Genomic DNA, 55,072 nt, shown 5'->3' with positions numbered 1-55,072 from the left:
TAGACCAGGATGTTGGTCCAGCCCTTGAAGGCCTTCGGGCCGTGCGGGAGCGCGGGCAGGCTGGCCTGCATGGCGATCACCAGTCGCCAGAAATCGTCCAGGGGCGCATCGCCCATGGCGTGGAAGCGCTTGTCGTGCAGGAAGATCGCCGCCAGCTGGCGCAGGTAATGCGCGCGCGGAGCATCGAGGGCGTTCGCGAGCGGCACGCGCTGGATGGCCTGCCGCCATGCCGCGTCGTCGATCGGTGGGACGGGCGCGCGGAAACGCGCGATCAACGACTGGAAGAAGCCCAAGGTGATCGGCCGGAACGAATCAGAACATCGACCCGGGGAGCAGCGACTGCCAGCTCGGCGAGGAAGAGCGCATGGGCAGGCCATCGTCGTGCACGCCGTCGCCGGCGTCGACCGGAGGGGGCATCGGCGTCGGGTTGGCGCTGCGCCGTGGCGCGGTCACCGGACGCGACGAATCGATATCGCCACCACCGCCATCGCGGCCGCCACCCTGCGGCGATCGCGCGCTGCCTTCGAACGACGACGAGGAGGTGCTGCCCATGGAAAGCAGACCACTGGTCGGGTCGATGTCGGAAGCGGCGGCGGTGCCGGCGGCACCGACGAGGCACAGACATCCGAAGATGTACGGTCTGGCGTTCATCGGTAAACCCTGAGGCCCCTCGGGACGAAAAGGGGGACAACCGATCCTCGCAGAAAATTCACGAGGGTGCCAGTGCTGGAGGTCGCCGGGTGCCGCTCCCGGTCCCGGGCGGGCGAAAAGGGCGCCACTGCCCTAGAATCGTCCGATGTCCCGGCTTTCCCCACCCTCGACAGCGGCCTCCTGACGGCCCGACGGCAACCATGCTCGCACGCGATCTCCTCGAGGCCCTTGCCGGCGGCGACGCCGTGTCCGGCGCCGTCCTGGCCAAGAAGGCCGGGGTGACGCGTGCCGCCGTCTGGAAACAGATCGAGGCCTTGCGCCTCAAGGGCGTGCCCGTGGAGGCCAAGGTCGGCGGTGGTTACCGGCTGCCATGGCCGACCGAACTGCTGGACGGCCAACGTATCCGGGCGGCGTTGCCGCCCGCGATCTCGGCGGGGGTCGGCATGCTCGAGGTGCACTGGGAGATCGATTCCACATCCAGCGAGTTGGCCCGGCGCGTTCCCGTGCTCGACGACCTGGCCTTCGTGATATCCGAGAGTCAGTCGGCGGGGCGCGGCCGCCGCGGGCGGCCCTGGCTGTCGCCGCCGGGCATGAACCTGTACCTGTCGGTGCTCAAGCGGTTCGACGCCGGCTTCGCCTCGTTGTCGGGTTTGTCGCTCGCCGTCGGCGTGATGCTGATCCGTGCACTGGGCGAGGTCGGCATCCGTACACCCGGGCTGAAATGGCCCAACGACGTGCTCGCGGGCAATGCCAAGCTGGCGGGCATCCTCGTGGAACTGTCCGGCGAATACTCCGGTCCGTGCGCGGCGGTGATCGGCGTGGGCGTCAACATCCGTTTGCCGGACGACCTGCACGAACGCGCCGGCCAGCCGATTACCGATCTCGCCTCGGTGACAGGCGGCGATCCGCCCGGCCGCAACCGCTTCGCGAGCGCGGTCGTGGCGGAACTCACCGAGGGACTGCGTACGTTCGAGCGCCACGGCTTCGCGGCATTTGCCGACGAGTACGCGGCGAACGACCTCTTGCGTGGGGAATCCTTGCGCATCATCGATCCGCGCGGCGAATACGTCGCCGTAGGCGAGGGCGTCGACGAACGCGGTGCCTTGCGCGTACGCCGCCCCGATGAGGAGCTCGTCACCGTGGATAGTGCCGAAGTCTCGGTGCGCCGGAGCGCCACATGATCCTGCTGCTGGATCTGGGCAATACCCGCCTGAAGTTCGCCTTGCTGGACGGCGGCGAATTCACGCACCGGGGTGCGTTTGGCTGGGACGCCGATATCGCGCATGAACTGGCCACGCTCTGGGCGTCATGGCCTATGCCCGAACGCATCGTCGGCGCATCCGTGGTCGATTCCGCGCGCGAGACGGCGGTGGCCGTGGCGGCCGACAAGGCCTTCGGTGGCACGCCCGTGTGGGTGCGTACGCCCGCCGAGGCTTGCGGTGTCACGAACGCCTACGCCGAACCGCATCGGCTCGGTGTCGACCGCTTCCTGGCGATGGTGGACGCCCTCGCGGCAGGCCGTGCGCCTTGCGTGCTGGCCAGCGTCGGCACCGCGCTCACGCTGGATGCGCTGGACGGGGAAGGGCGGCACCTGGGCGGATGGATCGCGCCGGGTCCGCTGTTGATGCAGCAGTCGGTGCTCGGTGCCACGGTCCAGGTGCGGCCGGGCCATGCCGGTGCCGTGCGCGACCTCGCCGACAACACCGCCGATGGCCTCGCTTCCGGTTGCTGGCAGGCGTGCGCGGCGCTCGTCGACCGCTTCGTCGATCGATCGGCGCAGCGTCTTGGTGGAAACCCGACGGTGACGCTGGGCGGCGGCGATGCCGATGTACTGGCGCCCTTGCTGGAACACGAGGTCGTCCTGGTACCGGATGCGGTGCTGCGCGGACTCGCCGTGTGGGCGAAGACGCATGCCCGCGCGGACAATATCGCCTAGAATCCCGACGCCGCCGGTTCTTACAGGGGAACGCGCGCAGGCCCCCACTGGAAGCCCAAGGCCACCATGCTGCTGCGTTTGCTGTTCGTCTTGCTGATCGCTCTCAACATCGCGGTGGCCGCGTGGCTGCTGCTGGGCGATTCGGCGACGCACGCGGTCGATCCGACGGATGGCGGCGTGCCGAAGCTGAAGCTCCTCGCCGAATTGCCGGCTCCGCCGGGGAGCGCGACGCCGCCGGTGACATCCGCATCCGTGGCGGCGCCCGCATCCGTCGCCGCCTTGCCGAAAACGGCATCCACCACGGCTCCGGCCGCACCGCTTGCGAAACCCGCAACGAAGACGGTGGCAGGGGAAACGCTTCTCGCACCCGCCGAGACCGCGCCGACCAGCCCCCGCCGCAGCTACCGTTGCCTGGCCCTGGGGCCATTCGCCAACCAGGTCGACCTGCGCGCGGCACGCACCGCCATCGCCCCACGCACCGTGCGTAGCCGCCAGCGCCAGGAGCAGACCAGCGAGTCGCACGGCTGGCGGGTCTTCCTGCCCGCCTTGGCCACGCGCGAGCAGGCGCTCGCCCAGGCCCGCCGCCTGGATGCGAAGGGCATCAAGGATTATTTCGTGGTCACCGCCCAGGGCGACCTGCAGAACTCGGTCGCGCTCGGCCTGTTCCACGACCCCGCCAACGCTCGCAAGCGCCGCGACGAGGTCATCGCCGCCGGCTTTCCGGCGCGCATGAGCGAGCGCACCGAGGTCACGCCCGTCTGGTGGCTCGACGTGGTCGTCCCCGACGAGGCCGGTACCGACATCCGCCGGAGCATCCGCACCCCCGGCATCACGGCTAGAACCACCGGGTGCTTCTGATAAACTCTGCGACTTCGCCGGCATAGCTCAGTTGGTAGAGCAACCGCCTTGTAAGCGGTAGGTCCCCAGTTCGAATCCGGGTGTCGGCACCAGGAATTCAGCCAAACCTAGCCCATGGACGGCTTGATGGCTTCGAAGTAATTGTTTTCGCCCTCATCGAGGCGACAGCCGAGCAGGCGCAATCCGGATGCTTCCAGATGCCGTTCGTACGCTTGCTGGCCAAGCGAGCGCGACGGCCTGCCCGTCTGCCTATCCCGCCATTCGCAGGCTTCGCGAGGCGCGCTGAAAAGAAACCTTCCGCCCGGTGCCAGCGCGTTCGCGACCCCGCGAAGAACCTTCTGTTGGTCGTCCGCGGAGAGAAGAAACAACAGGCCGATGGAAACAGCCCCGGAAAAGGTCCGGTGGAAGAATGCGCTGTCCTGCGCGGCTTCGCACGCGGTTTGCCCTTCGGGAACGAGGCGCCTGAACGCGGCGATCAATATCGGCGAGGCGTCGATCCCGAAGACGGTGAAACCATCCTCGATGAGAGCTTGCGCGACCGGTACTCCCGAGCCGCAACCGACATCGACGATCGAACTCGACGGCGGCAGACGATCTCGTGCCCAGGATCGCACCAGCGCCGCGCCTATGTCGGAGCGGGTGGCCATGAACTGCTCGGCGATGGCGTCCCAGCCTTCGGAACGGTCGATGTTCATGCGGTGGATCTCCAGGGCTGGGGGCCTACCTTAGCCAACTCGACGAAATGCCGCGCCGCACTATCGGGAGTAGTTGCATGGGTGACTATTCCCCCTCAAAGTCCGTCCCGGGGACGCTCGACCGAGCCAGTCATACCGGGGGAACAGGACATGAAGAGCCTTGCACATACAGACCTCACCACCTTCTATGGCTCTGCGAGCGAGATCTACGATCACTTGAGAAGGGAGCAGGAAAGAGATGTCTTCCTGCACCAGGTGGCATATACGGCCTTCGTCGGCATGACGATCATCGCGGCGATCGCTTTCTCGACGGGCTGGGCGATCGCGCCGTGGCTGACCGTCGTGGCGGTGTTCTGCTTCGAACGGACGTTGTGGTGGGGCCGCGAGGTCAGTTGCAGGAACCAGACCATGCACATCCTGACCTTCAGGCGCCTGCCAGTCGAGGACATGTCCCCGGTGAACGTGGCCGCGCGGCATTCCGCTTGAGCGAGCGCGTGCGGTCGTAGGGACCCCGGCACCGAAAGCGCAAGATCGGGAACGCGTTGCCGCGGCACGCTACGTACGATGGCTCCACGATACCCATGGGAGCTTTTCATGACTGACCTGGCGCAAGAACGTTGGTTCGAGAGAATGGCTGCCGCGGCGGCGCTGTTGACCGGGAGGCTGGATATGCCTCCTTCGCTGGAGGAACTGGCCGCCGCCGCCCATGTATCGCCGTTCCATTTCCATCGCATCTGGCGTGGACTGACGGGCGAGGCCGTCGGAGCGACCATTGCGAGGCTTCGCATAGAGGCCTCGCAACAGAAGCTTCGCGCCGCTGGAGGATCGGTGACCAGCGTTGCGATGGAAACAGGTTTCGCGACACCGCAGGCGTTCGCACGGGCGTTCCGTCGGTTGACGGGAACAACGCCTTCGAACTTCGCACGCGGCGAGTCGGTCAGTGCTCGCTCGCTGCCCGATTCGGACGTCCGGATCGTCTTGCGTGAACCCGTTGAAATCGTCGTCCTGCGGCGGGTCGGCGCCGACTATGTCGCCATGAACGAAGCATACGGACAGCTGTGGGCGTGGGCGGAGGGCGAGGGCCTGCTGGAAAACCTGCAAGGCATCTATGGCGTAGCAGTCGACGATGCCGCCAGCGTCACCGAAGGCGAAGCGCGCTACGACGCCTGCCTCGCGCTGCACGCGGATGCCCCGCAACCCTTCTTGAATTCGACGCTCCGAGGCGGGAGGTACGCTAGCCTGACTCACCAAGGCTCCTACGATGGATTGCCGGCTGCCGAAGCCTGGCTGATGGGGCACTGGTTGACCGGTTCGAGTTACGAGCCCGCGGACGCGCCACTCGTTCATCATTTCCTCAACGATCCGGATGCGACGCCCGAAGCAGAGTGGCTTACCGAGGTACTGCTTCCTTTGCGGGACGAGACGCATTGACGGGGATCAGGCACCGCCCTCGCGCTCGCGCGGAAACTGCCGGTCGAGCACGACCGACAGCGCGCGGTGGTCGATCGGGCCATGTGCGATGCGTTGTTCGAGCAGGGCGGCAGCCAGTTCGCGTTCTTCTTCCGTGCAGGCGTAACCGTTGGCCCGAAGGTAGAACACGACGAACATCTGCACCCGCCAGGGCAGGCGGGTGAAGGGGTGGATCCCTTGTCTGAGGTCCGAGGGAGCGATCACGCGGCAGGTCCTTGCGATGCGTGGAGGACAGCAATGGGTGTGCCAAGGCCCGAAGGCGCCGCGTGGTGGCGGCTGGCCGCTTCGCGTTGTCTCTTCGGAGCGTCCGCGGACACGAGAACGCGGACAATGCGGACATCGCTGAGGCAACATCTGCCGTTTGCGCCGGGCTAAACCTTCCCATCCTCGTGGGCATCTACCCAGTTCGCAGGCTCCGCATGTCGAAGGGGAAGGAAACGTGGGATTTGCATCGACCAGGCTCAGGGCGACGGCAGGCGTCGCGCTGCTTGGTACGCTCATCGGTTGCGCGACGCCCGGCGCGCGTGACGACTCCCGCCGGCAGGCCGTGGAGCATGGCCTCCGGCCCCGCGTGGAAGTGGCCGGCGAGCCGGCCATGCAGTGGAACGTCTACGAACGGATGCGGCGCTATCGCGTCCCGACCATGGCGGTCGCTGTCATCGAAGGTGGGCGCGTTGTCTGGTCCGCCACCTATGGGGTCGATGGGAGCGTTCGCCTTCCGGCGACGAACGAGCTCTTCCAGGCGGCCTCGCTGAGCAAAGGCGTGACCGGGAGTCTCGCCGCCATCCTGGCCGCGCGCGGAACGATCGACCTGGACGCCCCTGTGGACGCCTGCCTGGCTCCGCTGGCCCTGCCACCCGGCAAGCAGGACACAGAGCATCCCGTGACGCTGCGCAACCTTCTTCACCACACGTCGGGTGCGACGGTGAACGGTTTCGACGGTTATGCGCCCGGCGAGCCGGTGCCGACGCCGGAGCAGGTCGTACGTGGCGAAACACCGGCGAATTCGCCTGCCGTCGTGATCGACACGACGCCCGGGAGCGCGTATGCCTATTCGGGCGGCGGATACACGGTGGCCCAGATTGCCATGAGCCATTGCGCGGGCGCTTCGTTCGCCGACCTGATGCAACGTGATGTGCTCAAGCCGGCCGGCATGCGCGACAGCACCTTCGCTCAACCGTTGCCGGCATCGATACCTCATGCCTCAGGTCATGCCGCGGACGGCAAGCGGGTTCCCGGCGGTGCGAATACCTACCCCGAACTCGCCGCCGCGGGGCTATGGACCACGCCAGACGATCTCGCGCGCTGGTTGATCGGGGTACGCGATGCCGAGGAGGGGCGGCGTTCCTTCATGCCCAGCGACGCGGCCAGAACCATGCTCGCGCCGGGCATGAACAAGTACGGGCTGGGAGTATTCATCAGCGGAGACGGCGAACACCGCCGCTTCATGCACTCCGGGGGCAATCTCGGCTTCAAGAGCAGCTACGTCATGTTCCTGGCGAGTGGAAACGGCGTGGTCGTCTTGACCGATGGCGATAACGGGTCCTACCTGGGCGGTGAGGTCATCAAGGCCGTCGCTGCCGCCTATGGCTGGCCCGACTTCGCACCTCGGGTCGCGACACGGGTCACGCTCGATGAAAAGGCGATGGCCCGGTACATCGGGCACTACCGGTTCGAGGATGCCGACTCGCGGGGACATCTCGACCTGTCGCTGATTCGCGAGGGTACACGGTGGTTCCTGGATCTGCCGGATATCGGACGGGCCGACCTGGTGCCGACCTCCGCCTCGGCATTCGTCGCACCCGAGACGGGCTATGCCGTGACGGTCGACGGCGATGGGAGCTTGCACGTGGGATCACGCGTGGCGCGTAAGGTCCAGGACTAGCCGAGCAACTCGCCCAGCCGCACACGCAGGAAGTCCCTGAGCCGCTGCACGGCCGGCGTGAGCTGCGAGCGATGCGCACTGACCAGGTTCAGCGGCGCACGTTCACCGATACCCGGCATCAGGTCGACGAGCCGTCCTGCGGCGAGATCGGCGACGACATCGATGTGCGATTTGTAGACGATGCCATGACCGGCCAGGCCCCATCGGCGGGTGACCTCCGCATCGTCGCTGATGCGGTTTCCGGCGACCTTTACCGCGTGCGGCCCGCGCGGCAGGTCGAAGATCCAGCGGTCGTGTACCTGTTCCCCCCAGACGAAGCAGAGGCAGTTGTGCTCGCGCAGGTCGTCGGGCTGCCTGGGTGCCCCGTGGCGCGCGATGTAATCCGGCGAGGCGCACAGGACGCGGCGGTTGTCGGGCGCCAACGACTGCGCGACCAGTCCGGAATCGTCGAGCGTGCCATAGCGAATGGCCGCGTCGATGGGATGGCGGTGCAGGTCGGCGGCGCGGTCGCTGATCCGCAGTTGCAGTGAAACACCGGGATGATTGGCCTGAAAGGCGTCGAGCCACGGCAACAACACGTTGCGGCCCAGGTCGGACGGCACGGAGAGGCGAAGCGGCCCCGCGATTTCACCGCGGGCCTCGGCCAGCGCCTGGGTGCCACCGGCAAGGGACTGGAGCATCGCCCTGGCGTGGGGCAGGTAGCGCTCGCCGTCGTCCGAGAGTCGCATGCTGCGCGTCGAGCGCACGAACAATCGCGTGCCGAGCTCCCGCTCCAGTCGCTGGACGGCGTTGCTGGCCATGGCCGGCGTGCTGTCGAGCAGGCGGGCGGCTGCCGAAAAGCTGCCGGCATCGGCGGTATGCACGAAGATCTGCACATCGTCCAGTCGAATCATCGCGGCGCTTCGCTAGAGGTGTGCGCCTATGGTGCCTTTTTTTTCATCCTGACGCGCTGCAACGTGGCTGTTGCAAGGTCCGGTGTAAACTTCCGGGATGACCAGCTTCCGCGCGTCGTTGCTTGCCGTTTTCCTGCTTCCCGCCGCTGCCTGGGCGCAAGACCTGTCCCGGGATGCGCTCGCCACACGGATGGCGGCGCACGAGACACCGCTGCTTCTCGATGTGCGCACGCCCGCGCTGGGATACACCCACGTGCGACTGCTCGAAGGCAGTGCCGATGCCTGGCGTGCCGAAGGGCGGCCGCTCGTCCAAGAACATCCCTCACCCTGAGTCCCTCGTCATGAGTCCAACCACCCGTTCGGTCGCCTTGATCGGCGTCCCCACCGACATCGGTGCCGGTCACCGTGGCAGTTCCATGGGGCCGGAAGCCCTGCGTGTCGCCCGCCTGGGCGAGCGGCTCGCGAAGCGCGGCATGCACGTCGTGGATCGCGGCAATCTTTCCGGGCCGCTCAACCCCTGGCTACCGCCCACCGACGGCTATCGCCACCTCGAGGCGGTCGTCGCCTGGAACACGGCGGTGCACGAGGCCATCTACACCGAATTGAACGCCGGCCACCTGCCGGTGATGCTCGGCGGCGACCACTGCCTTGCGATCGGCTCGATCTCCGCCGTGTCGCGGCATTGCCGTGAGAACGGCAAGAAGCTCCGGGTGTTGTGGCTCGATGCTCATGCCGATTTCAACACCAGCCAGATCACGCCATCCGGAAACATCCACGGCATGCCGGTGGCGTGCCTGTGCGGTTACGGCCCCGATGCACTCACGCATATCGGCGGCACGGTGCCGGCGACCACGCCCGGCGTGTTCCGCCAGATCGGCATCCGCTCCGTGGACGAGGGTGAGAAGCGCTTTGTCCACGAGGTCGGGATCGACATCTACGACATGCGCTACATCGACGAGATCGGCATCAAGGCGGCCATGGAGGAGGCCCTGGCGGGAGTGGACGAGGACACGCACCTGCACATCAGCTTCGACGTGGACTTCCTGGACCCGTCGATCGCGCCGGGTGTGGGCACGACGGTGCGCGGCGGACCGAACTATCGCGAGGCCCAGCTGTGCATGGAGATGATCGCGGACACCGGCCGGGTCGGGTCGCTGGATATCGTGGAGTTGAACCCGGCGTTCGACAAGCGCAACCAGACGGCGAAGCTGGCGGTGGACCTGGTGGAGTCGTTGTTCGGGAAGTCGACGTTGATGCGGTGAGGGGCCAGGACTGGTGGATCGAGGGGCTTGGTGGCCTGAGGCGGCTCGTATCGCCGACAAGGTCGGCTCCCACCAGGCTTGGCCAGCCCTCCGGGCTTGGCCAGCCTCCAGGCAGGGCGGGACTGGTGGGAGCCGACCCTGTCGGCGATCCGCGCGTAGCGCGGCAACCTGCCGCACAGCCGGGTCGCCCCGGAACCGTCACGCGGGCTACACTCGAACGGTTACCGTCCGCCCAGGCTCCCAGGTCCCCCCATGCATACCCGCGTCCTCACCGGCATCACCACCACCGGCACGCCGCATCTCGGCAACTACGTCGGCGCCATCCGGCCGGCCGTCCTGGCCAGTCGCGATCCCGAGGTCGACGCGTTCTACTTCATGGCCGACTACCATGCCCTGATCAAGAGCGACGACCCGGATCGCGTCGAGGCCTCGCGGCTGAAGATCACCGCGACCTTCCTGGCCGCCGGCCTGGACCCGAACGTCGCCACGTTCTACCGGCAGTCGGACATCCCCGAAGTGCCCGAACTCATGTGGCTGCTCACCTGCGTGACATCCAAGGGCCTGCTCAATCGCGCGCATGCCTACAAGGCGGCCGTGGATCGCAACATCGAAGCGCAGGAAGACGCGGATGCCGGCGTCACCGCGGGCCTCTACATGTACCCGGTGCTGATGGCCGCCGACATCCTCGCCTTCAACGCGAACAAGGTGCCGGTGGGCCGCGACCAGATCCAGCATATCGAGATGGCCCGCGACATCGCCCAGCGTTTCAACCATACCTACGGACGCGAGTTCTTCGTGATGCCCGAGGCCTTGATCGAGGAACAGGTGGCGACGCTGCCCGGACTCGACGGCCGCAAGATGTCCAAGAGCTACGACAACACGATTCCATTGTTCGAAGGCGGCCCCAAGGGCCTGCGCGAGGCGATCATGAAGATCGTCACCGATTCGCGCGCGCCGGGCGAACCCAAGGACACCGACGACTCCGCCCTTTTCACCATCTTCCAGGCTTTCGCGTCGCCCGCGGAAACCACGGCGTTCGCCGATGCGCTGCACAACGGCATCGGTTGGGGGGAGGCGAAGCAGGTGCTGTTCGAGCGGATCGAGGCCGAGGTGGCACCGATGCGTGAGCGCTACGACGCGCTGATGGCTCGCCCGGACGATATGGAAGACATCCTCCTTGCCGGCGCGGCGAAGGCGCGTGCGATCGCCGCACCGCTGCTGGAGACCCTGCGCGATGCGGTGGGCCTGCGCAGCGCGCGGCACAAGCTGAAGTCCCCCGAGGAACCGGCGAACATGCCGGTCGAACAGAAAGCGAAACCGCCTCGTTTCGCCAGTTTCCGCGATACCGATGGCAGCTTCCGCTTCCGTCTGTTCGCCGCGGACGGTGAAGAACTGCTGCTGTCGGCACCGTTCTCCGATCCGAAGGCGGCGGGAATGCTGCGCCAGGCTCTTTCCACGATGGGTGGCGCCCACGCCATCATCGAGTCGCAGGGCGATCACGTTGCCTTGCTGGTGGACGGCAAGGTCGTGGCCAATGGTGCGTCTTACCCCGACGAAGTGGCACGCGCCGCGGGCGTGCTGCGTTTACGCACGGCATTGGACGCGTTGGCCGCCGCGACCGCCGAAGAGGCGGCAGCCAAGGCGAACGCCGCCCGGCAGGGCACCTGACCGCATGCGCTACCTCGCGATCATGCTTCTCGCGCCGTGGCTGGTCGTGCTGGGCTGGGCGTACTGGGCCTATCCGAAGTCGCTGCTGACGAACATGACGCGGCGCGGTTTCGACGTGCTGGCGCTGCTGGCCGCGACCGTCGCGGCGATCCAGGCCGCCGTGTCGGCTTTCGACGCCGTCGAGTTGCCCGCGGCAGATCAGTTCGGGCCCAAGAGCGGGGCGATCTGGCAGCAGGTGGTGCCGGCGCTGTATGGGTATGGCGCGTTCGTGGCCGTGTTGGTGGTCGCGCTGGTTATTCGCCAGGTGGTCTGGAAGAGGCGCGCTTCGTAGGGATCGCCGACAGGGTCGGCTCCCACCCACCGCCGGGGGCATCGGGCCGGTGGGTCAGTCCCATTTGTTCAGGTGCGTGCCGAACTCGTCGCCTTGTCTTGAGACGATGCAGAAGCGGTGTCCTGTCGGGGCTTCCATCACCCACCAGCGCTTCACGAAGCCGATACGTTTCGCGCCGAGGGCTTCCAGCCGCCGGGCTTCGGCTTCGAGGTCGTCCGTTTCGATATCCAGGTGCACGTGGCTGTGATGGTCCACGCGTTGCAACAGGATGCGCAGTTCGTCCTTTTCCGTCTTGAGCGCGGCGTATTTGCCGTCGCCGTCTTCGTCGGTGGTCTCGATCGGCTTGCCGAGGGCGCGGCTCCAGAACTCGGAGGCGGCGGCAAGGTCGCCGTCCTGGCAGTCGAGGACCAGGGTGCAAAGCCTGCTGTGATGCATGGTCGTGCCTCCGCGGGATGGGAGCCAGACGCTATCACGCGGGCACGGACATGGCGTGAGCCCGATGTCGAGGCGATGCTTACGGACCGCGCAGGCGCGCCGTCAGGCCTTTGAGGAAGTTACGCAGGAACTGGTCGCCGCAAAGGCGGAAGTTCGCATGTTTCGGCTGGCGGAAGAGGGCGTTGATCTCGCCCCGCGATACGCGGAATCCGGCATCGGTCATGGTGGCCAGGATGTCGTCTTCCTTGAGTTCGAAGGCGACGCGCAGCTTCTTCAGCACCACGTTGTTGTTGACGCGGGTTTCGACCGGTCGCGGCGGCTGGCTTTCGTCACGACCGCGGCGATGGATGATGAGGCCGTCGAGGAAGTGCGCCAGCGCGGCGTCAGGCATTTCCGCAAAGCCGGGCTCGTCTTCCTTGCGCAGCCAGGGTTCGACTTGCTCGCGGGTGGCGGGGAAGCCGCTGAGCTTCATGATCTCGACGACGTGGACGTCGCCGAGGTCGAGCATGTAGCGGATGCTACGGAGGGTGTCGTTGTTGAGCATGGTGCCAAGGGTACCATCGCGGTAGCGGCCATCGCCGCTGAAGCGGCTCCCACAGAAGGCATGAAGTGGGGAGCGCCTACTGGAAGCGGAACTGGTGGGAGCGGACCCTGTCCGCGATTCCTGCGGAGCGGTACCCCCGAATCGCGGACAGGGTCCGCTCCCACCAAGCTATTCCCACCGAAACGAACCAGGTTAGTTGGGCAACCCCAGGTCGTCGATCATGGCTTTCAGGAAGCGTGCGGCTTCCCCGCCCGTGGCGGCGCGGTGATCGAAGGTGAGCGACAGCGGCATGCGGCGATGTACCTCGATGCCGCCCATCACGGCGACCACGTCATGGCTGAGCTTGCCCGCACCGACGATCGCCACCGTCGGCGGCACGACCACCGGGGTGGCGTAGCGGCCGGCGAACATGCCGAAGTTCGACAGGCTGATCGTATAGCCGGAAAGCTCCGAGGCCGGGATGCTGCGGTCTTCCACCGAGCTGCGCAGGCGCTTGATCGCGGCACGGATGCCGGCCCCGTCGAGCACGTCGGCGTTGCGCAGCGCGGGCACGAACAGGCCGTCCTCGGTGTCCACGGCGATGCCGATGTCCACGTGCGGATGCAGGGTGCGGCTGAGGTTCTTGCCGTCGAACCAGGCATTGAGCGCGGGCACGGTCTTGCACGCCACCACGATGGCGCGGATGAGGCGCGCCGTGATGTCCTGCTTGCCGATCCAGGCGTGGAGGTCGGCATCGTCGACGATGGTGGTCGGGACGACGTTGGCGTGTGCCTCGGCCATCACGCGCGCCATGTTGCGGCGGACGCCCTTCAGCTGCTCCGGCTGGCCGATCGCTTCCTTGCCGGGGGGCGCGGTGCGGACGGCCTTGCCGGCGAGCGACACGGCGGTGCGCTGCTGCGGTGCCGGACCCGGCTCGGGCAGGGAGGGTGCGAGGTGCTGGGCCGCGGCCGGGCGGGCCGGGGCGGCACCCAGGGCGGCGCTGCCATTGGCGGCGGCGTTCTTCACGTCGCCCATGGTGATCACGCCGCCGGCGCCCGTGGGCTGCACGCGGGTGAGGTCGACCTTCAGCTTCTTCGCGGCGGCGCGCACGGCCGGCACCGCCTTCACGCCACCGGCGCTGCTCACCTGTTCGGTGTGCACGGCGTTGCCGCTGACCATGGCGCCGACGACGGTGCCTTCGTCCTCGCGATCGCCGCCGTTGCCGGAATCGATCTCGCCGCCGTCATCGGAAGCGACCACCTTGGAGGCATCGTCCGGGGCGGGGCTGCCCACGCCCTTCTTGGGGCCGTGATGATGGCCGGTGGATTCGGCCTCGGCACGCTGGCGCGCGTTCGGATCGATCTCGAAGTCGGCCAGCGAGGCACCCGTCTCGATGATGTCGCCCGGTGCGCCGTGCAGCTTCTTGACGGTGCCCGAGTACGGCGAAGGCACGTCGACGACGGCCTTGGCGGTTTCCATCGACACCAGCGGGGCGTCGAGCTTGATCGTGTCGCCTTCCTTGACGTGCCATTCCACGACGGTCGCGTCGGGAAGGCCTTCGCCGAGGTCCGGCAGGAAAAAGGTCTTGATATCGGCCATTTCTATCGGTTCCTCAGGAGGCGGCCAGCGTGCGCTGGGCGGCTTCGACGATGCGTTCCACGCTGGGCAGGTACTTCATTTCCAGGCGGAACAGCGGGATGTGGGTATCGAAACCGGTGACGCGTTCCACCGGTGCGAGCAGGCTGTAGAGGCATTCCTCGGCGAGACGGGCGGCGATCTCCGCGCCGAAGCCGGCGGTCTTCGGGGCTTCGTGCACGATCACGCAGCGACCGGTCTTGGTCACCGATTCGGCGATGGTGTCGAAGTCGAGCGGCGTGAGCGTGGCGACGTCGATCACCTCGGCGCTGATGCCCTTCTGGGCCAGTTCGTCGGCGGCTTCGAGGCATTCCTTCACCTGTGCGCCCCAGGTCACCAGGGTCACGTCGGTACCGTCACGCAGCACGAAGCAGACATCGAGCGGCAGCGCTTCGCCGTCGTCGGGCACTTCTTCCTTGTACTGGCGATAGATGCGCTTGGGCTCGAAGAAGATCACCGGGTCCGGATCGCGGATGGCGGCGAGCAGCAGGCCGTAGGCACGGGCCGGCGACGACGGCATCACCACCCGCAGGCCCGGGATGTTCGTGAACAGGTGCTCGTTCGCTTCCGAATGATGTTCCGGCGCGCGGATGCCGCCGCCCCAGGGGGCGCGCCACACCGCCGGAACGGTCATGCGGCCGCGGGTGCGGTTGCGCATGCGCGCGGCGTGGCAGGCGATGTGTTCCATCATCGGATAGATGAAGCCTTCGAACTGGGCTTCGGCCACCGGCTTCATGCCCTGCGCGGCCAGGCCGACGGTGAGGCCGGCGATGGTGCCTTCGTCCAGCGGCGTGTCGATGACGCGCATCTCGCCGAATTGTTCCTGCAGGCCCTGCGTGGCGCGGAACACGCCACCGTTGACGCCGACGTCCTCGCCGAGCACCACGATGCTGTCGTCGTTGCGCATCTCATAGGCGAGCGCCTGGGTCACCGCTTCGATAAGAGTGATTTGTGCCATGGGACGGAATTCCTTACGACTTGCGATCGAGGGAAGCGACGAGCTCGCGCTGTGCTTCGAGGTCGGCCGGGAGCTCGGCGTACAGGTAGTCGAACATCGCCGTCGCCGGCTGGTTCTTCGTTTCCAGGTACGCGTTCACTTCGTTGTCCATCCAGTCGTCGCACTCGGCCTTCCAGGCCTCTTCCTTCGCGTCGTCCCACTTGCCCTTGCCTTCGAGCCACTTGCGCAGGCGCGGCACCGGGTCGCGTGCCCAGGCGTCCTTCACTTCCTGCTCGCCGCGATAGCGGCGGGCGTCGTCGGCCGTGGTGTGGTCGCCAAGACGGTAGGTGACCGCTTCGATCACCGAGGCGCCCTGGCCGGAGCGGGCGCGCTCCAGCGCGATCTCCATGGCGGCGCGCACGGCGATGATGTCGTTGCCGTCCACCTGGATGCACGGCAGGCCGGCGGCGATGCCCTTCTGCGCGAGCGTGCCGGCACCGGTCTGGATGCGACGGGGCACCGAGATCGCCCACTGGTTGTTCACGATCACGGCCACCAGCGGCAGCTGCTGCGCGCCGGCGACATTGATGGCGCCGTAGAAGTCGCCCTTGGACGAGCCGCCGTCGCCGATCGTGCAGACGGCGACCCGCGGTTCCTTGCGAATCTTGAAGGCGAGCGCCGAACCGGCGGCATGCAGGCACTGCGTACCGATGGGAACGCACCAGGCGAAGTCGTGGGCGGGGGCATCGGCGTAGTCGTTGCCGCGCTCGTCGCCGCCCCAGTAGGTGTAGACCTCGCGCGGCTTCACGCCGCGGTACAACTGGGCGCCGTACTCGCGATAGGACACCGCCAGGGAGTCTTCGCGGCGCATCGCGCTGCCGATGCCGACATGCGCGGCCTCGTGGCCCAGGCACGAGGCATAGGTGCCGAGCTTGCCGGTACGCTGCAACGCGATCGACTTGGCGTCGAACACGCGGGTGGAAACCATGAGCTTGTAGAGCTCGACCATGTGGTCGAGATCCTTGGTGAATGCGGGGAGTTCCTTACCGGTTTCCTTGCCGTCCTGGTCAAGGTATTGCAGGTATTCGATTTCGAACTTGGCGGCGATGGACACGACTCGCTCCCAGGGGAAGGTTAGAAACGACACGCACGAGTGGGGAAGCGGCCAGGCCCATCCAGCGGGGCGCGACACGGCTTTTGGGTTCTTGCGAGCCGGACTAGATATCAGGGGTATTATGGCGCGGCAAGGCACGGCGCAGCATGGATTTCCCCGCCTGAGGCCACGAATGGCGTCATGGCGCGGGTTTGGCGGCTGTCAACCCCTCATTGTGAATTCGTCCCCATGGCCAATCCCAGGCGCGACCTCGAACCCGGAATCCGCACCGACCTCGACGGAAGCCTCACCTATTCGGAATACCTGAAGCTCGACCAGGTGCTCTCCGCCCAGCATCCGCGCAGCCAGCCGGCGCATCACGACGAGATGCTGTTCATCGTGCAGCACCAGACCTCGGAGTTGTGGCTGAAGCTGATGATCCACGAGCTGGACGCCGCGCTCGAACGCCTGCGCGCCGACGACGTGGACGGCACGCTGAAGATCCTTGCGCGGGTCAAGCAGATTCAACGCCAGCTCTACGAACAGTGGGGGGTGCTGGAAACACTGACACCGGCGGAGTACCTGCAGTTCCGCGATGTGCTCGGGCCCTCGTCGGGTTTCCAGTCGCTGCAATACCGCATGGTGGAGTTCCTGCTCGGAAACAAGCACGCCGACATGCTGCGCGTGTTCGAACACGACCCGGTGGCACACGAACGCCTGCGCGCGGTATTCGAGGCGCCCGGGCTCTACGACGAATTCCTGCGTTACCTCGCGCGCCGCGGCCATCCGGTGCCCGTGGAACTGCTGCAGCGCGACCTGACCCAGCCCTGGCGGAGCCAGCCCGCGCTGCTGCCCGTGTTCAAGCGGATCTACGAAGACACCGCCAACCACTGGCCTGAGTACCATCTCAGCGAGGAACTGGTGGATATCGAGGAATCCTTCCAGCTCTGGCGGTTCCGCCACATGAAGACCGTGGAGCGCATCATCGGCTTCCGGCCCGGTACCGGCGGTTCCTCCGGCGTGGCCTTCCTGCGCAAGGCGCTGGAGCAGAGTTTCTTCCCGGAATTGATCGAAGTGCGCACGATCCTGGGGACCTGAAAACCCGGCGGATTTGACGCATGGGGCCGAGCCAGCTAAACACCCTGCACGAATCTTCCACAGGGAAAGCCATGACACCGACCGCCCCAGCCGCCGCCCGGCCCGTGCCCGACTACCCGCAGACCCTCGGTCACCCGCGTCCCCTGTGGATGCTGTTCATGACCGAATTCTGGGAGCGCTTCGCCTTCTACGGCATGCGCTGGGCCCTCACGCTGTACATCGTCGCCGAGTTCTTCCACGGCGATCAGGCGGGGCAGGGCTATGCCAGCCGGACGTATGGCGCCTATCTCGCGCTGGTCTACGCCTCGGCGATCTTCGGTGGCTGGGTGGCCGACCGCATCCTCGGGTACCAGCGCTCCATCCTCGTGGGCGCGGTGGTGATGGGCACCGGCCTGTTCATGGTGATGGTGCCGAACCAGCAGGTGTTCCTCGCCGGCCTGGCCACCGTGATCGTCGGCAATGGCCTGTTCAAGCCGAACATCTCCTCGCTGGTGGGGCAGATCTATCCGGTCGGCGACGACCGCCGCGATCGTGGCTTCACGATCTTCTACATGGGCATCAACCTGGGCGGTTTCCTCGCCCCCCTGGTCACGGGCTGGCTCGCTTCCGTGCTGACGGATACGCCGCTGCAGGACAACTACAAGGCCGTGTTCGCCGCCACCGGCGTGGGCATGGTGATCTGCTTCATCTGGTTCCTCGTCGGCAAGCACCAGCTCAAGGGCGTGGGCGTTCCGCCGCCAGAGCGCCACGAAGGGAAGAACCTGGTCGCGGTGATCGTCGGCATCCTCGTCGCCATCCCCCTCGTCTACCTGTTGATGGCCAAGGCCGGCGCGATCTTCATCGCCTGGCTGCTCGGCGCCCTGTTCATCGGGGTGGCGGTGATGCTGGTGATCGAGGCGGTGCGCCACGACCGCATCCAGATCCACCGCGTGATCGCGATGCTGTTGCTGTTTACCTTCAACGTGCTGTTCTGGATGTTCTTCGAGCAGGCGGGCAGCTCGTTCAACTTCCTCGCCCAGAACATCGTCGACCGGCAGATGTTCGGCTGGGAGTTCCCCACCGGATGGTTCCAGTCGGTGAACTCGGCCGCGATCCTGGTCTTCGCGCCGATCGTCGCGCTGGCCTGGGGTTGGTTGGCACGCCTGCGCAAGGAACCGTCGATCCCGCGCAAGTTCGGCCTGGGCCTCATCTTCAACGCGCTGGGCTTCTTCGTGCTGATGTATGCGTTGAAGAGCCTCGTGGGCGGCAACGGCCTCATTCCGTTCTGGCCGCTGGCGGCATGCTATGTGCTGCAGACCATCGGCGAGCTGTGCCTGTCGCCGATCGGCCTGTCGATGGTGACCAAGCTGGCGCCGATCCGCGTGGTCGGCCTGGCCATGGGCGGCTGGTTCCTCTCCACCGCCATCGGCAACAACCTGTCGGGCCTGCTGGCGGGGCATATCAGCGGCGAGACGGGCATGACCGTGTCCTCGGCGCTGTCCGGCTTCAGCTTCAGCTTCGAACTGCTGATCGGCGCGGGCATCGTGCTGCTCCTGATCGCGCCGCTGATCAACCGGCTGATGCACGGGGTGAAGTGACGCATCGCCGACAGGGTCGGCTCCCACCCGGCTCGGTAACGCCTCGCTCAGGGGTACCGCGCTTGGTGGGAGCCGACCCTGTCGGCGATAGCCAGTTCCCGTAAGAACCGGCCCCCATGAGAGCCTTGTGGGAGCCGCTTCAGCGGCGAAGGGCGCCTCAGGGTGCCAGCAACTTGTCCAGTATCCGGTTGAGCTGAGCCCGCTCTTCCTCGTCGAGCTTCGCCAGCAATTCCCGTTCGTGCGCCCTCGCCATGGGCGCCACCTCGTCATGAATGGCCCAGCCGGCCTCGGACAGTTTCAACACCGAGCGGCGCTTGTCGCCGTCATGCGTGCTGCGGTCCACCCGGCCGGCCTCTACCAGGCGGGCCACCGCCCGGCTCACCGCCACCTTGTCCATCGCCGTGCGTTCGGCGACCTCGCGGGCCGAGAGTTCCGCGAAGCGGCCCAGGACCGCCATCACGCGCCATTCCGTCATGCTGAGTTCGAATCGGTCCTGGTATTCCGCCGCGATGGACTGGCTGACCGTATTCGACAGGATCGAAAGCCGGTAAGGCAGGAAGCGCTCCAGCTCCAACGGGGCATGTGCGGGGACGGTTTCGAATGTCATGCTGCGCTGGTCCTTGCAAATGGTTACAAGTGAAACTATAAAGTGCCGGTATACGGCCAAAGCCGTGCCCGTCGCAGGAGTATCGCCCAATGAGCGCCCAGCCCAACACCGGTATGGAAGTCACCACCTTCGAAAACCCGCAGGGTGTCGATGGCTTCGAGTTCGTGGAATTCGCCGCGCCGGATCCGGCGCTGCTGCATACGCTGTTTCCGAGGCTCGGCTTCACGCCGGTCGCGAAGCACAAGACGAAGAAAGTCACCCTCTACCGCCAGGGCGACTGCAACTTCCTCGTGAATGAGGAGCCGGATTCCTTCGCCGCGGATTTCGTCGCCAAACACGGTCCGTCCGCGTGCGGGTTCGCCATTCGATTCAACCGTCCGGCCACCGACGTGCAGGCCACGGCGCTGTCCAATGGCGCCACGACGATCGGCTTCAAGCCAGAGACGCTGGCCCTGCAGGTACCGACCATCGAAGGCATCGGTGGTGCCGCGCTGTACCTGGTGGATACCTATGGCGCCAAGGGCGAGGTGTACGACGCCGAGTTCGAATGGCTGCCGGGCGTCGATCGTCATCCGAAGGGTTTCGGTCTCACCTTCATCGACCACCTGACGCACAACCTCCATTTCGGCAACATGGAGAAGTGGTCGGAGTACTACGAGCGACTGTTCAACTTCCGCGAGATCCGCTACTTCGACATCAAGGGTGCGAAGACCGGCCTGGTGTCGAAGGCGATGACCGCGCCGGACGGCCTCGTTCGTATTCCGTTGAACGAGTCCTCGGACGAGAAGTCGCAGATCAACGAATACCTGCGCGAGTACAACGGCGAAGGCATCCAGCACATCGCGCTGTTCACCGATAACATCTACGAATCGGTCGAGGCGATGCGCGCGCAGAACGTGGCCTTCCTCGACACGCCCGAGACGTACTACGAAGTGATCGACGTGCGCGTGCCGGACCACGGCGAAGACGTGGTCCGGCTGCAGGAGAACAAGCTGCTGATCGACGCCGACGACGAGACCAAGAAGAAGTTGCTGTTGCAGATCTTCACCCAGAACACCATCGGGCCGATCTTCTTCGAGATCATCCAGCGTAAGGGCAACGAAGGCTTCGGCAACGGTAATTTCAAGGCGCTGTTCGAGTCGATCGAGCGCGACCAGATGCGCCGCGGCGTGCTCTGACGCCGGGGCCGGCCGTCATCGCACAAGGACCACCACGATGAGCCACACCGACGATATCCGCGGCTACCAGACCGGCTTCGGCAACGAGTTCGCCACCGAAGCCGTGGACGGAGTGTTGCCCTCGGGCCAGAACTCGCCCCAGCGCGTGGCCAGGGGGCTGTATGCCGAGCAACTCTCGGGTAGCGCCTTCACCGCCCCGCGCCACCGCAACCGGCGCAGCTGGCTTTATCGCATCCGCCCGGCGGCGCAGCACTCCCCGTTCACCGCGTGCGCCCACGGCACGTTCCACAACCGTTTCGACGAGGCGCCAGCCACGCCGAACCAGCTGCGCTGGGATCCTCTGGCGATGCCGGGGCAGGCCACGGATTTCTTCGATGGCCTGGTCACGATGGGTGGCAACGGCGGTGCGGCGGAACAGGCCGGCATCGGCATCCACCTGTATTGCGCCAATCGGTCCATGGCGGGCCGTTACTTCTACGATGCGGATGGCGAACTGTTGATCGTGCCGCAGCAGGGCCGGTTGCGCATTCGCACGGAACTCGGCGTGCTCGACGTGGAGCCGCTGGAGATCGCGGTGGTGCCGCGTGGCATTCGTTTCCTCGTCGAACTGCCCGATGGCGAAGCACGTGGCTATGTGGCGGAGAATTTCGGCGCGCCACTGCATCTGCCGGACCTGGGCCCGATCGGCGCGAATGGCCTTGCCCACCCGCGCGACTTCCTCACGCCCGTGGCGGCCTTCGAAGATATCGACGGCGATTTCGAACTCGTCGCCAAGTTCCAGGGGACCTTGTGGACGGCCTCCATCGGCCACTCGCCGCTGGACGTGGTCGCATGGCACGGCAACTATGCCCCTTACAAGTACGACCTGCGGCGTTTCAATACGATCGGCTCGATCGCGGTGGACCACCCGGACCCTTCCATCTTCACGGTGCTCACCTCGTCCAGCGACACGCCGGGCGTGGCGAACATGGACTTCGTGATCTTTCCGCCGCGCTGGCTGGTGGCCGAACACACGTTCCGGCCACCGTACTTCCACCGCAACGTGGCCAGCGAGTTCATGGGGCTGATCGACGGCGCATACGACGCCAAGGCCGGCGGTTTCGTGCCGGGTGGGGCGAGCCTGCACAACTGTATGAGCGGGCACGGCCCCGACGCGGCGAGTTTCGAGAAGGCCTCGGCCGCCGACACCTCGCGTCCGGACCACATCATTGGCACCATGGCCTTCATGTTCGAGACGCGCAAGGTCATCCGTCCCAGCCGGCAAGCCCTCGAGTCGACGGCGCTGCAAGGCGATTATTACGAATGCTGGCGTGGATTGAAGAAGCACTTCGATCCATCGGCCACCTGATCGGTAAGGAAAAGCATGAAACTCGCTTCGCTGAAGGAAGGCGGCCGCGACGGCACGCTCGTCGTGGTCGATCGGTCCCTCACCCGTGCCGTGAAGGCCGCGGGCATCGCACCGACGCTGCAAGCGGCACTGGACGATTGGCACGCGGTGGCTCCCCGCCTCAATGCCCTTTCGGAAGCGTTGAACGCCGGCAAGGTGGAGGGCGCGTTCGACCTGGACATCGCGAAGCTCGCCGCGCCCTTGCCGCGTGCCTATGAATTCGTCGACGGCAGCGCCTACCTCCCGCACGTGGAGCGCGTGCGCAAGGCGCGTGGGGCCGAGGTGCCGGAATCGTTCTACACCGATCCGCTGATGTACCAGGCGACGAGCGCCGGATTCCTCGGCCCACGTGACCCGGTGGTCGTATCGAGCGAAGCGTTCGGTATCGATCTCGAAGCCGAGGTGCTGGTGGTGACCGACGACGTGCCGATGGGCGTGACCCCGGCGCAGGCCGCCGGGCATATCCAGCTCGTAGGCCTGGTCAACGATGTGTCGCTGCGCGGGCTGATTCCCGCCGAGCTGGCGAAGGGGTTCGGCTTCCTCCAGTCGAAGCCGCGTTCGGCGCTGTCCCCGGTGTTCGTCACGCCCGACGAACTGGGCGAGGCGTGGCGGGACGAGAAGCTGCACCTGCCGATGCGCACGTGGATCAATGGCGCGTGGTTCGGCGAAGCCGAGTGCGGCGTGGATATGCAGTTCGATTTTGCCCAGCTCGTGGCGCATGTGGCGAAGACGCGTCCCCTGACCGCGGGCACGCTGGTGGGATCGGGCACGATCGCCAACCAGGACACGTCCAAGGGGGCGTCCTGCCTTGCCGAGCAGCGGACCGTGGAAACCCTTCGCGACGGCAAGGCCAGCACGCCCTTCCTGTCGTTCGGCGACACGGTGCGGATCGACGTCACCGACGAGCATGGCGTGTCCATCTTCGGCTCGATCGAACAGGCGATCGTCAAGGCGTAGCGGCCTCCATCGCTTCGCGTATGGCCGCCACCTTCAGGAGCACGTCGGCCTCCAGCCGGGTATCCAGCGATATCCGGGCCTCGATCGTGCGATTCAGGTGCGCCAGTGGCGGCAGCGGAGACCCGTGCATCACGTACTCGACGCGGGTCCAAAGCGCGGCCTCATAGAGGTGCCCATCGGACAGCTCCAGCTCCGCAAGCCGGTGCATCGCGTGACGACGTCCCCGGTTCGCCGCCGCGGTGAGCATGTGGCGAGCCCGGAACGTGTCGCGCGCCAGCACGTTCCCCTTTCGTGACGGCCCCTGGTAGTAGAGCGTTCCCGCCAGTTCCTGGCTTGCCGCGTTCCCTGCGAGTGCGGAGCAGAGCAGGCGGTCGGCGAGCTTCCTGCGTCGTTCAATGGGCATCGACGGGGTCAACAGGCCCTCACCCACGATGTCCGTCGTCGACGGCCGCGTGGCGGTGCAATCGGCCGCGGCGACTGGCGGCGCGAACCACAACAGGCAGCCGGCCAGGATGAATCCTTGGTGCATCGGTCATTCTCCATGCAAAAAAAGGGGCCCGCATCGCTGCGGGCCCCCCGTGGCCGTACCTATTCGATTGTGGCGGCGCTTACTTCGCGGCCATCAAGGCCTTGGCCATGTCGAGCATGCGGTTCGAGAAGCCCCATTCGTTGTCGTACCACGAGAGGACCTTGACCAGGGTGCCTTCCATCACGCGCGTCTGCGTCGCGTCGTAGATCGACGAGTGCGGGTTGTGGTTGAAGTCGATCGAGACCAGCGGCTGCGTATTGACCGAGAGGATGCCCTTCAGCGAACCGTTCGCGGCTTCGTTGATGGCGGCGTCGATCTCTTCCTTGGTCGTGGCGCGCGCGGCGGTGAAGGTGAGGTCGACCACCGAGACGTTGATCGTCGGCACGCGCATGGCGAAGCCGTCGAGCTTGCCGTTGAGTTCCGGCAGCACCAGGCCCACCGCGGCGGCGGCGCCGGTCTTGGTCGGGATCTGGCTGTGCGTGGCGCTACGGGCGCGGCGCAGGTCCGAGTGGTAGACGTCGGTCAGGACCTGGTCGTTCGTATAGGCGTGGATGGTGGTCATCAGGCCGTGAACGATGCCGATCTTTTGATGCAGCACCTTGGCCAGTGGGGCAAGGCAGTTCGTCGTGCACGAAGCGTTCGAGATGACTTCGAGCTTCGAGGTCAGCTTGTCGTCGTTCACGCCCATGACGAACGTGCCGTCCACGTCCTTGTCGCCCGGGGCGGAGATGATGACCTTCTTCGCACCACCGGCGATGTGCGCGCCGGCCTTGGCCTTGGAGGTGAAGAAGCCGGTGGATTCCATCACCACGTCGACGCCGTGCTCGCCCCAGGGCAGCTTCGACGGATCGCGCTCGGCGAACACCTTGATCCGGTCGCCGTTGACGATCAGGTCACCGCCGTCGACCGACACGTCGCCCGGGAAGCGGCCGTGGGCCGTGTCGTACTGGGTGAGGTGGGCATTGGTCTCGGCGTTACCGAGGTCGTTGATCGCGACGATCTGGATGTCCTGGCCGTTCTTCTTCGCTTCGTAGAGCGAGCGCAGGATGTTGCGACCGATGCGACCGTAACCGTTGATGGCGACCTTGATGGTCATGTGCTGCCTCCGGGATGGGATGTGCTAACGAAGTAGGGGCGGGTGGTGTAAACCTCCATGGTAACGGAAGGCCCCCTGGCCCTGCTTGCTGCATCGCCGCGATTTGTCATCCGGACCTCAGCCCGGCTGTGGCACACTTGCCCGTTCGCCCGCCCGGAAACGTTTGCTGGTCCATGAAAGCCCTCCATAAGCGCCGCACCATCGCCGCCCTGCTGGCCCTCGCCATTCCCGCCTTCGCCGCCACCGTGCAGGCCTGGGGCGACATCGGCCACCGTATCGTCGCCGAACTGGCCTGGCGCCAACTGGACCCCTCGGCCCGCGCCGAAGTGACCCGGCTGTTGAAGGCGGACGGTTCCGACTCCCTGCCCGATATCGCCAGCTGGCCCGACCATCTGCGCGACATGCCCGGCAAGGAAGACCTGGGCAAGGCCACGGGGCCCCTGCACTACGTGAATTTCCGCGACGGGAAGTGTCATTACGTGCCGCCGCGCGACTGCGCGGACGGTCGTTGCGTCGTCGGCGGGCTGGAGAAGTACGTGGCCATCCTTGGCGACCGGCACAAATCCAACGCGGAACGTGCCGAGGCGCTGAAATTCGTGGTCCACTTCGTCGGCGACGTGCACCAGCCGTTGCACGCGAGCAACCGCGACGACAAGGGCGGCAACGAGTACCAGGTGCAGTTCGACGGCAAGGGTACGAACCTGCACCGCGTGTGGGACTCGCAGATGCTCTACACCCGTGACCTCAAGTGGCAGGCCTATGCGGACCGCCTGGCCGCCGAAGGCCCCGTGAAGTTGCCGCGCCCGATCGCGCCATTCGACAACCCGTACGCGCAATGGGCGGAGGAATCCTGCTCGATCGTGGCCACTCCGGGGTTTTATCCCGACGGCCACCGCATCGACGATGCCTACGTGGCGACGAACCTGCCAATCGCCGAGACTCGCCTGCGTGAAGCGGCCAGGCGCCTCGCCGACCTGCTCAACAAGACGCTGGACTGATCCGCGCCCCGCATTCAAGACAAGGTAATCCTCCATGACCGAAATCCAGGTACGCCGCACCAAGATCGTCGCCACCCTAGGCCCCGCCACCGATGCGCCGGGGATGCTCGAGAAGATCCTCGAGGAGGGCGTGGATATCGTCCGCCTGAATCTTTCGCACGGCCAGCCGGACGACCATCGCGCCCGCGCCGCCGCGGTACGCGCGGCAGCCGACAAGGTCGGCCGCGAAGTCGGCATCCTTGCCGACCTGCAGGGCCCGAAGATCCGCATCGAGAAATTCGCGGGTGGCCCGGTCGACCTGATGACCGGCGACAGTTTCGTGCTCGACTGCCGTCCCGACGCGCCTCCGGGCAACCAGACCCGCGTCGGCGTGAGCTACTACGACCTGCCCAAGGACGTGGCCGCCGGCGACATCCTGCTGCTGGACGATGGCCTGGTCGCGCTCGCGGTCGTCGAAGTCGTCGGCAGCGAGATCCGTTGCCGGGTCGCGATCGGTGGTCGCCTGTCCGACCGCAAGGGCCTGAACCGCCAGGGTGGTGGCCTCTCGGTCGCGGCGCTGTCGGACAAGGATCGTAACGACATCAAGCTCGCCGCCGAGATGGGCGCCGACTTCCTGGCCGTGTCCTTCGTCCGTTCCGCGGAAGACCTCCACGAAGCGCGCCGTCTTCTGCGCGAGGCCGGTGGCGACGCGGCCATCGTCTCGAAGATCGAGCGCGCCGACGCCATCCCCGTGCTGGGAGAGATCATCGACGCCTCCGACGTGGTCATGGTCGCCCGTGGCGATCTCGGCGTGGAGATCGGCGACGCCGAGCTTCCGGGTCTCCAGAAGAAGATCATCCGTGAGTCCGTGCAGCGCAACCGCTCGGTCATCACCGCGACCCAGATGCTGCAGTCGATGGTCACGGCGCCGATCCCGACCCGTGCCGAAGTGCTCGACGTGGCCAACGCCGTGATCGACGGTACCGACGCCGTGATGCTCTCGCAGGAGAGCGCGGCCGGTGCGCATCCGGACAAGGCGGTGGCCGCGATGCGCCGCATCTGCCTGGGTGCCGAGCGCCAGTTCGAGCCGCGCGACGACCTGCGTCCGGACACGCACTCGATCGACCGTTCCGACCAGGCCATCGCCCTCGCGGCGATGCTGCTGGCGGCCCAGGTCGGCGTTCGCGCGATCGTCGCGCTGACCGAATCCGGTGCCACCGCGCAGTGGCTGTCGCGCTATCGTTTCGCCGTGCCTATCTACGCGATGTCGCCGTCCGACATGGCCCGCCGCCGCATGCTGGTGTTGCGCGACGTGCAGCCGGTGGACTTCGAGCAGAGCAACCTCGATCCCGCGCATACCGCGCGTGCCGCGCTCCAGCACCTGTTCGCGCTGGGCAAGCTGACCCGGGGCGACCGCGTGATCCTCACCCACGGCGACCATATCGGCCGGGGTGGCGGTACCAATACGCTGAAGTTGCTGGTCATCGGCGAAGACGGCATCGCGGATAGCCTGCGCGACCTGTAACGGGTCGGGTCGCCTTCGGCGCCTATCGCGGACAGGGTCCGCTCCCACAGAGCATCGGCTCCCGGAATCACCGGAGCTCCCGGGACCACGGGAGCTACCGGAATAACCGGAGTTACCGGAACCACCGGGACTACCGGGACTGCCGGGACTGCCGGGACTACCGGCTTGGTGGGAGCGGACCCTGTCCGCGATTCCCGGTCGCGGCATCCTCTCATCGATGCAGCTTGGGGCGAGCACCCCGTCGCCGCTGAAGCGGCTCCCACAAGGGGCTCCCACATAGAGCCTCCACAAAGGGCTCCCACAAAGGGCCTCCACATAGGGCTCCTACAAAGGGCGCGGCCCACGTCGCGGGCCGGCTCCGTTGCCGACCGCACGATTTCACACGCACCGCATCCCCCGGCGGGAGTAAACTCGACGCCCTGGCAAATCCACGAGGGCGTCATGATCCGCATCAGCTTCCGCACCGGCGCCATCGCCGCCGTCCTCCTCCTCGCCGCCGGCACCGCCGCGGCGCAGACCGTACGCCGCGTCGCTCCCGAGCGCCTCACCGGCTACTGGTTCCTCACGAACAAGACCATCGACGCCGATGTGCCCAACACGGGCAAGAACCTCAACCAGCCCGGTTGTGTCGCCGTCACCTACATGATCGGCTCCGACGGCAGGACGCGAAATCCCACGATCGCGAAGGTCGTCCCGGAAGGCGACCTGGGCCAGGTGGGCGTCAGCATCGTGAAGCAGCTGGTTTACGTGAAGGGCTCGCAGAACGGTACCGCCGAGCCCGTGCAGACCTATTACGTCGCCGGTTTCAACCTGCCCGACGATCCGACCCGCAAGGCCTCGATCCTGAGCCAGTGCAAGCTGCCCGGGTACGACCAGACCAGTTGATCGCGCCGCACAACGGCGTCCACGGGGTATTCCCATATACTCCGCCGGTTTTTGCATCCGCCCCCCAGGTTTCGCGGGGCATACCACTACTTCCACGGAGTTGTCATGAGCATCGAAAACCTCGAACAGATCGCGCAGGCGATGGTTGCCACGGGCAAGGGCATCATCGCCGTCGACGAGTCGACCGGCACGATCAAGAAGCGCTTCGACGCCGCGGGTGTCGAGAACACCGAGGAAAACCGGCGCGCCTACCGCGAGCTCCTGCTGACCACGCCGAAGCTCGGTGAGCACATCTCGGGCGCGATCCTGTTCGACGAGACGATCCGGCAGAAGACCAAGGATGGCGTGCCCCTGGTCGAGGCCATGAAGAAGGCCGGCATCATCCCGGGCATCAAGGTGGACAAGGGCCCGGTGCCGCTCGCTGGCTTCCCTGGCGACATGATCACCGAGGGCCTCGACGGCCTGCGTGACCGCTTGAAGGAATACGCCCAGCTCGGCGCGCAGTTCGCCAAGTGGCGCGCGGTGATCAACATCACCGAGGACAACCCCAGCTCTACCGCCATCGAGGCCAACATGCACGCGCTGGCCCGCTACGCGGCGCTGTGCCAGGAAGCCGGGCTGGTGCCGATGGTCGAGCCGGAAATCGTCATGGACGGCCCGGAGAGCACGCACGACCTCGACGTCAGCTACGAGGTGCACGAGGCCGTCCTGCGCAGCCTGTTCAACGCGCTGTACGAGCAGAACGTGATGCTCGAGGGCACCATCCTGAAGGTCAGCATGGTGATCCCGGGCAAGCACGCGCCCAAGGAAGCCCAGGCCACGCCGGAAGAAGTCGCCGATGCCACCATCCGCGTCCTGAAGACCACCGTGCCGGCGACCCTGCCGGGTATCGTCTTCCTCTCCGGCGGCCAGACCGACGCCCAGGCCACCGAACACCTGAACATCATCAATCAGATGGGCCCGCACCCGTGGCCGGTCAGCTTCTCCTACGGTCGCGCGCTGGTGGCCGAGGCGCTGAACGTCTGGTCGAAGGACCAGCAGAACAACGTGAAGAAGGCCCAGGACGTGGTCTACGCGCGTGCGAAGGAAAACGGCGACGCCGCGCTCGGCCGCTGGAAGAAGGGCGGCTGATAGTCCCTCCGGTTTCGCCCAGAAAAAAACCCGGCGCTGCGAAGCGCCGGGTTTTTTGTTTCGACCGAAGCCGAAGCTGGCTTAGAAGCGGTATTCCGCCGAGACCGAGGTCATGTTCGTCGACAGGTCCAGGCCGTCCTTCTTCGCGTCGTAGTGGTCGTAGTTGATGCCCAGGCTCCAGTTCGGCGTGAAGTCGTAGCCCACGCCCACACCGGCATACCAGCTGGTCTTGTCGAGGTCGCGACGGGTGACGTCGTCGTTGCTGACGCCGTGGCCCTTCCAGCCGTAGATACCGGCACGGCCGCTGATGTACCACTTCGGATCGACGTTGAAGTGGCCGTTCACGCCCGCGGTCCAGCCATGCAGTTCCGACTTGCGGCGATCGACGACGCGGTCGCCGTTGAAGAAGTTCTTCGCGTTGATGTTGCCGAGGTCGTTATAGCCAGCCTCGACACCCAGGGCGGCCCAGGGGGTCACGGTCCAGCGATAACCACCGTTGAGTGCGTAGCCGGTGTCATGACCGTCGTAGCGGTCCTTGTCGACCGACGTGCGACCGACATTGCCGTTGATGAACCAACCGCCGGCGCCATTGGCGTCCTGCGCGAAAGCGGGAGCCGCGGCCATGCCGGCGGCGACCAGGGCGAGGGCGATAAGGGTCTTCTTCATGGTGGATCTCTCCTGCTTCTTGTTCTTGTTCGCTGCGCGGCCATGGGGGAATGCCGTATGCGCTGCGGCGCACGAGCGGGGGTGCCGTGCGTAGAACGTTAGATGTGGGGCCGTCCGATAGATTCAATACCGCTTAGTGCAGTATTAAGAAACGATTAAGCCGCGACGGGGTGGCGTCGCGGCTCAATCGTTGAAGGTCCGTTGTCGCGTGAAACTTAGAAGCGATATTCGCCGGCGAGCGAGACGATGCCGGTGGAACGCTTCAGACCGCGGGAGACTTCGCCCGTGGTGTTGTTGCGGACCTTGCCGGCGTCGGCATGGAAGTAGTCATAGCTGACACCCACGCCGAAATGCTCGTTGACGTCCCAGCCGGTGCCGAGGCCGGCGTACCAGCTGCCGCGATCCGGACGACCGCCGCTGGAGAAGCCGAGATCCTGGCCCACGCTGTTGTTGTAGTTCTGGTTGTTGTCATTGGCGCGGAAGTAACCGCCGTGCGCGCTGATGTACCACTGCGGCACGAGGTTGATCTTGCCGTTGACGCCGACCATCCAGCCACGCAGCGCATTGCGCGTGCCCTTCTGGTCCACATCCTGGCCCGACTCGAAGACGTTCTTCACACGATAGTTGCCGAGGTCCGTGTAACCCGCCTCGACACCGAGGCCGAGGTCAGGACCGACCTTCCAGCGGTAGCCACCGAGCAGGCCGTAGCCCGTGCGACGGTCTTTCTCGCCGTGGAGGAAGTTGAATCCACCGGTATCGCTGCCGAAGCCACCGGTGTCGCTGCCGTTGGTACGGCCGACGTTGGCGCCGATGAACCAGTTGCCGCTACCCACGGCCTGGCTGGGCTGGTAATTGCCGGACACAGCAGGGTTGCTGTCCTGGGCGAAGGCCGGAATGGCCGCGAAGGAAACGCAAGAAACCGCAAGGGCAAGAGCTGCCTTTTTCATGGGGATGTTCCTCTTCTTTTCGGGGCGGCCACCGTCCGGTTGGGGGATGGGGGAGGTCGATGGCCGTGAACGATTAGAACCCCTCGTACCTGAAGAGATTCAAAAATCGGTGTCAAAAGATTAAGGCGGGGTTAACTTGTGCGCTGCGGCACGAACATCCACGACAAGCAGGAACCAATGCGCGACAATCGGGGTTTTTCCGCCGCCTGTTAACTGGAGAACGCCGATGACGACACGCCGCGAACGCGCAAACGCGATCCGCGCACTGGCCATGGATGGTGTCGAAGCCGCCAAATCCGGGCACCCGGGCATGCCGATGGGCATGGCCGACATCGCTGAAGTGGTGTGGGGCGATTTCCTCCACCATAACCCGACCAATCCGCATTGGCCCAACCGCGACCGATTCGTGCTGTCGAATGGCCACGGTTCGATGCTGCAATACGCGCTGCTCCACCTCACGGGCTACGACCTCGGCATCGAGGACCTCAAGCACTTCCGCCAGCTGGGCTTCCGCACCGCGGGCCACCCCGAGTACCACCACACGCCGGGCGTCGAGACCACCACGGGGCCGCTCGGCCAGGGCCTCGCCAACGCCGTCGGTTTCGCCATCGCCGAGGAAGTGCTGGCTGCGCGCTTCAATCGTCCCGGTCACGACATCGTCGATCACCACACCTTCGTGTTCGTCGGTGACGGCTGCCTCATGGAAGGCATCTCGCACGAAGTCTGCTCGCTCGCGGGCACGCTGAAGCTCGGCAAGCTCGTGGCCGTCTACGACGACAACGGCATCTCGATCGATGGCGAAGTCCACGACTGGTTCACCGACAACACCGCCGAGCGCTTCCGTGCGTACGGCTGGAACGTGGTCGTCGGTGACGACGACAAGCCGGTGGACGGCCACGACGCCGAAGCGATCAAGAAGGCCATCGCCGCCGCCACCTCGCAGAGCGAGAAGCCCTCGCTGGTGATCTGCAAGACCGTGATCGGTTTCGGCGCTCCGAACAAGGAAGGCAAGGAATCCTCGCACGGCGCCCCGCTGGGTCCGGACGAAGTGAAGGCCGCTCGTGAAAGGCTGGGCTGGAAGTACGGCCCGTTCGAGATCCCGGAAGAGATCTACGTCTCGTGGGACGCCAAGGAAGCCGGTGCCAAGGCCGAGAAGGCCTGGAACGACAAGTTCGACGCGTACGCGAAGGAGTTCCCGGAACTCGCCGCCGAATTCAAGCGCCGCATCGCCGGCGAGTTGCCGTCCAACTGGAAGGAAAGCGCCGCCGCCTACATCAAGAAGCTGCAAGCCGAAGGTCCCGTGGTCGCTTCGCGCAAGGCCTCGCAGATGGCGCTCGACGCCTTCGGCCCGCTCCTGCCGGAACTGATCGGCGGCTCGGCCGACCTCGCCCCGTCGAACCTCACCATCTGGAAGGGTTCGAAGAACATCGCCACCGGTGGTGCCGAAGGCAACTACATCCACTACGGCGTGCGCGAGTTCGGCATGACGGCGATTTCGAACGGCATCGCCCTGCACGGCGGCTTCGTTCCCTACGATGCCACCTTCCTGGTCTTCTCCGATTACGCCCGCAACGGCGTGCGCATGTCGGCGCTGATCCCGGCGCACGCGATCCATGTTTATACCCACGACTCGATCGGCCTGGGCGAAGACGGTCCCACCCATCAGCCGGTGGAGCACCTGGGCTCGCTGCGCCTCATCCCGAACAATCGCGTGTGGCGCCCGGCCGATGCCGTGGAGTCGGCGGTTTCCTGGAAGAAGGCCATCGAGCGTGCGGGCAATCCGTCGTGCCTGATCTTTTCGCGCCAGAACCTCAAGCACAATCCGCGCACCGAACAGCAGGTCGCCGATATCGAGAAGGGCGGCTACGTCCTCTGGGAATCGCAGGAGAAGTTCAAGGCGATCATCATCGCCACCGGCTCGGAAGTCGGCATCGCCGTCGAGGCCGCGCAGGCGCTGGGCGACCAGGGCGTGCCGGTCCGCGTCGTCTCGATGCCCTGCACGGAAGAGTTCGACGCCCAGCCGGTCGAATACCGCGAAGGCGTCCTGCCGTCGTGGTGCCGCGCCCGCGTGGCGGTGGAAGCGGCCAGCGTCGACTTCTGGTCGAAGTACATCGGCCTGGATGGCAAGGCGGTCGGCATGACGACCTTCGGCGCCTCCGCCCCGATCGACAAGCTGTATGAACACTTCGGCATCACCACCACGGCCGTGGTGGATGCGGTGAAGAGTGTGATCAAGTAAGACGAGCGAGGCCCCCGGAAGGGGGCCTCTTTTTTGCTGACACCGCTATTCGTTAGATACGGTCAATTGGTCTCGTACCAGTCGCGCGGTGAGCTCCAGACTGGCGTGGCACGGTAAGCCACGAGATTTCCATCAGGGAATACGGCGACGGACCCGAGCTTGGTGTAGAGAGCGGTACCCGGCGCAGCCTCCTTGTAACGTCCCTTCATCCGAAATCGCTCGCCATTCGCGTCGCCGATGATCAGCCCGTGTCCGACGTGTGCATATGTGGCGCCGTATGTGTGCGATGCCCAGATGGGCGCCCCATGTCGCTTCAACACCATGTTTCCATCGTGTTGCAGACTAAATCCGTACATGCCCTGTTCGTACTGTCGTCCCTTCTCAAAATGGAATCCGAACGGAAAGATCAGCGCATTTTGTTGTTTGAATCGAGGGTCGCCTGTCTTGCTTGTCCACCAGTCTGTCACCGTCAGAACCATGGCTTGGCCGTGCTCGGTAATCGCGAACTTTCGATAGGGCCCTCTTGAGTTGGTCCGCCACACTGGAACATTGCCTGCATTGAGCAGCGTGAAGTCACCATCTGCCTGGAGCATCGCACGGACCGCTCCCTTCCCCACCGTGCGTGTGGACCAAACTGCGCGATGAGTTCCATAGTTTTGATACACGACGAAGTTTCCGTCGGGCTGTAGCGTTCCGTAATAGCGGTTGTCCTCTGACAAGAGTGGCTCGTTGACGGCAATGCTCTGCCCAGGTTCCAGTACCCTCGACCATGTCGTGTCAGAAAAAAGTGCGCCGAGGGCAATTGCCATCATTCCGGCCAATCGAATCGTAGTCATATTCCCTTCCTGGATTTTTTGTCTTTCGCCATCTGTCGATAGCGAAAGACACGATAGGCGGAAACGGAATCGACTCGTATCAGCGAGATCCTTTTTACAGTGCCATCCATCAACTCGTCAGCGGTCAGTCTAGCGTCGTCTTCTTGTGGGGCAACCAGACTCGTGCTGCCCTGGCGAGTCAGATTGACGCCTTTCGAACTTGTCCAAAAGGCCGAAAATCACACGCACCGTCACCCATGATGTCAATTCGCCTATAGACGATCGTCTATCGAATTCCGCCTTGGATAGCGGGGCGGTCGAGAAGCTGCGATGTCTGCAAAGGAGGTTTCCCGATATCGCTGGTATTGTCCCTGCCGTGTCCTTGGATAACCCCGATCGCGGAAAGCGCGAAGATCGCCGCATCGGTCGTCCATCGGGCGGATCGATGGAATTGTCGCGGCGAGGCATGGGACTTACGAAACCGTATTTCCGCTTCGCGTTGTGCCGCTGGAAGTTGTGCTTGCAGAGGAGACGTCCACGTGCCGGCAGATGCATGCGCAATCGCGGCATTTCGGACCGACGATTCAGGAAATCTGGTGGCAGCAGCGACCGTGGCGTTCATTGACGCCATATGTATAAGCGCGGCGATTGTGGCAATGAGGCTGATGGAACGCGCGCGCATGATTTGTCCATGGATGACGTGCGATCAGCCGCACCGGTCAGCCAGGTTAGGTAGCCTCTTGATGGCAAAACATAAGCTGCTGCCGCAACCTTGTGTGGGGGATGGTTGTAATTGCCAGTCCCGCCACTGGACCTACGTCGCGTCTAAATATGGAGATGCCGCCGCTCGTCAGCCTGGAACGAGTATCCCTGCAAGCGAGCCGATCTCCGTCGGCTTTTCGATCACCTTCCAGGCACCCGCGGTTTCCAACTCGTCACGATCGCCAAACCCCCACAGCACGCCGAGGCCACGCACACGATTGGCAACCGCGCCTTCGATGTCGAAGCGACGATCGCCGACCATGATCGTGTCGTCGGCGGGGTGGCCGAAGTCGGCCAGCGCCGCCGCGATCATCTCGGCCTTCTCGCTATGCGCCGTGGCAGGGCCGGGGGCGTAAAGGCGTTCGAAGAGGTGGCCGAAGGGGAGGTGGGCGAGGATGGGTTCCGCATGTGCACGCACCTTGCTCGTCACCACCGCCAGGCGGTGGCCCGCGCCGGCGAGGGATGCGATGGTATCCGCGATGCCGTCGTAGACCGTGTGCTCGGACCAGCCGATCTCGCGGAAACGCTGGGAGTACGCGGCGACCGCCGCTTCCACGCGAATGCTGTCACCGTCGAGGACTTCGCCAAAGCTGACGCGCAACGGCGGGCCGATCCAGGAACGCAGTACCGTGTCGTCGGGCGCTTCCGCGCCGACGCTCGCCAGCGAATGGCGAACGCCGGCGAAGATGCCGATCTCCGAGTCGATCAGGGTGCCGTCGAGGTCGAAGAGGATCAGCATTACTTGCTATCCGCACGGGCCTGGAGCGCGGCGACCGCCGGCAGTTCCTTGCCTTCGAGGAATTCGAGGAAAGCGCCGCCGCCCGTGGAGATATAGGAGACGCCGTCCTCGATACCGTACTTGTCGACCGCTGCGAGAGTGTCGCCACCGCCCGCGATCGAGAAGGCTTTCGACGCGGCGATGGCGCGTGCCAGCGTCTCGGTACCCTTGCCGAACGCGTCGAATTCGAACACGCCGACCGGACCGTTCCACACGACCGTGCCCGCCTTGGCGATCAAATCGGCGTAGCGCCTGGCCGTATCGGGGCCGATGTCGAGAATCATCTCGTCGTCGCCCACCTGGTCGACGGCTTTCACCGTGGCCTTGGCGTCGGCGGAGAATTCCGTGGCGACGACGACGTCCGTCGGAACCGGTACCTCGGCGCCGCGCGACTTGGCATCGGCCATGATCTTCTTCGCGGTATCGAGCAGGTCGGCCTCGACCAGCGATTTGCCGACCTTGTGGCCCGCGGCGAGGATGAAGGTATTGGCGATACCGCCGCCGACGATCAGCTGGTCGACCCGGCCGACGAGGTTCTGCAGCAGTTCGAGCTTGGTCGATACCTTCGAGCCGGCGACGATCGCCAGCAGCGGGTGGTCGGGGTTCTCGAGCGCCTTGCCCAGTGCGTCGAGTTCCTTCGCCAGCAGCGGACCGGCGGCGGCGACCGGTGCGAAGCGGATCACGCCGTGGGTGGAAGCCTGGGCGCGGTGCGCGGTGCCGAAGGCGTCCATGACGAAGATGTCGCACAGCGCGGCGTACTTCTTCGAAAGAGTCTCGTCGTCCTTGCCTTCACCGACGTTCATGCGGCAGTTCTCGAGGACGACCACTTCGCCGTCGGCCACGTCGACGCCTTCCAGGTAGTCGCGGACCAGGCGCACGTCCTTGCCGAGTTTCTTGCCCAGCCATTCGGCGACCGGCTTCAGGGAGGAAGCCTCGTCGAACTCGCCTTCCTTCGGGCGACCCAGGTGGGAAATGACCATGACCTTCGCGCCGGCGTCGCGCGCGGCGACGATGGTGGGCAGGGCGGCATCCAGGCGCTGCGTGGAGGTGATCTTGCCGTTCTCCACGGGGACGTTGAGGTCTTCGCGGATCAGCACGCGCTTGCCGCGCAGGTCGAGGTCTTGCATGCGGGTGACGGACACGGTGGACTCCAGCTCTGGGTCGAGGGGAAACGGATATTGTCCGCGCCCTTGGAGGGTGGGGCAAATCCGATCGCCGACAGGGTCGGCTCCCACCAGGCCGCAGCCAGGAGAGTTGGCGGGACCCGACCTATCGGAGATCCCGCAGCGCTTTGGTGGGACCCGACCTGCCAGCGATGCCGTAATGCTTGGGTGGGCCCCCGACCCTGTCGGTGCTGCCGTAATGCTTTGGTGGGAGCCGACCTTGTCGGCGATCCGCGCGGCAGCGCGGCAAGGCTTCCCCGCCTCCACCCATTAGAATCCGCCACGCCATAGAAGGAAGCCGCATGTCCCTCGTCCTCTACACCTACTGGCGCTCCAGCGCCGTCTATCGCGTACGCATCGCCCTGAACCTCAAGGGGCTCGACTACGAAGCCCGGCCCATCCACCTGGTCAACGACGGCGGCGAGCACCTGAAACCTGCTTACCGCGCGGTCTCCCCGCAGGCGCAGCTACCCACGCTGCTCGATGGCGACCGCGTCATCCGCCAGTCGATGGCGATCATGGAGTACCTCGACGAGACGCGGCCCACGCCGCCCCTGATGCCGGCCGATGCGCAGGGAAGGGCGCGTGTCCGCGAATTGATGCAAGCGGTCGCGGCGGACATCCACCCGCTGGGCAACCTCAGGGTGCTCAAGGCCATCGAGTCGGAGTTCGGAGCCGATACGGCGGCGAAGGAGGCGTGGTCGCGCCGTTGGATCGCCCATGGGTTCAACGGACTCGAGGCCTTGCTGGCGCAGGGACCGACCGGCCGCTACAGCCATGGCGATACACCCACCCTGGCCGATGCCTGTCTCGTGCCGCAGTTCTACAACGCCGTGCGCTGGGGAGTGGACCTGGCGCCTTATCCGACGATCCGTAGGGTGGCGGAGGCTTGCCAGGCGTTGGAAGCGTTCCAGCGGGCCGCGCCGGAGGCGCAGCCGGATGCTCCGCGTTGACTTTGGGATTACGGGGCGCCCCTGAGATTAAATGTGGGAGCCGCGAAACGTGTGAGAACCGACTGGTGTGAGAGCCATTGCCGCTGTGGGAGCCGCTTCAGCGGCGATCCCGCGGCAGCGGGCCAAGTGGAGGCAAGCCTCCATCGCCGCTGAAGCGGCTCCCACAGCGGCAATGGCTCCCACACCCAGCCCACACCCAGTGGCTCTCACACTTGAGCGCTATCGAGTGGCTAGACGCCGATCCCGTACGGGTCGCTCGACGCGAACTCGTTACCGGACGCGCCTTCCGAGAGCCGGATCTTCAGCGCCAGGCCGTCGCGCGAGTCGGCCTTGTTGAGGCACTCGTCGAGGGTGATCAGGCCGTCCTTGTACAGGCGGTAGAGGGACTGGTCGAAGGTCTGCATGCCTTCCTGCAGGCTGCGATCCATCGCGTCCTTCACCTCGTGGATCTGGCCACGGCGGATCATGTCGCGGATCAGCGGGGTGTTGAGCAGCACCTCGGTGGCCGGCATGCGACGGCCGTCCTTGCCGATCACCAGGCGCTGGCTGATCACCGCGCGCAGATTGAGGGCGAGGTTCATCAGCACGTTCTTGTGCGCCGATTCCGGGAAGAAGTTGAGGATGCGCTCCAGCGTCTGGTCGGCGTTGTTGGAGTGCAGGGTGGCCAGGCACAGGTGACCGGTCTCGGAGAACGAGATGGCGGCCTCCATGGTGTCCGTGTCGCGGATCTCGCCGATCATGATCACGTCCGGCGCCTCGCGCATCGCGTTCTTCAGCGCCTCGTGATAGCTGTGGGTGTCGAGCCCCACTTCACGCTGGTTCACGATGGAGCGCTTGTGCCGGTGCAGGTACTCGATCGGGTCCTCGATGGTGAGGATGTGGCCCGAGCTGTTGTTGTTGCGATGGTCGAGCATCGCGGCCAGGGTGGTCGACTTGCCCGAGCCGGTGGCGCCCACGACCAGGATCAGGCCGCGCGGCTCCATGATGAGGTCGCGGAAGATCGTGGGCAGGCGCAGTTCTTCCAGCGAGGGGATCTCGCTCTTGATCGCACGGATGACCATGCCGATCTCGCCGCGCTGCTTGAACACGTTGATGCGGAAGCGGCCGGCTTCCTTCACGGCCAGGGCCATGTTGAGCTCGAGGTCGCGCTCGAACTGGGGCACCTGGCCCTCGTCCATCAGCGAATAGGCGATTTTCTTGACCATGCCGCTCGGCAGGCCGGTATTTCCGAGCGGGTAAAGCTTGCCTTCCACCTTGATGTTCACGGGGGCGCCGGTCGTCAGGAACATGTCCGACGCGCCCTTGTCCACCATTAGCTTCAGGAAATAACCGATATCCACCTAAACCCCCGGGCGTTCGCATTACAATCGAGACGACGGTCTCACTGACCTGTATATCGACAATATCTCGCAAATCTGTATGAGGAACGAGTGATGGTGCACAACTTGCCGTCGAAAGCCCTGTCCCAGGGCCGCCGGCTCCTTGCCGTGGCCGCCCTGGCCATGGCGATCGCCACCCTCGCTGGCTGTGCCAGCGTGCCCCCGCCCGATGGCGCCATGAACCAGGCCCTCGCCCAACTTCAAGCCGCGCGCGATGCGGGGGCGGCCGATTATGCGCCGGTCGACCTCGATTACGCGCAAAGCAAGTTCCGCCAGGCCCAGGCGGCCATGGCCAGCCGCAAGTACGACGAGGCGGCCGCGCTGGCCGAGGAGTCCCGCGCGGACAGCGAGTTGGCTCGCGCCAAGGCTCGCCTCGGCGCCGCCCGTGCCCAGAACACCGCCAAGAGCCAGGAAAACTCGCGGATGCGTGTCGAGATGATCGACAACCATGCCAATGATACGGTGCCGATTCCCAGCAACGTGCAGGAATCCGAGACGGTCCTGCCGGAGCCGACGGACAGCACGCCGCCGCCCGCCGGCGGCCAGACCCAGCCCCTGAACGACAACCAGGGAGGCCAGTGATGAAGCGCTCGACTCTCCTCCTTTCCGCGCTGGTCCTTGCCGTTTCGGCGGGTGGCGCCATGGCCGCCACCGACGACCTCGACGTACGCCGCCTGAATTCCAGCCTCGACCAGCTCTCGTCCGATCCGACCCTCGGCGGCTACGCCCAGGCGGAACAGGCGCGTGCCCGCGAGGCGATCAACCAGATGGCCCAGTTCAAGCCCAAGGACAAGGAACACGCCCACTACCGGTACATCGCCGAGCGCCGTGTGGACATCGCCAAGGCCATGGCCCAGTACCAGGACGCCCAGAACAAGAGCGCCCAGCTCGACCGCGAGCACGACGCCATCCTGCTCGAGGCCAGCCGCCTCGACGCCGAGATGGCCCGCCGCCAGCTCGAACAACAGCGCATGCAGAACCAGATGATCCAGGAAGAGGCCGCCCGCCTGCAGCAGCAGGGCGTGGAGTATTCCCAGGCGCTGGAGCAGGCCAAGGCGGAAGGCGAGAAGGCCCGCCAGGTGGCCGCTGCGCAGGCCAAGGTGGCCAACGCCGCCAAGAAGCAGGCCGCGCTGGCGGAAGCCGCCGCCCGCGCGATGCGCGACATCAACTCGTCCGATGGTGGCGCCCCCGCGTCCACGCCGGCAACGAGCACGCCCAAGAAGAGCAAGAAGGGCGGCGGCAACTAAACCGTCCGCTACCACCGCCGCTCCCGCCTCCCGGGCGGGGCGGCGCTGTGGAGCCCATAAGCGGCGTCGACGCAGGTGGCCTTCCGCCTGGCGGAAGCCTGCCGCGTAAACCGTTGCACCGGCAACCTTTTTTCTGCGGGAAATTCAGAAAAATCGCCCTTGCACCCCCCTGGCGAGCGGAGTAGCTTCGAACTCCCGTCACGGGAAAAACACGTGGCGGCCCTGCCGGAGCATGCGTACGTTCACCAGGCACATCGCATCGCGATCCTCCCTTCCGCCGATGCGCGGACAGTGCCTCGCATGTCTCCCCTCACGACCGGTCCGCGCCGCGGGCCGATCCCACCGCGAGGAGATTGCTATGTTCGAAAACCAGCAGCGCGACGACGTCGAGAAGTTCATCCACGCCGATGCCGAAACCCGTCGTCTCTTCTACCGCCACCAGGAACTCGATACCAAGCTGCACGATGCCAACATCGGCTGCCTGCCCATCGATGACAAGAGCCTGGTAGGACTCAAGAAGGAAAAGCTGCAGGCCAAGGAGAAACTCCAGCGAATGTGGGAAAGCTGGCAAAAATCACGACACTGAACCGGCTGGCCGGTGCAGGACGGAAACGGGCACGGGAACGTGCCCGTTTTTTTATGGTCTTCCCATACATCGTTTTGGATCGGCCGTGAAGCCGGGCATCGGTTCAGCGCGCCACCCTTTATCATGTGCGCCCAAAGGGCGAGGTCGAAGGGGCCGCGCCGGATCACCCACGGAGTCCCAATGAGTGTTCATGACAGCGTCCTCGAACTGATCGGTCGCACCCCCATGGTGCGTGCCCAGCACCTGGATGCGGGCTGTTGCGAACTGTTCCTGAAGCTCGAGAGCGCCAACCCGGGCGGTTCGGTGAAAGACCGTATCGGCCGGTCCATGATCGAGGGCGCCGAACGCGCAGGGAAGATCAAGCCGGGCGATACCCTGGTCGAAGGCACCGCCGGCAACACCGGCCTCGGGCTGGCGCTGGTCGCACAGCAGAAGGGCTACCGCCTGATCCTGGTCGTTCCCGACAAGATGAGCCGCGAGAAGATCTTCAACCTCAAGGCCATGGGCGCCGAGGTGGTGCTCACCCGGTCGGACGTGGCCAAGGGCCACCCCGAGTACTACCAGGACATGGCCGCGCGTATCGCCCGCGAAACGCCGGGGGCCTACTTCATCAACCAGTTCGGCAACCCGGACAACCCCCTGGCGCATGTGCAGACCACGGGTCCGGAGATCTTCGAGCAGCTCGGCGGCAAGGTCGACGCGATCGTGGTCGGTTGTGGTTCGTCCGGCACGATGAGCGGCCTTACCGCCTACCTGCGCGAGCATTCGCCGAACACCGAGATCGTGCTGGCCGATCCGGTCGGCTCGATCCTGGCCCAGTACATCAACGAAGGTACGCTCTCGGAGAAGTCGGGCAGCTGGATGGTGGAAGGCATCGGCGAGGATTTCCTTCCCTCGATCAGCGATTTCTCGATGGTGAAGAAGGCCTACGCCATCAGCGACAAGGAAAGCTTCCTGGCCGCGCGCGAATTGCTGGCGAAGGAAGGCGTGCTGGGTGGTTCATCCACGGGCACCCTCCTTGCCGCCGCGCTGAAGTGGTGCCGCGAACAGACCACGCCGAAGCGCGTGGTCACCCTGGTCTGCGACACTGGCAACAAGTACCTCTCGAAGATGTACAACGACTACTGGATGCTCGACAACGGCTTCCTCGAACGCGAGCGCTTCGGTGACCTGCGCGATCTCATCCTGCGCCCGTATGCCCAGCGCGACACGGTGGTGGTGAAGCCGGACGACATGCTGATCACCGCCTACAATCGCATGAAGCTGTACGACGTGTCGCAGCTGCCGGTGATGGAGGATGACCGCCTGGTCGGCATCCTGGACGAATCCGACGTGCTCCTGCACGTGCATGCGGACGAAACCCGGTTTCGCGATCCCGTGTCGACGGCGATGATCGCATCGCCGGAAATGCTCCAGGTCACCTCGCCGATCGAGGCGCTGCTGCCTGTGTTTGAGAAGGGGCATGTGGCGATCGTGATGGATGGCGAACAGTTCCTCGGCCTCATCACGCGTATCGATCTGCTCAACTACCTGCGTCGCAAAGTCAATTAAGGAAGGGGAAGCGTCATGTGTGGAATCGTCGCCGCAGTCGCACAGCGTGACATAGCGCCCATTCTCATCGCCGGCCTGAAAGCCCTGGAATACCGGGGCTACGATTCCGCAGGCATGGCCATCGCCGATGGCGGGGAGATCCGCCGGGTGCGTGCCAAAGGCAAGGTTCGCGAGATGGAAGCCCTCTATGACGCCGATCCCGTGCGTGGCGGTACGGGTATCGCGCACACGCGCTGGGCGACGCACGGCGTGCCGAGCGAGAAGAATGCACACCCGCATGTGCAGGGCCGCATCGCGATCGTGCACAACGGCATCATCGAGAACTACGCATCGTTGCGCGAGTCGCTGAAAGCCAAGGGCCGAACTTTTAACTCGGAAACCGATACCGAGGTGATGGGCGCGGTGATCGACGAGCACGTACAGGCGGGAAAGCCGCTGCGTGAGGCGGTGACCGCCGCCGTGCGCGAACTGGAAGGTGCCTACGCCATCGCCGTGATGAGCCTCGACGAGCCCGAGTGCATCGTCGGTGCGCGCCGTGGTTGCCCCTTGCTGGTCGGCATCGGCATCGGGGAGCACTTCCTGGGTTCCGACGCGCAGGCGCTGATCAAGGTCACCAACCGGATGATGTACCTCGAGGAGGACGACATCGTCGAGATCACCCGTGACACCGCCGAGGTGTTCAACCTCGATGGCCAGCGCGTGGACCGCACCGCGCATGAAAGCGAAATCAGCGCCGACTCCGTCGAGCGTGGCGAATATCGCCACTACATGCAGAAGGAAATCTTCGAGCAGCCGCGCGCCGTCGCCGATACGCTGGAAGGCCGCATCGGGCCGCATGGCGTGCTGCCGAACATCTTCGGCATCGACGCCGATCCCATCCTCGACAAGACCCGTGGCATCCACATCGTCGCCTGCGGCACCAGCTATCACGCCGGCATGGTCGCCAAGTACTGGATCGAGGAACTTGCACGCATCCCGGTCGTGGTCGAAGTGGCCAGCGAGTACCGCTACCGCGACGTGGTGGTGCCGGAAAACACCTTGTTCGTGGCCGTGTCGCAGTCGGGTGAAACCGCCGATACCCTGGCCGCGATGCGCGAATCACGCCGCCGTGGCTACCTCGCCACTTTCGCCATCTGCAACGTGCCGGAGTCCTCGGTGGTGCGTGAGTCCGACCTGCGCCTGATGACCCGGGCGGGCCCCGAGATCGGCGTAGCCTCGACCAAGGCCTTCACCACCCAGCTGGCCGCCTTCGCGCTGCTGGCGCTGGATCTCGGCCGCCGTCGCGGCCTGGACGGTGCCCGGTACCTCGACCACTGCAAGGAACTGCAGTCGTTGCCGCGCTATATCGAGAACGCGCTGAAGAGCGAGCCGGAGATCCTGAAGATCGCCGACCACTTCATCAACAAACAGCACGCGTTGTTCCTTGGGCGCGGCGCGCAGTATCCGGTGGCCCTGGAAGGCTCGCTCAAGCTCAAGGAGATATCCTATATCCACGCCGAGGCGTATCCGGCGGGTGAGCTGAAGCATGGCCCGCTGGCGCTCGTGGACGAGAACATGCCGATCGTCGCCGTGGCACCGAATGGCCCGCTGCTGGACAAGCTGAAGTCCAACCTGCAGGAAGTGCGGGCGCGGGGCGGCGAGCTGATCGTCTTCGCGGATGAGCGTGCCGAGATGGACACGGACACGGCTCATATCGCCACCGTGCGCGTGGACGGTGGCGGCGACCTGATCGCTCCGGCGGTGTTTACCGTGCCGATGCAGCTGCTGGCGTACCACGTGGCGGTGCAGCGCGGGACCGATGTGGATCAGCCGCGGAACCTGGCCAAGTCGGTCACCGTCGAATGACCGATCAGCCGTATATCCATGCCCTCGCCGATGTGCAGTCGTTGCGCATCGGCGAACGGACGCGGGTGTGGCAGTTCGTGGTGATCCTGCCCGGGGCGGCGATCGGCGACGACTGCAATATCTGCTCGCACTGTTTTATCGAGAACGATGTGGTCGTCGGCGATCGGGTGACGGTGAAGAGTGGCGTGCAGTTGTGGGACGGGGTGCGGCTTGAGGATGACGTTTTTGTCGGGCCGAATGTGACGTTTACCAATGATCGGTTTCCGCGGTCGCGGGAGTACTCCCACCCGTTCCAGCAGACGGTGGTCCGGTCAGGTGCGTCGATCGGCGGGGGAGCCACGATCCTGCCGGGTCTTGAGATCGGCCCCAGGGCAATGATCGGGGCCGGAGCGGTGGTTACGCACGACGTGCCCGAAAGGGCCATCGTCGTCGGCAATCCCGCGCGCGTCATCGGCTATGTGGACGATGCGCCATCCTCTGGCGGTACCGTCGTCTAGCGCATGGCGTCGTCAGGTTTGGTGGGGCCGGGGATACCCAGATAGAACAGCCGCTTCATTTCCCTGCGGCCGCGGGTGACGGCGTCCATGATCACGCCACACACCAGCGAGATCGCCGCCATGAGCGCCAGGCCCGTGGATAGCAGTGCCGTAGGAAGCCGTGGTACTTCATGGGTGGCAAGGTAGGTCGTCAATAAGGGCACGGCTATGACGATGCCGATGACGAGCGATAGTGCACCCACGATCCCGAAAAATTGCAAAGGTCGCTCCGCAACGAACAGGCGCAGGATCATCCGCACTATGCGCAGGCCGTCCTTGTAAGTCGAAAGCTTGCTCTCCGAGCCTTCCGGGCGGGTGGAGTAGGGTGTGTCCACCTCGCTCCATGGCATGCGCAATTCGAGCGCATGCACGGTCAGTTCCGTTTCCGTTTCGAAGCCGGCCGACAGGGCGGGGAAGGATTTCACATAGCGGCGGGTGAAGACGCGGTAGCCCGATAACATGTCGGTGAACGTGCCGCCGAAGATCATCGCCACGCAGCCGGTGAGCATCCGATTGCCGAGTCGATGCCCGCTTCGGTAAGCCCCTGCGAGCTTGTCGTCCTTGCGTACGCCGACGACCATGTCGGCCCCTTCTTGCAGCAACCGCTCGATCATCACAGGCGCACGGGAAGCATCATAGGTCGCGTCCCCATCGACCAGTACGTAGATATCGGCATCCACATCCGCGAACATCCTCCGCACCACGTTGCCCTTGCCTCGGAGGTCTACCGTGCGCACGATCGCTCCAGCTTCCCTGGCAATGTCGACCGTGCGGTCCGTGGACGCATTGTCGAACACGTGGATGCGGGCATGCGGGAGTGCAGCGCGGAAGTCCCGTATCACCCGGGCTATCGCCAATGCCTCGTTGAAGCAGGGGATCAGTACGGCGATGTCCTGGTCTTTACCCGGAATATCAGTCTGCATGTGACGTTCGTCCTTCGGAGGATCAGGCGACGTGCCTCGATTGGGAGATCGGCGCATCAATCAGCTGATTGTATAATCGCCGGCGCCGCCACCGGGGCGCGTGTCAAAGGGGATCGCCTTGGTTCACTGGAAGCAAGCATGGGTCACTCGTCGCGCGTGGGTGCTGCCCCTGGCGATATTCCTGGGCCTCGTCCTTCTCCATGCGGACCTACCCGGCATCTATATGGACGCGGCGAACCCCGACTTTCTCGCTGCGCGCTGGCTGCACCACGGCCATAACCCCGGGGCAGGCATACCGTCGAAGATCTTTCCCATCCTCGGCAGCTTCTACCACGGTATGCAGAATGCCTACCTGGGCCTGCCCTTTTTCGCCGTGGCTGGGTTCAGCGTCACTTCCCTTCGCTTCGAACAGGCGGTGTTCGGCGTTATCCTGCTGCTGGCGCTGTACCACCTGACCCGCCGGCTCACGGGATCGCGTGGCGTGGCCTTTGCAGTGAGCATCGGCCTTGCTACGGAACTCGCATTTACCGCGTCGTTTCGTACCCAGTTCTACATCGTGCTTGGCGGCGCGGCGTGGTTCATCCTATCGATGCTGCTGGCGCTTCCCGCCGAGATCGGATCCCGGATCGTGCGTCGCCGCGTTTTCTGGTCGGGCGTGTTTTTCGGCCTCGCCAGTTATGGCTACTTCGTCCTCTCGTTCTTCGCACCCGCCATGGCCTTGCTGGTCGCGTGCTGGGTCCCCCGTCGCGACTGGGGGCGTTGGGTGGCGGGCGCCGTCCTTGGCGTAAGCCCCTTCCTGCTCGGCTTCCTGTCGCTGCTAGCGAAGAAACACGGCCTGGAGCCGACGCTCGAGTTCGTGCGCGGGATGCTGGGTCAATTGAAACCCTTCGACGCCAGTGGTGCCTCGGGGAACAACCTCACTTACGCGTGGGACATGGTCGGCCTGGCGACGAGCGATGCCGCCAACGAGGGCATGATCTTCGGCCAGGCGATATCCGGTCCTTGGGGTGCAAGCAAGGTATGGTGGCTTGCAGTCAGTGTCCTGGGCCTGGTCGTACTCGGCATCATTCACCTGCTCGGACGTCAGCCGCGCTTGACGATGACGATCCTGCCGGCGGTGATGCCGATCTCGTTCGTCGCGGTCGCCTCCTTGTTCGGTCATCGGCTCTGGGCCCACCACTTCAGCGTGTTGCTGCCATTCGTCTACCTGCTGCCCGCGCTGCTGATGGTCCAGATCTTTGCGACGATTCGCCAGCCGGCCCCGCGTGCGCGGGCCGCTGCTCTCGTGGTGCTGGGGACCGTCGTACTCGGCGGCAATTTGTTCCAGCAGACTCGCTTCCACGAATGGCTCGCCAAGACGGGAGGCCGGGGGCATAGCAGCGACGCGTTGACGACACTGGCCATCGAGGCGCGCGGCGTACCGAAGAATGTCGCCTACCTTTTCCCTGAGTGGGGATTCTTCACTTCGTTCGCCTTCCTCACGGAGAATCGCGTTCCCTACAGGGTGGACATCGAGCCCGGCACGATCGACCAGCTCAAGGAAGACGGCATCACCGAATTTCGCCTCGTTTACTGGAATGCTGGCGATGAGGACCGCTATCGGCGGGCCTTGCAGGCTAGCGGTGTGCCTTCAGCGGAACGTCGTACCTTTCTTTCCCGGGAGGGCGAGCCGGTATTCCATTGGCTGCGCGGTAGCCTTGGCGAAGCCCCTCGGCCTTGAGGGGCGGGGCCGGTGCGGCGACAATAGAGCGCTGAATCGCCGGAACCACACTCATGAAGTGTTTCAAAGCCTACGACATCCGCGGCCGTGTACCAGACGAACTGAATGACGACATCGCGTACCGCCTGGGGCGCGCCTTTGCGCGTACTGTAGGCGAGGGTGCCGTCGTCGTCGGCTTCGACATCCGGCGTGATAGCCCCGGACTGGCGGAGGCCATCGTCCGAGGACTCAACGACGAAGGTCGCGATGTGATCGACATCGGTTTGTGCGGTACGGAAGAAGTCTACTTCCAGACCTTCCATCGCCAGGTGGCCGGCGGGATCATGGTCACCGCCAGCCACAATCCCATCGACTACAACGGCATGAAGCTGGTGCGCGAGGGTGCGCGGCCGATCAGCGGCGACACCGGCCTGCGCGACATCGAGCGCTTGGTTGAAGAAGACGCTTTTGGTAAGCCATCGGACGTACGCGGCGGCATTGTCCACGACCACGACAAGAATGCCTATATCCAGCACTTGTTGGGGTACATCGATCCTGCGGCGTTCAAGCCCTTGAAGGTGGTGGTGAATGCCGGTAACGGTGGTGCAGGAAGGATCGTCGACCTGCTCGAAGCGCACCTTCCACTGCGGTTCGTTCGCGTTAATCACGAACCTGACGGCAGCTTCCCCAATGGCATTCCCAACCCGCTCTTGCCTGAGAACCGTTCGGCCACGGCAGATGCCGTACGCGAACATGGAGCCGACTTCGGCATCGCATGGGACGGCGATTTCGATCGCTGCTTCCTGTTCGATGCACGCGGGGAGTTCATCGAGGGCTATTACATCGTCGGTCTGCTGGCGGCGCAGATCCTGGAAAAGCATCCAGGTGCGAAGATCATCCACGATCCGCGTCTGACCTGGAACACGATCGACATGGTGGAGCGGGCAGGCGGCGTAGCCATCGAAAGCAAGACCGGGCATGCCTTTATCAAGGAGCGAATGCGCACGGAGGATGCCATCTACGGCGGTGAGATGAGCGCGCACCACTACTTTCGCGAATTCGCCTATTGCGACTCGGGCATGATTCCCTGGCTGCTCGTTGCAGAGCGATTGTCACGGACGGGTATGAGTCTTGCGGACATGCTGACCCAGCGTATGGCCGCCTATCCCTGCAGTGGCGAAATCAATTTCGTGGTGGACGACGCGAAGGCGGCGGTGGCTCGCGTCCTCGCGTATTACGAGAAAGATGCGCCTTCGCTGGAATACATCGACGGCACCAGCGCCGATTTTGGAACGTGGCGCTTCAATCTACGCTCGTCGAACACGGAGCCATTGCTGCGCCTCAATGTCGAATCGCGAGGCGATTCCAGTCTCATGTCTGCGCGGACGGCCGAGCTTTCCCGGCTGATCCGGGGTTAGCCCGCCCTGCCGTACACGTCGTCGAAGCGAACGATGTCGTCTTCCCCGAGGTAGCTTCCCGACTGCACTTCGATCAGTTCGACAGGAAGCTTGCCCGGGTTGCGAAGGCGGTGCTTGCTACCCAGTGGTAGGTAGGTGCTCTGGTTTTCCGAAAGCAGGAAGACATTGTCATCGCACGTGACTTCGGCCACGCCTTTAACGACGATCCAGTGCTCTGCCCGGTGGTGGTGCATCTGCAGGCTGAGCGCGGCGCCTGGCTTGACGACGATGCGCTTTACCTGGAATCGATCGCCGGACTCCAGTGAGTCGTAGCTGCCCCAGGGCCTGTGGACGACGCGATGGAGGTCGTGCTCGGTACGGCCGGCGGCCTTCAGTTGTTCGACGACCTTCTTGACGTCCTGCGACGCGTCGCGGCGGGCGACCAGCGTGGCGTCGGGCGTCGTGACGACTACGACATCATCGAGCCCGATCGTGGCCACCAGGTGACGGTCGTGAGACCTGACCAGGGAGCCGCGTGTGTCGAGGGCGATGACGTCGCCTTCGAGATGATTGCCGTTGGCGTCTTTCTCCGCGGAAAGCCAGAGAGCGTCCCACGAACCGATGTCGCTCCAGCCACAGGTAACGGGGACTACAGCAGCCCGCGTCGTCTTTTCCATCACTGCATAGTCTATGGAATCGCTAGGTGCGGCAGCGAATGCTTCGTGGTCAAGCCTGATGAAATCGAGATCCTTGTTCGCTTTGCCGAAAGCCGATTCCACAGCCTGTCGCATGGCCGGCGCGAACTGGCTCAATTCGTCGAGGTAACGAGATGCGCGGAAAAGGAACATGCCGGAATTCCAGTCGTATTCGCCGCTGGCGAGATACTGATCCGCGATCTCCTGTTTTGGCTTCTCAACGAACTGGCTGACCCGGAAGGTGTCACCTTCAAGTGCCTCGCCGCGGCGGATATAGCCGAATCCTGTTTCGGCACGATCAGGGCGAATGCCGAAGGTAACGAGCCAACCCTGCTGGGCCAGTGGCAGAGCTCGGGCAACTGCGTCCGCGAAGGAGACGCTGTCGCCGATCAGATGATCCGCGGGAAGTACGAGGATCAGGGCGTCCGGATCCTTCTGGATGGCCTGCAAGGCACCCACCGCTATCGCCGGCGCCGTGTTCCTGGCTGTCGGCTCGAGCAGGATGCTGGCGCCCTGCACGCCGAGTTCCTGCAACTGCTCCGCCGCAAGGAAGCGCTGATCGTCGCTTGCCACGACGATGGGCGCGGCGACGTCGGGAAGACTGCTCGCACGCTGAATGGTCTGCTGAAACAGCGTTTCCTTCCCGGCAAGGGAGAGGAACTGTTTAGGCAGGTTACGACGCGAGATCGGCCAGAGGCGCGTGCCGCTGCCGCCGCTGAGGATGAGGGGGATCAGCATGGTTGCCTCACTGCGATGCGAGCGAGTGGACGATATCGTGCAAGCCGTCGCGCCAAGCCGGCAGGGCATGACGGAATGTCTCCGCAAAACTGCGATTGTCCAGTACCGAATAGGCCGGACGGCGCGCGGGCGTTGGAAAATCGCTCGTGCTGATCGGATGCACCATGGGCCGCCGCGCAAGGACTCCTGCGGTAACGGCTTCGTCGAATATCGCTTCGGCAAAGCCGTGCCACGTCGTCTCGCCGCTGGCGGTCAGATGGTAGGTGCCCGTGAGTGCAGGGCGGTTGGTCTCTTCGACAAACCGGTCGATGGCGACGATGCTCCCTTCGACGATAAGGGTGGTCGTTGTCGGTGTTCCACGTTGATCGGCAACCACTTTGAGTTCATCGCGCTCGCGGCCGAGACGCAACATGGTCTTCAGGAAGTTGTGTCCCACGGTCGAATATACCCATGCCGTGCGCAGGATCAGGTGGTTTGCGCCGCTCGCGCGAAGCGCCAGTTCGCCGGCAAGCTTGCTTCGGCCGTAAGCGCCTTGCGGGCCGGTGGTCGCATCGGGCACGTATGGCGTTCGAGCGTCGCCGGGGAAGACATAGTCCGTGGAATAGTGGATCACTCCCGCATCCCTTGTCGCAGCCCAGCGACCCAGGATGCCGGGGGCCTGTCCGTTGACGGCCGTAGCAGTCGCTTCGTCCGTCTCCGCCTTGTCCACGGCCGTATACGCTGCCGCATTGACGATGAGATCCGGGTTTACATCGTCCAGGACGGCTCGCAATGCGCTCTCGTCGGAGAGGTCGGCCTGCACGCCCCTGGCGCCTGCGGGAACATTCCCATCGCGGGACGCGGCGATCAGTTCACCGCGAGCGGCGAGACCGCCGTGGGCGATGAACGTCTGCCCCAGCTGGCCCTGGGCGCCCAGCAACAGGATTCTCACGCCAGGTACTCCGGGAGCCTGCCTGCGGGAACCTCGGCCAGGAGCGGGGCTTTCGCATCCTTGTCAGACAACAAGGGCGACGACACAGGCCAGTCGATACCAATGGCGGGGTCGTCCCAGCGAACGCCGCCGTCAGCCTTGGCGTCGTAAAGGTCGGTGCATTGATATGAGAACGTCGCGTGCTCGGACACGACACAGAAGCCGTGGGCGAAGCCCTCCGGTATCCAGAAATGTCGATGGTTCTCCGCGGTCAACATCACGCCTGCCCACCGGCCAAACGTGGGAGAGCCTCGCCGAATGTCGACAGCGACGTCGTAGACCTCTCCTTCGAGCACGCTGACCAGCTTCCCTTGGGGATTGGGCCACTGGTAATGCAGGCCCCGGAGCACGCCGCGCGCGGATCGGGAGACATTGGACTGGACGAACTTGCGGTCGATGCCCGCATCGCGGAATTTCGCCTCGTTGTAACTTTCGTAAAAAAAGCCCCGGGAATCGCCAAAAACCTGCGGCTCGATCACTACGCATCCGGGCAAGCTGGTCTCGATGAACTTCATCCGACGTAGCCCTGCTTGATCAGGTTCTGCAGATATTGGCCATAACCGGTCTTGGCCAGTGGTTCGGCGAGGCGCAATAGTTGCTCGGCATCGATCCATTTGTTCACGTAGGCGATTTCCTCAGGGCAGCAGACCTTGAGGCCCTGGCGGTTTTCGATGGTCTGAATGTACTCACCGGCTTCCATCAGCGACTCGTGCGTTCCGGTATCGAGCCACGCGTAGCCGCGGCCGAGTTGCTCGAGGTGCAGCGAATGGTCGTCCAGATAACAGCGGTTGAGATCGGTGATCTCAAGCTCCCCACGCGCAGACGGCTTCAGGTCGGCTGCGTAGTCGACGACCCGGTTGTCATAGAAGTACAGACCGGTAACGGCATAGTTCGACTTCGGTTTAGCCGGTTTTTCTTCAAGGCCGATGACCTTGCCGCTGGCATCGAACTCCGCCACACCGTAGCGCTCCGGATCCTTCACGAAGTAGCCGAACACGGTGGCGCCGGTTTCGCGGGTCGCCGCGCGCTTCATGCGTTCGGTCAGGCCCACGCCGTAAAAGATATTGTCGCCCAGTACGAGACAGCTCGGGTCCTTGCCAATGAACTCCTTGCCGATGATGAAGGCCTGGGCGAGGCCATCGGGGGAGGGCTGCACGGCATAGGTGATATTGATGCCCCACTGACTGCCATCACCGAGCAGGCGCTGGAACAGGGCCTGTTCATGCGGGGTGTTGATGACCAGGACGTCCCGGACTCCCGCCAGCATCAGCGTTGCCAGGGGGTAATAGATCATGGGCTTGTCGTATACCGGCAACAGCTGTTTGCTCACTGCCTGGGTGATCGGATAGAGCCGGGTGCCGGAACCACCGGCAAGGATGATGCCTTTGGTCGTCATGCGCCCAGTCGCTCCAGTTGGTAGCTGCCGTCGAGGATGCCCTGCACCCACGGCGTGTTATCCAGGTACCACTGCACGGTGGCCTGGATCCCGCTCTCGAACGTGTGCGCCGGGGTCCAGCCAAGTTCGTCCCTCAGCTTGCTTGCATCGATCGCATAGCGGCGATCGTGACCTGGGCGGTCGCGAACGAACGTGATCAGGCTTTCGTGCGGCTTGCCATTGGCGAGGGGGGCGACCTGGTCCAGGATGGCGCAGATTGTCTTGACCACCACGATATTCGCCCGCTCGGAATTGCCGCCCACGTTATAGGTTTCGCCCACGCGGCCCGCTTCAAGAACCCGGCGGATGGCGCTGCAGTGGTCTTCGACGTAGAGCCAGTCGCGAACATTCATGCCATCCCCGTAGACCGGGAGGGGTTCGCCTGCCAGTGCCTTCTGGATTACCAGGGGGATCAGTTTTTCAGGGAACTGGTAGGGGCCGTAATTGTTCGAGCAGTTGGTCGTGAGGACCGGGAGGCCGTAGGTGTGGTGGAAGGCGCGGACCAGGTGATCGGACGCAGCCTTCGACGCGGAATACGGTGAATTGGGGGCGTAGGGGGTGGTTTCGGTGAAGAAACCCTCGGCGCCCAGCGATCCGTAGACCTCGTCCGTGGAAACGTGGAGGAATCGGAATGCCTTGCCGCCGGCCTCGTCGAGCCCGCGCCAGTAGTCGCGGGTGGCCTCGAGCAGGCCCAGGGTGCCGACGACGTTGGTTTCGATGAACGCGGCGGGGCCGTCGATCGAACGGTCGACGTGGCTTTCGGCGGCGAAGTTGACGACCGCAACAGGGCGGTGTTCAGCCAGTAAGCGTGCAATCAGTTCACGGTCGCCAATATCACCCTGTACGAACACATGCAGGGGGTTCTCCGCCACCGGCTGGAGCGTCTGGACGTTGCCCGCATAGGTGAGTTTGTCCAGGTTGACGATCTTCAAGCCATCCTGAATGGCCTGAAGCACGAAATTTGCGCCAATGAAGCCGGCTCCGCCGGTTACGAGCAGGGTTTCCATGTGTCCTCTGGGGTCGACCTTTCAGACCGGTATTGTGTCACGGATGACCCGTGCCGCTGTCCCCTTATGGGAAGGATGCTGAACAAAAGTTCATGCTCACTGGGGGGCTGCGGGCGTTGGGGGACGGGGCCCCGGCCTCCGTCAGTGTATGATTCGCCGTTGATCTTGGCCCCGCCATTGGCGATGGGTCAGCCCGTTTCTACCCTACAAAGCGGTAACCACTTATGGCAACGAGCGAGCGAGCGCAGAAGCTGGCGACCCGGGTGATCCATGCCGGACAGGCGCCTGACCCGACCACCGGTGCGGTCATGGTCCCGATCTATGCAACGTCCACCTACGCCCAAGAAAGTCCCGGAGTACATTCGGGATTCGAGTATTCGCGGACCCAGAACCCCACGCGCTTCGCCTATGAGCGATGCGTCGCGGACCTGGAAAGTGGCGATGCCGGATTTGCCTTCGCGTCGGGAATGGCGGCGACGGCCACGGTCCTGGAACTTCTGGACGCAGGCTCGCACATCATCGCGATGGACGACCTCTACGGCGGCACCTACCGTCTGTTCGAGAGGGTTCGTCGGCGTACCGCTGGGCTGGCCATCACCTATCTCGACCTTAACGACGGCGATGGCCTGGCTGTGGCACTGACCCCGGCTACAAGGATGATCTGGGTCGAAACACCTACCAATCCAACCTTGAAGCTGGTGGATATCGCTGCGGTCTCGGCGTTTGCGAAAAAGCACGGCCTGATCCTGGTCGTGGACAACACCTTCGCGTCTCCGATTCTGCAGCGTCCGATCGAGCTGGGTGCAGATCTGGTCCTCCATTCAGCCACCAAGTATCTAAACGGGCACTCCGATATGGTCGGAGGCATAGTTGTCTCAGCGACGAAAGAGATTTCGGACCGAATGGCCTTCCTTCAGAACTCGGCAGGAGCGGTTCAGGGGCCCTTCGATAGCTTTCTTGCTCTTCGTGGGCTGAAAACCCTCGCGCTGAGGATGAAGGCACATTGTGAGAATGCGTTCGAGCTTGCTCGGCGACTCGAACGGCACCCGGGCATTGCAGCGGTGATTTACCCGGGCCTTGAAAGTCATCCGCAGCACGCACTGGCCGCGCGGCAGATGGCCGGCTTTGGCGGCTTGATTTCGATTCGTCTGAAGGGCGGTGAAGCCGCCGCTATTCGGGTCTGTGAGCGCACTCAGCTTTTCACCCTCGCGGAGTCGCTTGGAGGCGTCGAGAGCCTAGTCAATCATCCGGCTCTTATGACCCATGCGTCGATTCCCCCGGAGAGGCGGGAAGCTCTTGGCATCACGGCGGACCTGGTCCGTCTCAGCGTGGGCGTCGAGGACGTCGACGATCTGTACGCAGATATTGTCCAGGCGCTGGGCAGCTAATTCCGTACTGGAACTCCATGCAAAAGCACGCCCATCTCATCTTCTTGTTCAAGCAGCTCCTCGGCCGGGAGCTCGCATCGCGTTATCGGACGACGGCGCTAGGCTCGATCTGGCTGGTGTTGCAACCGTTGCTG

Annotated in this window: 56 protein-coding genes, 1 tRNA gene and 1 pseudogene (2 of these 58 cut by a window edge); 32 read left to right on the top strand and 26 right to left on the bottom strand. The window is 64.8% G+C overall.

The features are described from left to right. Together ACR9Y6_RS11580 and ACR9Y6_RS11575 are read right to left on the bottom strand one after the other, a co-directional pair. Positions 1 to 293: the 5' end (the start) of a M90 family metallopeptidase gene (locus ACR9Y6_RS11580; RefSeq protein ID WP_481281414.1), read on the bottom strand. The gene continues 472 nt to the left of window position 1, outside the view; 293 of the gene's 765 nt are visible here — the first part of the coding sequence; it begins with the start codon at positions 291 to 293; the stop codon falls past the left edge of the window. A 19-nt stretch (positions 294 to 312) separates the two neighbouring features. Continuing rightward, a complete protein-coding gene (locus tag ACR9Y6_RS11575; RefSeq protein WP_481281413.1) occupies positions 313 to 651 on the bottom strand; it encodes a hypothetical protein in 339 nt (112 codons plus the stop codon). A gap of 200 nt (positions 652 to 851) precedes the next feature. Between ACR9Y6_RS11575 and ACR9Y6_RS11570 the strand changes: the two genes are divergently transcribed. The 4 genes from ACR9Y6_RS11570 to ACR9Y6_RS11555 all read left to right on the top strand — a co-directional run bounded on the left by ACR9Y6_RS11570 (position 852) and on the right by ACR9Y6_RS11555 (position 3,537). Then, a complete protein-coding gene (locus ACR9Y6_RS11570) occupies positions 852 to 1,832 on the top strand; it encodes a biotin--[acetyl-CoA-carboxylase] ligase (RefSeq protein WP_481281412.1) in 981 nt (326 codons plus the stop codon). Next, a complete protein-coding gene (locus ACR9Y6_RS11565) occupies positions 1,829 to 2,587 on the top strand; it encodes a type III pantothenate kinase (RefSeq protein ID WP_481281411.1) in 759 nt (252 codons plus the stop codon). Before ACR9Y6_RS11570 ends, ACR9Y6_RS11565 begins: the two co-directional genes overlap by 4 nt. 66 nt (positions 2,588 to 2,653) lie before the next feature. Beyond that, positions 2,654 to 3,445, top strand: a complete 792-nt coding sequence (locus ACR9Y6_RS11560; protein WP_481281410.1) for an SPOR domain-containing protein — start codon at positions 2,654 to 2,656, stop codon at positions 3,443 to 3,445. A gap of 16 nt (positions 3,446 to 3,461) precedes the next feature. Further along, positions 3,462 to 3,537, top strand: a tRNA-Thr gene (locus tag ACR9Y6_RS11555). A 15-nt stretch (positions 3,538 to 3,552) separates the two neighbouring features. Here the strand turns inward: ACR9Y6_RS11555 and ACR9Y6_RS11550 are convergent. Further along, positions 3,553 to 4,140, bottom strand: a complete 588-nt coding sequence (locus tag ACR9Y6_RS11550) for a class I SAM-dependent methyltransferase (protein WP_481281409.1) — start codon at positions 4,138 to 4,140, stop codon at positions 3,553 to 3,555. Between the two features lie 150 nt (positions 4,141 to 4,290). On the opposite strand from ACR9Y6_RS11550, the gene ACR9Y6_RS11545 reads away from it, so the two are divergent. Next, positions 4,291 to 4,626: a hypothetical protein gene (locus tag ACR9Y6_RS11545; RefSeq protein WP_481281408.1), complete on the top strand. Its 336-nt coding sequence runs from the start codon at positions 4,291 to 4,293 to the stop codon at positions 4,624 to 4,626. Between the two features lie 108 nt (positions 4,627 to 4,734). Beyond that, positions 4,735 to 5,571: an AraC family transcriptional regulator gene (locus ACR9Y6_RS11540; protein ID WP_481281407.1), complete on the top strand. Its 837-nt coding sequence runs from the start codon at positions 4,735 to 4,737 to the stop codon at positions 5,569 to 5,571. A gap of 6 nt (positions 5,572 to 5,577) precedes the next feature. On the opposite strand, the gene ACR9Y6_RS11535 is transcribed toward ACR9Y6_RS11540, so the two are convergent. Beyond that, the gene (locus ACR9Y6_RS11535) at positions 5,578 to 5,814 is read right to left on the bottom strand and encodes a hypothetical protein (RefSeq protein ID WP_481281406.1); all 237 of its coding nucleotides are present in this window, start codon (positions 5,812 to 5,814) and stop codon (positions 5,578 to 5,580) included. Between the two features lie 235 nt (positions 5,815 to 6,049). Between ACR9Y6_RS11535 and ACR9Y6_RS11530 the strand changes: the two genes are divergently transcribed. Next, on the top strand, positions 6,050 to 7,495 hold the full coding sequence (locus ACR9Y6_RS11530; RefSeq protein ID WP_481281405.1) for a serine hydrolase domain-containing protein: 1,446 nt from the start codon (positions 6,050 to 6,052) through the stop codon (positions 7,493 to 7,495). Here ACR9Y6_RS11530 and ACR9Y6_RS11525 read toward each other — a convergent pair. Continuing rightward, complete coding sequence (locus ACR9Y6_RS11525) at positions 7,492 to 8,388, bottom strand: LysR family transcriptional regulator (protein WP_481281404.1); 897 nt, start codon at positions 8,386 to 8,388, stop codon at positions 7,492 to 7,494. The genes ACR9Y6_RS11530 and ACR9Y6_RS11525 overlap by 4 nt on opposite strands. Before the next feature lie 97 nt (positions 8,389 to 8,485). Between ACR9Y6_RS11525 and ACR9Y6_RS11520 the strand changes: the two genes are divergently transcribed. From ACR9Y6_RS11520 to ACR9Y6_RS11505, 4 genes are all read left to right on the top strand, one after another. Further along, positions 8,486 to 8,719, top strand: a complete 234-nt coding sequence (locus ACR9Y6_RS11520) for a hypothetical protein (protein WP_481281403.1) — start codon at positions 8,486 to 8,488, stop codon at positions 8,717 to 8,719. Positions 8,720 to 8,729: 10 nt separating this feature from the next. Beyond that, entirely contained in the window at positions 8,730 to 9,650 is a 921-nt protein-coding gene (gene rocF, locus ACR9Y6_RS11515) for an arginase (protein ID WP_481281402.1), read from the top strand. Between the two features lie 252 nt (positions 9,651 to 9,902). Next, on the top strand, positions 9,903 to 11,318 hold the full coding sequence (locus ACR9Y6_RS11510) for a tryptophan--tRNA ligase (protein WP_481281401.1): 1,416 nt from the start codon (positions 9,903 to 9,905) through the stop codon (positions 11,316 to 11,318). Between the two features lie 4 nt (positions 11,319 to 11,322). Continuing rightward, complete coding sequence (locus ACR9Y6_RS11505) at positions 11,323 to 11,649, top strand: hypothetical protein (protein WP_481281400.1); 327 nt, start codon at positions 11,323 to 11,325, stop codon at positions 11,647 to 11,649. Positions 11,650 to 11,703: 54 nt separating this feature from the next. Here ACR9Y6_RS11505 and ACR9Y6_RS11500 read toward each other — a convergent pair whose 3' ends face one another. The 5 genes from ACR9Y6_RS11500 to pdhA form a co-directional block, all read right to left on the bottom strand. After that, entirely contained in the window at positions 11,704 to 12,084 is a 381-nt protein-coding gene (locus tag ACR9Y6_RS11500; protein WP_481281399.1) for a VOC family protein, read from the bottom strand. A gap of 79 nt (positions 12,085 to 12,163) precedes the next feature. Continuing rightward, positions 12,164 to 12,628: a YehS family protein gene (locus tag ACR9Y6_RS11495; RefSeq protein ID WP_481281398.1), complete on the bottom strand. Its 465-nt coding sequence runs from the start codon at positions 12,626 to 12,628 to the stop codon at positions 12,164 to 12,166. Between the two features lie 192 nt (positions 12,629 to 12,820). Next, on the bottom strand, positions 12,821 to 14,206 hold the full coding sequence (locus ACR9Y6_RS11490) for a dihydrolipoamide acetyltransferase family protein (protein ID WP_481281397.1): 1,386 nt from the start codon (positions 14,204 to 14,206) through the stop codon (positions 12,821 to 12,823). A gap of 13 nt (positions 14,207 to 14,219) precedes the next feature. Continuing rightward, positions 14,220 to 15,200, bottom strand: coding sequence for an alpha-ketoacid dehydrogenase subunit beta (locus ACR9Y6_RS11485; RefSeq protein ID WP_481281396.1), 981 nt, complete (start codon positions 15,198 to 15,200; stop codon positions 14,220 to 14,222). Positions 15,201 to 15,213: 13 nt separating this feature from the next. Further along, complete coding sequence (gene pdhA / locus ACR9Y6_RS11480; RefSeq protein ID WP_481281395.1) at positions 15,214 to 16,293, bottom strand: pyruvate dehydrogenase (acetyl-transferring) E1 component subunit alpha; 1,080 nt, start codon at positions 16,291 to 16,293, stop codon at positions 15,214 to 15,216. Between the two features lie 228 nt (positions 16,294 to 16,521). On the opposite strand from pdhA, the gene ACR9Y6_RS11475 reads away from it, so the two are divergent. Both ACR9Y6_RS11475 and ACR9Y6_RS11470 read left to right on the top strand, forming a co-directional pair. Further along, positions 16,522 to 17,370 (top strand): tryptophan 2,3-dioxygenase, encoded by an 849-nt coding sequence (locus ACR9Y6_RS11475; protein ID WP_481281394.1) that lies wholly within the window; start codon positions 16,522 to 16,524, stop codon positions 17,368 to 17,370. A 71-nt stretch (positions 17,371 to 17,441) separates the two neighbouring features. Beyond that, positions 17,442 to 18,947: a peptide MFS transporter gene (locus tag ACR9Y6_RS11470; RefSeq protein ID WP_481281393.1), complete on the top strand. Its 1,506-nt coding sequence runs from the start codon at positions 17,442 to 17,444 to the stop codon at positions 18,945 to 18,947. Between the two features lie 157 nt (positions 18,948 to 19,104). Here ACR9Y6_RS11470 and ACR9Y6_RS11465 read toward each other — a convergent pair whose 3' ends face one another. Continuing rightward, positions 19,105 to 19,554 carry a MarR family winged helix-turn-helix transcriptional regulator gene (locus ACR9Y6_RS11465; protein ID WP_481281392.1) on the bottom strand — a complete coding sequence of 150 codons (450 nt, stop codon included), beginning with the start codon at positions 19,552 to 19,554 and terminating at the stop codon, positions 19,105 to 19,107. Positions 19,555 to 19,643: 89 nt separating this feature from the next. On the opposite strand from ACR9Y6_RS11465, the gene hppD reads away from it, so the two are divergent. From hppD to ACR9Y6_RS11450, 3 genes are read left to right on the top strand one after another with little or no spacing between them, the layout of a single operon-like run. Continuing rightward, positions 19,644 to 20,732 carry a 4-hydroxyphenylpyruvate dioxygenase gene (hppD, locus tag ACR9Y6_RS11460; protein ID WP_481281391.1) on the top strand — a complete coding sequence of 363 codons (1,089 nt, stop codon included), beginning with the start codon at positions 19,644 to 19,646 and terminating at the stop codon, positions 20,730 to 20,732. Positions 20,733 to 20,769: 37 nt separating this feature from the next. Beyond that, entirely contained in the window at positions 20,770 to 22,080 is a 1,311-nt protein-coding gene (gene hmgA, locus ACR9Y6_RS11455; RefSeq protein WP_481281390.1) for a homogentisate 1,2-dioxygenase, read from the top strand. A gap of 15 nt (positions 22,081 to 22,095) precedes the next feature. Next, positions 22,096 to 23,076, top strand: coding sequence for a fumarylacetoacetate hydrolase family protein (locus ACR9Y6_RS11450; protein ID WP_481281389.1), 981 nt, complete (start codon positions 22,096 to 22,098; stop codon positions 23,074 to 23,076). Here the strand turns inward: ACR9Y6_RS11450 and ACR9Y6_RS11445 are convergent. Both ACR9Y6_RS11445 and gap read right to left on the bottom strand, forming a co-directional pair. Then, positions 23,066 to 23,605, bottom strand: coding sequence for a hypothetical protein (locus tag ACR9Y6_RS11445; RefSeq protein WP_481281388.1), 540 nt, complete (start codon positions 23,603 to 23,605; stop codon positions 23,066 to 23,068). The genes ACR9Y6_RS11450 and ACR9Y6_RS11445 overlap by 11 nt on opposite strands. 79 nt (positions 23,606 to 23,684) lie before the next feature. Next, the gene (gap, locus tag ACR9Y6_RS11440) at positions 23,685 to 24,701 is read right to left on the bottom strand and encodes a type I glyceraldehyde-3-phosphate dehydrogenase (protein WP_481281387.1); all 1,017 of its coding nucleotides are present in this window, start codon (positions 24,699 to 24,701) and stop codon (positions 23,685 to 23,687) included. Positions 24,702 to 24,874: 173 nt separating this feature from the next. Here gap and ACR9Y6_RS11435 point away from each other — a divergent pair, with 173 nt between their 5' ends. From ACR9Y6_RS11435 to ACR9Y6_RS11420, 4 genes are all read left to right on the top strand, one after another. After that, a complete protein-coding gene (locus ACR9Y6_RS11435; RefSeq protein ID WP_481281386.1) occupies positions 24,875 to 25,699 on the top strand; it encodes a S1/P1 nuclease in 825 nt (274 codons plus the stop codon). 34 nt (positions 25,700 to 25,733) lie between these two features. Then, a complete protein-coding gene (pyk, locus tag ACR9Y6_RS11430; RefSeq protein ID WP_481281385.1) occupies positions 25,734 to 27,203 on the top strand; it encodes a pyruvate kinase in 1,470 nt (489 codons plus the stop codon). Between the two features lie 441 nt (positions 27,204 to 27,644). Next, the gene (locus ACR9Y6_RS11425) at positions 27,645 to 28,088 is read left to right on the top strand and encodes an energy transducer TonB (protein ID WP_481281384.1); all 444 of its coding nucleotides are present in this window, start codon (positions 27,645 to 27,647) and stop codon (positions 28,086 to 28,088) included. A 105-nt stretch (positions 28,089 to 28,193) separates the two neighbouring features. Beyond that, positions 28,194 to 29,219 (top strand): class I fructose-bisphosphate aldolase, encoded by a 1,026-nt coding sequence (locus ACR9Y6_RS11420; RefSeq protein ID WP_481281383.1) that lies wholly within the window; start codon positions 28,194 to 28,196, stop codon positions 29,217 to 29,219. 81 nt (positions 29,220 to 29,300) lie between these two features. Here the strand turns inward: ACR9Y6_RS11420 and ACR9Y6_RS11415 are convergent, their stop codons facing one another. Both ACR9Y6_RS11415 and ACR9Y6_RS11410 read right to left on the bottom strand, forming a co-directional pair. After that, entirely contained in the window at positions 29,301 to 29,885 is a 585-nt protein-coding gene (locus tag ACR9Y6_RS11415; RefSeq protein ID WP_306850746.1) for a porin family protein, read from the bottom strand. Between the two features lie 215 nt (positions 29,886 to 30,100). After that, positions 30,101 to 30,832, bottom strand: a complete 732-nt coding sequence (locus ACR9Y6_RS11410) for an outer membrane protein (protein WP_481281382.1) — start codon at positions 30,830 to 30,832, stop codon at positions 30,101 to 30,103. A gap of 226 nt (positions 30,833 to 31,058) precedes the next feature. On the opposite strand from ACR9Y6_RS11410, the gene tkt reads away from it, so the two are divergent. After that, the gene (gene tkt / locus ACR9Y6_RS11405; protein ID WP_481281381.1) at positions 31,059 to 33,071 is read left to right on the top strand and encodes a transketolase; all 2,013 of its coding nucleotides are present in this window, start codon (positions 31,059 to 31,061) and stop codon (positions 33,069 to 33,071) included. Between the two features lie 62 nt (positions 33,072 to 33,133). Here the strand turns inward: tkt and ACR9Y6_RS11400 are convergent, their stop codons facing one another. From ACR9Y6_RS11400 to ACR9Y6_RS11385, 4 genes are all read right to left on the bottom strand, one after another. Then, positions 33,134 to 33,907, bottom strand: a complete 774-nt coding sequence (locus ACR9Y6_RS11400) for a hypothetical protein (RefSeq protein WP_481281380.1) — start codon at positions 33,905 to 33,907, stop codon at positions 33,134 to 33,136. A gap of 265 nt (positions 33,908 to 34,172) precedes the next feature. After that, positions 34,173 to 34,568: a hypothetical protein gene (locus tag ACR9Y6_RS11395; RefSeq protein WP_481281379.1), complete on the bottom strand. Its 396-nt coding sequence runs from the start codon at positions 34,566 to 34,568 to the stop codon at positions 34,173 to 34,175. Between the two features lie 168 nt (positions 34,569 to 34,736). Then, positions 34,737 to 35,387: an HAD hydrolase-like protein gene (locus tag ACR9Y6_RS11390; protein WP_481281378.1), complete on the bottom strand. Its 651-nt coding sequence runs from the start codon at positions 35,385 to 35,387 to the stop codon at positions 34,737 to 34,739. Beyond that, on the bottom strand, positions 35,387 to 36,568 hold the full coding sequence (locus ACR9Y6_RS11385; RefSeq protein ID WP_481281377.1) for a phosphoglycerate kinase: 1,182 nt from the start codon (positions 36,566 to 36,568) through the stop codon (positions 35,387 to 35,389). Before ACR9Y6_RS11385 ends, ACR9Y6_RS11390 begins: the two co-directional genes overlap by 1 nt. Before the next feature lie 323 nt (positions 36,569 to 36,891). Between ACR9Y6_RS11385 and maiA the strand changes: the two genes are divergently transcribed. After that, positions 36,892 to 37,542 (top strand): maleylacetoacetate isomerase, encoded by a 651-nt coding sequence (gene maiA, locus ACR9Y6_RS11380; protein WP_481281376.1) that lies wholly within the window; start codon positions 36,892 to 36,894, stop codon positions 37,540 to 37,542. A gap of 230 nt (positions 37,543 to 37,772) precedes the next feature. On the opposite strand, the gene ACR9Y6_RS11375 is transcribed toward maiA, so the two are convergent. Beyond that, positions 37,773 to 38,882: a PilT/PilU family type 4a pilus ATPase gene (locus ACR9Y6_RS11375; RefSeq protein ID WP_481281375.1), complete on the bottom strand. Its 1,110-nt coding sequence runs from the start codon at positions 38,880 to 38,882 to the stop codon at positions 37,773 to 37,775. Between the two features lie 93 nt (positions 38,883 to 38,975). Between ACR9Y6_RS11375 and ACR9Y6_RS11370 the strand changes: the two genes are divergently transcribed. From ACR9Y6_RS11370 to ACR9Y6_RS11345, 6 genes and pseudogenes are all read left to right on the top strand, one after another. Further along, complete coding sequence (locus tag ACR9Y6_RS11370) at positions 38,976 to 39,503, top strand: DUF4398 domain-containing protein (RefSeq protein WP_481281374.1); 528 nt, start codon at positions 38,976 to 38,978, stop codon at positions 39,501 to 39,503. Then, entirely contained in the window at positions 39,503 to 40,168 is a 666-nt protein-coding gene (locus ACR9Y6_RS11365; RefSeq protein ID WP_481281373.1) for a DUF4398 domain-containing protein, read from the top strand. Before ACR9Y6_RS11370 ends, ACR9Y6_RS11365 begins: the two co-directional genes overlap by 1 nt. A gap of 358 nt (positions 40,169 to 40,526) precedes the next feature. Next, on the top strand, positions 40,527 to 40,754 hold the full coding sequence (locus tag ACR9Y6_RS11360; RefSeq protein WP_481281372.1) for an HP1242/YdcH family protein: 228 nt from the start codon (positions 40,527 to 40,529) through the stop codon (positions 40,752 to 40,754). A gap of 180 nt (positions 40,755 to 40,934) precedes the next feature. Next, positions 40,935 to 42,305 (top strand): pyridoxal-phosphate dependent enzyme, encoded by a 1,371-nt coding sequence (locus tag ACR9Y6_RS11355; protein ID WP_481281371.1) that lies wholly within the window; start codon positions 40,935 to 40,937, stop codon positions 42,303 to 42,305. A 15-nt stretch (positions 42,306 to 42,320) separates the two neighbouring features. Then, on the top strand, positions 42,321 to 44,150 hold the full coding sequence (gene glmS / locus ACR9Y6_RS11350; RefSeq protein ID WP_481281370.1) for a glutamine--fructose-6-phosphate transaminase (isomerizing): 1,830 nt from the start codon (positions 42,321 to 42,323) through the stop codon (positions 44,148 to 44,150). Beyond that, positions 44,147 to 44,629: pseudogene (locus tag ACR9Y6_RS11345) on the top strand (acyltransferase); the annotation flags it as partial. The gene glmS and the pseudogene ACR9Y6_RS11345, both read left to right, overlap by 4 nt. A 14-nt stretch (positions 44,630 to 44,643) precedes the next feature. On the opposite strand, the gene ACR9Y6_RS11340 reads toward ACR9Y6_RS11345, so the two are convergent. Further along, complete coding sequence (locus ACR9Y6_RS11340) at positions 44,644 to 45,609, bottom strand: glycosyltransferase family 2 protein (RefSeq protein ID WP_481281369.1); 966 nt, start codon at positions 45,607 to 45,609, stop codon at positions 44,644 to 44,646. A 118-nt stretch (positions 45,610 to 45,727) separates the two neighbouring features. Here ACR9Y6_RS11340 and ACR9Y6_RS11335 point away from each other — a divergent pair, with 118 nt between their 5' ends. Together ACR9Y6_RS11335 and ACR9Y6_RS11330 are read left to right on the top strand one after the other, a co-directional pair. Continuing rightward, positions 45,728 to 47,329 (top strand): glycosyltransferase family 39 protein, encoded by a 1,602-nt coding sequence (locus ACR9Y6_RS11335; protein ID WP_481281368.1) that lies wholly within the window; start codon positions 45,728 to 45,730, stop codon positions 47,327 to 47,329. Positions 47,330 to 47,382: 53 nt separating this feature from the next. Next, positions 47,383 to 48,726 carry a phosphohexomutase domain-containing protein gene (locus ACR9Y6_RS11330; RefSeq protein ID WP_481281367.1) on the top strand — a complete coding sequence of 448 codons (1,344 nt, stop codon included), beginning with the start codon at positions 47,383 to 47,385 and terminating at the stop codon, positions 48,724 to 48,726. Here ACR9Y6_RS11330 and ACR9Y6_RS11325 read toward each other — a convergent pair. Genes ACR9Y6_RS11325 through rfbB form a run of 5 tightly spaced genes read right to left on the bottom strand, consistent with a single transcriptional unit; the run spans position 48,723 to position 53,550 of the window. Further along, positions 48,723 to 50,138, bottom strand: a complete 1,416-nt coding sequence (locus tag ACR9Y6_RS11325) for a mannose-1-phosphate guanylyltransferase/mannose-6-phosphate isomerase (protein ID WP_481281366.1) — start codon at positions 50,136 to 50,138, stop codon at positions 48,723 to 48,725. The two genes, ACR9Y6_RS11330 and ACR9Y6_RS11325, sit on opposite strands and share 4 nt — an antisense overlap. A 7-nt stretch (positions 50,139 to 50,145) precedes the next feature. After that, positions 50,146 to 51,069: a dTDP-4-dehydrorhamnose reductase gene (rfbD, locus tag ACR9Y6_RS11320; RefSeq protein ID WP_481281365.1), complete on the bottom strand. Its 924-nt coding sequence runs from the start codon at positions 51,067 to 51,069 to the stop codon at positions 50,146 to 50,148. Beyond that, complete coding sequence (gene rfbC, locus ACR9Y6_RS11315) at positions 51,066 to 51,623, bottom strand: dTDP-4-dehydrorhamnose 3,5-epimerase (protein WP_481281364.1); 558 nt, start codon at positions 51,621 to 51,623, stop codon at positions 51,066 to 51,068. The genes rfbD and rfbC overlap by 4 nt, the downstream gene beginning before the upstream one ends. Beyond that, the gene (gene rfbA, locus ACR9Y6_RS11310; RefSeq protein ID WP_481281363.1) at positions 51,620 to 52,504 is read right to left on the bottom strand and encodes a glucose-1-phosphate thymidylyltransferase RfbA; all 885 of its coding nucleotides are present in this window, start codon (positions 52,502 to 52,504) and stop codon (positions 51,620 to 51,622) included. Before rfbA ends, rfbC begins: the two co-directional genes overlap by 4 nt. After that, a complete protein-coding gene (rfbB, locus tag ACR9Y6_RS11305) occupies positions 52,501 to 53,550 on the bottom strand; it encodes a dTDP-glucose 4,6-dehydratase (RefSeq protein ID WP_481281362.1) in 1,050 nt (349 codons plus the stop codon). The genes rfbA and rfbB overlap by 4 nt, the downstream gene beginning before the upstream one ends. A gap of 224 nt (positions 53,551 to 53,774) precedes the next feature. On the opposite strand from rfbB, the gene ACR9Y6_RS11300 reads away from it, so the two are divergent. Further along, on the top strand, positions 53,775 to 54,938 hold the full coding sequence (locus ACR9Y6_RS11300; protein WP_481281361.1) for a cystathionine gamma-synthase: 1,164 nt from the start codon (positions 53,775 to 53,777) through the stop codon (positions 54,936 to 54,938). A gap of 17 nt (positions 54,939 to 54,955) precedes the next feature. After that, on the top strand, positions 54,956 to 55,072 hold the start of the coding sequence (locus ACR9Y6_RS11295) for an ABC transporter permease (RefSeq protein ID WP_481281360.1). It continues 666 nt past the right edge of the window; 117 of the gene's 783 nt are visible here — the first part of the coding sequence; its start codon is at positions 54,956 to 54,958; the stop codon falls past the right edge of the window.

Source organism: Luteibacter sp. TLI7-4A, assembly GCF_056754745.1.
Note: the sequence above shows the minus strand (reverse complement) of the source record. Positions and strands in the feature narration are given on the sequence as shown.

Coding starts and splice junctions, on each gene's coding strand:
- ACR9Y6_RS11435 (WP_481281386.1), top strand. CDS start 24,875: ATGAAAGCCCTCCATAAGCGCCGCACCATCGCCGCCCTGCTGGCCCTC.
- ACR9Y6_RS11540 (WP_481281407.1), top strand. CDS start 4,735: ATGACTGACCTGGCGCAAGAACGTTGGTTCGAGAGAATGGCTGCCGCG.
- ACR9Y6_RS11505 (WP_481281400.1), top strand. CDS start 11,323: ATGCGCTACCTCGCGATCATGCTTCTCGCGCCGTGGCTGGTCGTGCTG.
- ACR9Y6_RS11450 (WP_481281389.1), top strand. CDS start 22,096: ATGAAACTCGCTTCGCTGAAGGAAGGCGGCCGCGACGGCACGCTCGTC.
- ACR9Y6_RS11570 (WP_481281412.1), top strand. CDS start 852: ATGCTCGCACGCGATCTCCTCGAGGCCCTTGCCGGCGGCGACGCCGTG.
- ACR9Y6_RS11445 (WP_481281388.1), bottom strand. CDS start 23,605: ATGCACCAAGGATTCATCCTGGCCGGCTGCCTGTTGTGGTTCGCGCCG.
- hmgA (WP_481281390.1), top strand. CDS start 20,770: ATGAGCCACACCGACGATATCCGCGGCTACCAGACCGGCTTCGGCAAC.
- ACR9Y6_RS11360 (WP_481281372.1), top strand. CDS start 40,527: ATGTTCGAAAACCAGCAGCGCGACGACGTCGAGAAGTTCATCCACGCC.
- ACR9Y6_RS11465 (WP_481281392.1), bottom strand. CDS start 19,554: ATGACATTCGAAACCGTCCCCGCACATGCCCCGTTGGAGCTGGAGCGC.
- ACR9Y6_RS11400 (WP_481281380.1), bottom strand. CDS start 33,907: ATGACTACGATTCGATTGGCCGGAATGATGGCAATTGCCCTCGGCGCA.
- ACR9Y6_RS11425 (WP_481281384.1), top strand. CDS start 27,645: ATGATCCGCATCAGCTTCCGCACCGGCGCCATCGCCGCCGTCCTCCTC.
- ACR9Y6_RS11520 (WP_481281403.1), top strand. CDS start 8,486: ATGACCAGCTTCCGCGCGTCGTTGCTTGCCGTTTTCCTGCTTCCCGCC.
- ACR9Y6_RS11525 (WP_481281404.1), bottom strand. CDS start 8,388: ATGATTCGACTGGACGATGTGCAGATCTTCGTGCATACCGCCGATGCC.
- gap (WP_481281387.1), bottom strand. CDS start 24,701: ATGACCATCAAGGTCGCCATCAACGGTTACGGTCGCATCGGTCGCAAC.
- ACR9Y6_RS11395 (WP_481281379.1), bottom strand. CDS start 34,568: ATGCGCGCGCGTTCCATCAGCCTCATTGCCACAATCGCCGCGCTTATA.
- rfbC (WP_481281364.1), bottom strand. CDS start 51,623: ATGAAGTTCATCGAGACCAGCTTGCCCGGATGCGTAGTGATCGAGCCG.
- ACR9Y6_RS11510 (WP_481281401.1), top strand. CDS start 9,903: ATGCATACCCGCGTCCTCACCGGCATCACCACCACCGGCACGCCGCAT.
- ACR9Y6_RS11490 (WP_481281397.1), bottom strand. CDS start 14,206: ATGGCCGATATCAAGACCTTTTTCCTGCCGGACCTCGGCGAAGGCCTT.
- ACR9Y6_RS11550 (WP_481281409.1), bottom strand. CDS start 4,140: ATGAACATCGACCGTTCCGAAGGCTGGGACGCCATCGCCGAGCAGTTC.
- ACR9Y6_RS11475 (WP_481281394.1), top strand. CDS start 16,522: ATGGCCAATCCCAGGCGCGACCTCGAACCCGGAATCCGCACCGACCTC.
- ACR9Y6_RS11500 (WP_481281399.1), bottom strand. CDS start 12,084: ATGCATCACAGCAGGCTTTGCACCCTGGTCCTCGACTGCCAGGACGGC.
- hppD (WP_481281391.1), top strand. CDS start 19,644: ATGAGCGCCCAGCCCAACACCGGTATGGAAGTCACCACCTTCGAAAAC.
- ACR9Y6_RS11390 (WP_481281378.1), bottom strand. CDS start 35,387: ATGCTGATCCTCTTCGACCTCGACGGCACCCTGATCGACTCGGAGATC.
- ACR9Y6_RS11495 (WP_481281398.1), bottom strand. CDS start 12,628: ATGCTCAACAACGACACCCTCCGTAGCATCCGCTACATGCTCGACCTC.
- ACR9Y6_RS11560 (WP_481281410.1), top strand. CDS start 2,654: ATGCTGCTGCGTTTGCTGTTCGTCTTGCTGATCGCTCTCAACATCGCG.
- ACR9Y6_RS11370 (WP_481281374.1), top strand. CDS start 38,976: ATGGTGCACAACTTGCCGTCGAAAGCCCTGTCCCAGGGCCGCCGGCTC.
- ACR9Y6_RS11340 (WP_481281369.1), bottom strand. CDS start 45,609: ATGCAGACTGATATTCCGGGTAAAGACCAGGACATCGCCGTACTGATC.
- ACR9Y6_RS11355 (WP_481281371.1), top strand. CDS start 40,935: ATGAGTGTTCATGACAGCGTCCTCGAACTGATCGGTCGCACCCCCATG.
- rocF (WP_481281402.1), top strand. CDS start 8,730: ATGAGTCCAACCACCCGTTCGGTCGCCTTGATCGGCGTCCCCACCGAC.
- glmS (WP_481281370.1), top strand. CDS start 42,321: ATGTGTGGAATCGTCGCCGCAGTCGCACAGCGTGACATAGCGCCCATT.
- ACR9Y6_RS11300 (WP_481281361.1), top strand. CDS start 53,775: ATGGCAACGAGCGAGCGAGCGCAGAAGCTGGCGACCCGGGTGATCCAT.
- ACR9Y6_RS11330 (WP_481281367.1), top strand. CDS start 47,383: ATGAAGTGTTTCAAAGCCTACGACATCCGCGGCCGTGTACCAGACGAA.
- ACR9Y6_RS11470 (WP_481281393.1), top strand. CDS start 17,442: ATGACACCGACCGCCCCAGCCGCCGCCCGGCCCGTGCCCGACTACCCG.
- rfbB (WP_481281362.1), bottom strand. CDS start 53,550: ATGGAAACCCTGCTCGTAACCGGCGGAGCCGGCTTCATTGGCGCAAAT.
- ACR9Y6_RS11575 (WP_481281413.1), bottom strand. CDS start 651: ATGAACGCCAGACCGTACATCTTCGGATGTCTGTGCCTCGTCGGTGCC.
- rfbA (WP_481281363.1), bottom strand. CDS start 52,504: ATGACGACCAAAGGCATCATCCTTGCCGGTGGTTCCGGCACCCGGCTC.
- ACR9Y6_RS11565 (WP_481281411.1), top strand. CDS start 1,829: ATGATCCTGCTGCTGGATCTGGGCAATACCCGCCTGAAGTTCGCCTTG.
- maiA (WP_481281376.1), top strand. CDS start 36,892: ATGTCCCTCGTCCTCTACACCTACTGGCGCTCCAGCGCCGTCTATCGC.
- ACR9Y6_RS11415 (WP_306850746.1), bottom strand. CDS start 29,885: ATGAAGAAGACCCTTATCGCCCTCGCCCTGGTCGCCGCCGGCATGGCC.
- ACR9Y6_RS11410 (WP_481281382.1), bottom strand. CDS start 30,832: ATGAAAAAGGCAGCTCTTGCCCTTGCGGTTTCTTGCGTTTCCTTCGCG.
- pyk (WP_481281385.1), top strand. CDS start 25,734: ATGACCGAAATCCAGGTACGCCGCACCAAGATCGTCGCCACCCTAGGC.
- ACR9Y6_RS11365 (WP_481281373.1), top strand. CDS start 39,503: ATGAAGCGCTCGACTCTCCTCCTTTCCGCGCTGGTCCTTGCCGTTTCG.
- ACR9Y6_RS11545 (WP_481281408.1), top strand. CDS start 4,291: ATGAAGAGCCTTGCACATACAGACCTCACCACCTTCTATGGCTCTGCG.
- ACR9Y6_RS11485 (WP_481281396.1), bottom strand. CDS start 15,200: ATGGCACAAATCACTCTTATCGAAGCGGTGACCCAGGCGCTCGCCTAT.
- ACR9Y6_RS11325 (WP_481281366.1), bottom strand. CDS start 50,138: ATGCTGATCCCCCTCATCCTCAGCGGCGGCAGCGGCACGCGCCTCTGG.
- tkt (WP_481281381.1), top strand. CDS start 31,059: ATGACGACACGCCGCGAACGCGCAAACGCGATCCGCGCACTGGCCATG.
- ACR9Y6_RS11420 (WP_481281383.1), top strand. CDS start 28,194: ATGAGCATCGAAAACCTCGAACAGATCGCGCAGGCGATGGTTGCCACG.